Consider the following 57,671-nt stretch of genomic DNA (forward strand, 5'->3'; position numbering starts at 1 on the left):
AGAATGTTACTTCGAATACTTTTACTTTTGAAGCATTATTTTGATTTTAGATACTATTAATTATGAAGCAATATGCAACTTCCCATAATTAGTATTATGTCGCATTACGGATTGGACCTTTTGTATAGAAAGGCACATCGGTAACACTTTTGATCACTCACATGGGTTACAGGTTTTCTCCAACTTACCTTTGAAACATATTCTGACTTTTAAAAAATGACGGAAAATCCTCCAAAGAGACGATTTGTCTTAATCCTTCCTCAATTGCCGACTGGATGCTTGTCGCAATTTTGTCTTTTGATTCCTTGTCATCTGCGCTAAAAGGAATGGTTCTGGATATGATTTGTTCAGAGTGTCCTAAGATTCGCTGTTGTTCTCCTAAAGGACTTATCACCAAAAACTCGACAATCGAAGCAAAGGTGGCATGACGGAATTTAGTAGTTCCGTCTTCAAATTCCAGAGATCGGTCCACTTGGACTTTTCTTAACACAATCACTCCGGGTTCCAGTGGGTCATTGGATTTGAGAGGTGATAAAGAACTAACGGAAAAATAACGAGGACTCGTGTTTGACAGTGATTGGAGTGCAAATTGTCCGATCGAAATTTCTTGTGATGGGCCTACTTTTAAAACTTTGGTTTCTAGTTCCTGTGCATATTGGAGTCGTAGGGATTTTTCTGATCGATCTATTTGCGAAAAATCTGTACGGGAAGTTGCTACGCAATTAGCCAACAAACAGAACATAGCTGAAGCAAGTCGAAATTGGTATTTCATAAGTCTGGCCTTACAAATCAATGCCACCAAACAACGAGTTTATTGCAGATCGGACCTGAAAAAACCTGAAAAGTTTCCTCTCATTTCGGTTTTTGATATTTAGAATCTTTGAAAACATAGTGACTTTCTATTTGTTTTGTTCATAATTCGGAAAACGAGGATGATTTTTTGAAAAGTCCTGGTTAGGAAAAAAGAACATTCAAAGGAAAATGGTATGAAAATTGCTTATTTAATCGTTAGGGTTTTGCTTGGTGCATTATTCCTTTTTTCTTCCGTGGTAATTCTCTTTAACTTGGTCCAACAACCAGAAACAACGGGTGATTTAAAAGTATTTAATGATGGTATCAAAGCTTCTGGTTATTTAATGACCCTCATTAAAGTAACAGAGTTAGTTTGTGCGATTGCGTTTTTGTCAGGCAGATTTGTTCCATTGGCTTCGGTTGTCATCGCACCTATTGTTGTGAACATTTTCTTTGTTCACATCATGATTGCACCTGAAGGAATCCCTGTTGGGATTTTTGTTGTTGTTGCCAATGCTTTTATTGCTTACGTCAATCGTAATGCATACAAACCATTGTTTGTTCCTGTTTATAAATAGATATATACCACACCCAGGCAACGATATTGATTTGTTGTCTGGGTGGTGTTACATACTATTTAAATCAAATTTTTTCCCTTCCCCACTGGTTCTATCGATTCAAAAAACTGAACTTCACCAGATGAGGTATCATAAAAACCTGAGACAATTTTGATTTCTTTAGAATTCACTTTTCCTGATAAAAATGGGCTCTTAGTCAAAATCTCCTGGATGGAATTTTTCACATTTGCTTTCACAACATGATTGAAAATATGTTCGTTTTCTTTTTGGATGGGATGGATGATTTTTTCTGATTCATCAATTGCTTTTTGAATTTTGTTTGTGATGCTTGCGATGTTTCCTTCTCGAAGAGCATAAAGAGCACTCGAAACTGCCCCACAATTAGAATGTCCAAGAACAACAATTAACTTAGTCCCAATTTTGTCGCAGGATAACTCTAAACTTCCTAGTATTTCTTCGTTTACGATATTCCCTGCAATACGAATCGAAATGATATCCCCAAGACCTGCGTCAAAAATAATTTCGGGACTTGTCCTTGAATCAATACAAGATAAAACTACGGCAATGGGATTTTGTCCAAAAGCGGTGGCATTTACTTGGTGTTTGAAGTATTTTTCCGACCATTTTCCTTTGACAAACCGTTCGTTCCCTCGTTTCAAAAAATCCAAAATTTCATCAGGAGTTAATTTCTGTTGTGCTTCTTTGTCTAAAATATTGACAAACTGAACTTGATCACTCAGTTCATAAGAATCTTTTAATCCAATTAGATTCAGTTGGATTTTTTTCTCTACAGAAACCACAGTTTTAAACTCTTCTAATACTTCTAAAATATCATGGTCAATGAAATTGCAGTTTGATGCATCTACTATCAATTTGGAATTTTCGGGCAAAGCCCAAAGAGTGTCTTTAATGGAAGCTCTATTTAAAAAAGATACTTGGTTTGGAAGTTCAATCCTAATGGTTTCACCAATATTTAGAGTTTCTGTTTCCACTGAAAATGGATTTTTGTAATTGTTTTTGAGAATGAATATAAAACTGATAGAAAGTCCAATTAAAACACCTGTTAGAAGGTCTGTGAAGATGATCGCTATAATCGTTGCTATGAATGGAAGAAATTGGTATATTCCTTTGTTGTAAATGGATTTGTACAAACTTAAGTTAGTTAGTTTAAAACCCGTAACAATTAAAATTACAGCTAATGAAGAAAGTGGGATTAGGTTTAAAAAAGAACCAAAAAAAATAACACTGATAGACAAAAGAATTCCGTGGAATATTGTTGATAGTTTTGATTCTGCTCCCGCATAAATATTTACAGAACTTCTAACAATTACAGAAGTAATTGGTAGACCCCCAATCAATCCAGAGAGTGAGTTTCCTATACCTTGTGCCACAAGTTCTCTGTTTGGTGATGCCAACCTTTTGTGAGGGTCAATCCTTTCAACAGCATCTAAATTAAGTAAAGTTTCGAGAGTTGCAAAGGCAGCAATTGTAAAGGCAAAATACCAAACTTTGGTATCCGTAATGGCAGAAAAATTGGGAAAGAAAAAAACAGATTCCCAATTCTTGATATTGGGTATTGAGACTAAATGTTTTTCAGAAAGATAAAGCCCAGGAAAATAAATTTGGAAAATACCGTTTAGAAATACTCCCAAAAGAATGACAAGGACTGGCGAAGGCAAAAACTTTAAAAGTTTCCATTTTGCCCTATCATAAGTAAAGATAAGTGCCAGAGAAGAAACGGCAATGAGAACAGCTCCCCAGGAAAAAAAATTGATGATATTAAAAAGTTCAGAGAATGTGTTTTCTCCATCTTTTTGAAAAAAGATAAAGTCTTCTTCTGGGTCTACGTCGAATCCCACAGCATGCGGAATTTGTTTTAAGATGAGGATGATTCCAATGGATGCGAGTAAACCTTGGATCACATTCGAAGGAATGTAGTTTGCAATGAATCCACCTCTTAAAAAACCAATCGTGATTTGGATCAATCCAGCAAGAAAAACGGCGAGAAGAAAAGTATGATAATCACCAAGACCGGCAATTGCAGCCAACACCAAAGTCACAAGTCCTGCTGCAGGTCCACTGACACTTGTATTCGAATGACTGAGAATCCCAACGATCACTCCGCCGATGACCCCCGAAATCACTCCGGAAAGTAATGGGGCTCCACTTGCTAAGGCAACTCCCAAACAAAGTGGGAGTGCAACTAAGAATACAACTAAGCCTGAAGGGAGATCATTTTTGATTTTTGAAAACATAATGGTCTGGGAATATTAAAATTTTATGAATTGGGTGTCAACACCAATGGATTTGATTCTTTTCTATTTTTAAATTCAGACAAAATTTTTTTAAGAAATAAAATGACTAAATCTTATAACCAAACAGTCACGTCATCTAAGTCTTCTTCGCTGATGACATGGCGAATTTGATCCTCTGTCGTAAATGAGATCGATTGAATTTGGATCGAAGACCATAGGTTTGTATAAACATAGGGACCTACATGGCATTTGAGAATCACATTGGGTTGGATTTTTTTTTCGATCGAACAAATCAACTCCGGTGTTTTTTTGTCTTCTGGAATTAAAATTTGTTTTTGTAAATCGAGAGCAAAAAATAAAATCTGAAACTTTGTTATATTAATGTTTGTTAGGTTTTCTGTTTTGACAAACAACTGCAATTCTTTTGTACTAATTTTGTGGCGCGGACGAATGGTCACAAGTATGGGCAATCCTACTTCCCGTAAATAGGTCTTTCGATTTTCAGGAAAGTTCCCACTGGGTTTGGAACATTGAATGGAAAGGAAGAAAAAACAGAATAAAATGACTGTCTTGGACCAGGAATGAAGAATCTGATTGTTCCCTTTTTGTTCTCTTCGCAAGATTTTGCTACAATCACTGGCCTCTGGCCCCAACTCAACCCCTTTTCCAGTTTGGAATTTCCTTGCTCCTTATTGAGAAACAAACTCAAATTCTCAAGATTTCTTCACCGAAGATTTATGAATTTACGGGAAGTGGAATCAGTCTGAAACTGGACGTAATAGAAAAATTTACACCTACACTCTACAGGAGCTCTTCAATGACGTTGAGTCTAGACTTCTTTCGATCCTCAATTGGAAAGAAGATCATAATGGCCATTACCGGATTTATCTGGTTTGGGTTCGTGATCCTTCATATGGTCGGAAACCTTCAAGTTTTCCAAGGACCAGAAAAATTAAACACCTATGCAAAGTTTCTCAAAGATTTAGGACCGCTACTATGGGTAGCAAGGATTGGATTGATTGTTGCCTTTTTTGGCCACGTATGCACTGCCATCCTTCTTAAAATTGAAAACTCAAAAGCAAGGCCTGTGTCTTATGCAAAGGGTTCTACCATCCAAGCTTCTGTAGCTTCTCGCACAATGGCTTATAGTGGGCTCCTTTTACTCACGTTCCTTGTATACCACTTGGCACATTTTACTTTAGGAATTACTAACCCGGAACATTACAGTTTTGAATACATCCTTAAAAACGGTGATGTCGTACATGATGTTTATGCTATGGTGATTCTTGGGTTTCAAGATCCAATCATTTCAGGAACTTATATTGTATTTATGGTTTTCCTTGCTCTTCATTTTTCCCATGCATTGGGTTCTATGCTTCAGACTTTGGGAATCCTTGCACCAAAACACAACCCAGCCATTCAGAAAGCTTCTACAGGACTTGGTCTTATCATTTTCCTGGGAAACTGTTCCATGCCGATCTCGATTTTACTCGGGTATGTCCGTTAAGGGTTTTTAGGAGAAGTTATGAAATTAGATGCAAAAATTCCGTCGGGTCCATTAGAACAAAAATGGGACAAACACAAACAAGATATCAAACTTGTAAACCCGGCAAACAAACGTAAGTATAAAGTCATCATCGTGGGAACAGGACTTGCGGGAGCTTCTGCTGCTGCGACACTCTCTGAACTTGGATACCAAGTTTCTGTTTTCTGTTTCCAAGATAGCCCAAGACGAGCTCACTCCATTGCTGCCCAAGGTGGTATCAATGCTGCAAAGAATTACCAAAACGATGGTGACTCTGTTTATCGCTTGTTCTATGACACTGTAAAAGGTGGTGACTTCCGTGCAAGGGAAGCAAACGTTTATCGTTTGGCTCATGAATCCACAAACATCATTGACCAATGTGTGGCACAAGGAGTTCCTTTTGCTCGTGAGTATGGTGGAACCTTATCCAACCGGTCTTTTGGTGGAGCGCAAGTATCTCGTACTTTTTATGCCAAAGGACAAACTGGCCAACAGTTGTTACTTGGTGCCTACTCGGCGCTAGAAAAACAAATCTCTCGTGGTGCCGTCAAAATGTATCCAAGAACAGAGATGTTGGAACTAGTTCTTGTTGATGGTCATGCCAAAGGAATCGTAGTTCGTGATCTAGTCACTGGTGAGATTTCTTCCCACGCGGGAGACGCAGTCATCCTTGCATCCGGCGGGTACGGAAACGTATTTTACCTTTCTACCAACGCAAAAGGATCGAATGTGACTGCTACTTACCGTGCTTACAAAAAAGGGGCAGGATTTGCAAACCCTTGTTATACGCAAATCCACCCTACTTGTATCCCACAAGCAGGAGATTACCAATCCAAACTCACTCTTATGTCCGAATCACTTCGTAACGATGGACGGGTTTGGGTTCCTAAGAAAAAAGATGATCTCCGTGCTCCTCACGAAATTCCTGAAGACGAAAGAGATTATTACCTCGAAAGAAAATACCCTTCTTACGGAAACTTAGCACCGCGGGACATCTCTTCACGTTCTGCCAAAGAAGCCTGTGACAACGGTCTTGGTGTGGGTCCAAAGGTTGGTGATAAACGACTTGGTGTGTATTTGGATTTTTCTGATTCCATCAAACGATTGGGAGAACCAGTAGTAGCTGACCGCTATGACAACCTCTTCCAAATGTATGAACGTATTACGGGAGAAAACCCATACAAAGTGCCAATGCGTATTTACCCTGCGGTTCACTATACTATGGGTGGGCTTTGGGTGGATTACAACTTAATGTCTAATATTCCTGGTCTTCACGTACTAGGAGAAGCAAACTTCTCTGACCATGGTGCGAACCGACTCGGAGCCTCCGCTCTGATGCAAGGGCTTGCTGATGGATACTTTGTGATTCCTTATACCATTGGTGATTATTTCGCTAAAGAAGGTCATAAAAATATCTCCACTGACAGACCTGAGTTTAAAGAAGCAGAAGCACGTGTTCGCGAGATGACCAATAAATTATTAGCAATCAACGGTAAAAAAACTCCTGATGATTTCCATAGAGCCCTCGGTAAAATCATGTGGGATCAGTGTGGTATGGCACGTAACGAAAAAGGCCTCAAAGATGCCTTGAAAAAAATTCCTGAATTGAGAGAGGAATTTTGGAAAAACGTAAAAGTTGCCGGATCAGGATCTGAGCTCAACCAAGAGTTGGAAAAAGCCGGTCGTGTTGCCGACTACCTAGAGTTTGGTGAATTACTCTGTTTAGATGCACTTACAAGAGAAGAATCTTGTGGTGGTCACTTCCGTGAGGAACACCAAACCGAAGATGGTGAAGCAAAACGTAATGACGATAAATTCTGTCACGTAACTGCTTGGGAGTATAAAGGTGAAGGAAAGGCTCCTGTAGAACACCGCGAAAAACTCGAGTATGAAAACATCCACCTAGCCGTAAGGAGCTACAAATAATGGATACAATGAAGTTACACCTTAAAGTTTGGCGACAAAAAAATAAAAACGATAAAGGTCGTATGGTTAGTTACGAAGCTAACAATATCAGCGAACATATGTCTTTCCTTGAGATGTTGGATGTTGTGAACGATGACCTAATCAAAAAAGGTGATGAGCCGATTGCCTTTGACCATGACTGCCGCGAAGGGATTTGTGGGGCATGTTCTATGGTGATCAACGGGGTTCCGCATGGTCCAGAAAAAGGGACTACGACTTGCCAATTGCATATGCGTAAGTTCAAAGATGGAGATACCATTTTTATCGAACCGTGGAGAGCCAAAGCTTTCCCTGTGGTAAAAGACCTTTTGGTGGATCGTTCTGCTTTTGATCGTATCATCCAAGCTGGCGGTTATGTATCGATCAATACAGGTGGAGCTCCCGATGGAAATGCGTTGCCAATTCCAAAGGTAGATGCTGATCTTGCGATGGATGCGGCAACTTGTATTGGATGTGGGGCTTGTGTGGCGGCTTGTAAAAATGCATCTGCCATGCTCTTTGTTTCTGCAAAAGTATCACATTTGGCACTCCTCCCGCAAGGTGTGGTAGAAAAGAAAGAAAGAGTTCGTAAAATGGTAAATGCAATGGACAAAGAAGGATTTGGAAATTGTACAAACCAATACGAATGTGAAGCAGCTTGTCCGAAAGAAATTTCGGTAAACTTCATCACAAGACTCAACAGAGAATTTATCTCCAGCTAAGTGAATTCACTTTAGAGGTATTTTCGATAGGAATATTTTCGCAAAACTTGGGTTTTGTGAAAGATAAAGGGAACCCGGTTGGTGAACGACCGGGTTTTTATGTTTTTAGAGGACTCAATTTTTGATTTTCGTAAATCTTGATCCATTCCAATTCCTTGGAATACATTTTTAGAATGAATTCAGCCTTTTTTTTATCGTCTGGATTTACTTTCTGAATTCTTAATGCTGATTTAGATTTGATTTCTTCCGCTAAGTTTATCTTTTTTTGGATGATGGCAAGTTGCCCTTTGGTTAAAAAAGCATAAAATTTTTCTAGTTCATTCCTTTTTTCATCGGCAAGAATAGATTCCAAAATAGGATTCACCAAATCATCGTTGGTTGGATCTTCATCCATTAGATAGTGATCAGCAAGACTCAAAAAGTTTCCAGATTCTTTGTATTCAGTGATTTTTTTCTCAGAATTTAAATTTTCAAAATATACGAAACGATTGGATTTTACCTGACAAATGGTTGCTAGTTGTTTTTGGAGATCACTTGTATCAATACTTTCTGTTTCGACATTATAGTTAGTCACTACAAGAAATAAGATATCCCCTGCTTTTTCAATGTAACGAAACCCAATGACAAGTTCTAAGTTTTTTTCATAACCGGGAATGACAATTTGGTTTGGACTTTCTTTGGATGCATTGGTAAGAATAAAATCGACAATGGTTGCTATTTCTTCTGGGGAAAAATCCAATTTTAAAACTTGAAAGATTCTAAGTTCCAGAATATGACCAAGATAATAAGGATTAGTTTCTATTTTTAAAGGAACATTGTTTTTTGCGATCCGGAAGCGAATTTCATTGGTTGAGGTACCTTCTGCGTGGATGGTGGAAACAGTAAAAATGTTGAGTAGAAGGACAAAGAAAATTCGGAATCTTAACATAGATCCCAACTTTCTTTAAATCAAAAAAGAGAGTCAACTAACAAAGCTGATAAATCCTCTAGCGAAATTGATTTTTCCGATTGAAAATTCTCTAACAAACGTTTGATCCAATCGGTTTCTTTCCCTCGTTTACTCCTACCCTGGAGGATGGTTTCTCCCCGAGTCGTAATGGCTTTTTGAAATAGAGACTTAGTCTGTAATTCTAATAAATCCCATTTCCCAACTTCTCGGAATTCTTTATGAGTCAGCAATAGCGAATACAATCGAAATCTTTCGAGAGCTTGGTATTGATTTGAAAGTTGATCATCGCTACCTCCATAACGAACCATTAAGTTTTCTTCTAGTAAGCCAATCGGATGGCCAGATAACAAAATTCGGTTCCATAAATCATAATCTTCACATACGGGTAGTTCAATGCGAAATCCTCCAATGGTTTCCAAGGTTGGTTTATGGGCAAAAAAACTGGAAGAGGTCACCATACAAAGTTCCAAGGACTCTTTTAAAAACCATCCTGAGAGTTTCCTGTATTTCCCTTTGGGTCCCATTAGATTCCCTTTTTTATTCCAGACCTCTCTCGTTTGGGAAAAGAAAAATTCTGGATGGGATTTATGAAATTCGATTTGTTTGGAAAGTTTGTCGGGATACCATTCATCATCCGAATCTAAAAAGGCAACCCACTCGCCACTGGCACTTTCAATTCCAAAGTTTCTGGCTCTACTCACTCCCCTATGTTCTGTTTGGTGGATTTGGATGGATTTGTGATTTCTGCCAAAGGAAGATAACTTTCCTTTCCAACCAGGAAGTTTCGAAAGAAGGTCCATCCAGGTACCATCGGTAGAACCATCATCTACAATATGCAGTTCCCAGTGGGGATAGGTTTGGTTGACTACGGATTGTATGGCCCGATCCACAATTGTCTTTCGGTTATAGGTGGGTATTATGATGGAAACAAGCGGTCTATCAAAAGTATTCATTTGGGACTTTTCTCCAAAATCAAATCCAGATGTTGGATTTGGCCTCCTTGGTGGAGGTAAAAAATGGGAGCTATTTGCTTCTCGTTTATTTCCCGTAGTAAGGGTTTAACCGTCATTCCACTATAAATCGGTTCTAAGAGGATATTGGTATTTCTATAAAACTCTCGAATCCAATCTTTTGAGGACTTAGACTGTTTGCCAAAGGAAATCGATGTTTTGTTCAGATGGTTATCGAATTGTATATGGGTTTGGGACTTTTCATTATTTTTAGGAATTTCCAATATTTGTTCTCTTGGGATCGGGATGTTTCTTAGGCCCAACTGTTTTTGTAGTTCTTCTCTTTTTTGTAACCAGGTTTCTTTTGTTTCTCCCACCATCACTCCTTGGACAAGGATGGGAGATTCATAAAAATAATCAAAGGCAGAAAGGAAGGTAGCACCGGATCCAATTTCCATTCTGATGATGGCTTCGTGCGAATGAAATTCAGAACTCGTAGGAACAAAGGAAAAGGAATTTAAGGAGTCCTTTATTTTTTTTTCCAGTTCCATCCAAAAAGATATAAGCCCGTATTTTTGTCCTGGGTGGATTCCAAATTCAGGTAAGGCTAAACCTGAATATTTCTTTCCTTTCTGTAACCATACCTCGTAAGCTGTTTTACGATTCGCATAACAGACTAAAGTGTGTGAATGCCCTCGAACCAATCTTTCATTATAGGAATGAAGATTGGGATCTCGGGTGTAAGCCACTACATCCACAAAGAAACCACTGCGACGGAGAATGGTTGTAAAACTGGCTAGATAGTTTCCGTGAATCGCACCCCAAAGAAGGATCCTCTGGATTTCATTCTCTTTCAAAAACTGAATGATACCTAAAGCTTTTCTCCATTTAGTCCCGAATCCGAAAGGGAGTTTGTCTTCTCGGATAAACTGTAAGGTAGAGGTAGCAAATCCTGGAACTTCGGAGATCTGGATGGGGAGTTCAGGAAAAAAGGTGGAAGTGTCGGAAGGATGGAACGGGACAAGATTCATTCTAATCAACCTTGTTTGTTTGGATTCATAACAGTAACCCGTATCGTTTTATGCCAAGGGAATCTTGGCATAATTTCACACTCTAAATGATACTCTAGTCCCCGGTTTTCAAAATGGAAAGGAAGGCTTCCTGAGGAATTTCTACGTTTCCAATTTGTTTCATCCGTTTCTTTCCTTCTTTTTGTTTTTCGAGGAGTTTTTTCTTACGAGAAATATCCCCGCCGTAACACTTTGCTGTTACGTTTTTCCGAAGGGCAGAAATACTTTCCCGGGCTACCACTTTGGAGCCAATTGCTGCTTGGAGCGGGATCATAAATTGATGGCGAGGGATCAGGTCTTTTAGTTTTTCAATGATGACCCTTCCCCTTTCCTCTGCTTTGGATTTGTGAACAATGGAAGAGAGTGCATCCACCGGTTCCCCATTCACAAGGATGTCCATTCGCACGAGTTTAGAATCTCTGTAACCCACTTCTTCGTAATCCAAAGAGGCATACCCTTTGGTATAAGATTTGAGTTTGTCGTAGAATTCAAAGATAAGTTCTGCTAAAGGAAGTTCATAGGTGAGTTGGAGTTTGTCCTTGGATAAATAAACTGTATCCATATGGATCCCACGTTTTTCGATCACAAGGGACATGATATTTCCGACGTACGATTCAGGAGCAATGATGGTTGCTTTCACAAATGGTTCTTCTGACTTTCCAATTAAAATAGGGTCTGGCCATTTACTCGGGTTATCCACTTCGATCACATCGTCTTTGGTTGTTGTGATTCGAAATTTTACCGAAGGTGCTGTTGTGATAAGAGCTAAGTTAAATTCTCTTTCCAAACGCTCCTGAACAATTTCCATATGGAGGAGGCCCAAGTATCCTACACGAAATCCAAATCCTAGGGCTGCCGAATTTTCTCTTTCAAAGGTGAGGGCCGAATCGTTTAACTTTAGTTTTTCGATGGCATCCACTAGGGCATCAAAGTCTTCCCCGTTAATGGGGAATAAACCTGCAAATACCATTGGTTTTGCATCTTTAAATCCTTTGACATCTTCGGCGGTTTGGCGATTGGCATGGGTGATGGTGTCTCCCGTTTTGGCATCTCCCATCTTTTTCATACCTGCGACCACATAACCTACGTCACCCGCTTGTAATTCTTCGCAAGGCACCATAGAGAGGCGGTTTATCCCCACTTCCGTCACAGTAAACTGGCGCCCAATGTTCATCATATGGATCATTTCGCCTTTGCGCAGTTTTCCATCATACAATCGCACTTTGGCAACCACACCCATATAGGTATCAAAGAAGGAATCGTAAATCAGTGCTTTGAGAGGAGCATCCACATCCCCAACCGGTGGTGGAAGCAAATAAGAAATAGCCTCTAAAACATCTTGTACATTGAGACCAGTTTTTGCAGAAATCGGAATGGCTTCCTCTGGATTGAGTCCCAAAGACTCTTCAATCATCAATTTACATTTGTCAATATCAGCAGAAGGTAAATCTATTTTATTTATAACAGGAATTATGCGAAGATCTAAATCCATCGCTAAATATAAATTTGCCAAAGTTTGGGCTTCTACCCCTTGGCTTGCGTCCACAATGAGAAGAACCCCTTCGCAGGCTGCCAAGGAACGGGACACTTCGTACGTAAAGTCTACGTGGCCTGGGGTATCAATTAAATTTAAATGATAGATATTTCCATCTTTGGCATGGTAATCAAAGGACGCATTGTTCGCTTTGATGGTGATCCCACGTTCTCTTTCGATGTCCATGGAATCAAGGATTTGGTCTTTTTTTGTCCTTTGGTCGGTGACAAGACCGATTTCAAGCAAACGATCCGCCAGAGTGGACTTCCCGTGGTCGACATGGGCAATGATGGAAAAATTGCGGGTGAATTTTTGGCGTTCGTTCACGGTTCCCTCTTCTTTTTAAGTCATTTTCCTGGAACTAGGCTCTTTGTCTAAAAAGTTTATTGTCAGAGGCTTAAAATTCCTAAGACTGGGAGTAAATTATCCCTTAGGAGAAACAATTCCCGATGTCCCAAAAAGATAGCATTCGTTCCGTCAAAGCCCGTGAAATCATGGATTCCAGAGGAAATCCAACCGTTGAAGTGGATGTCACTCTAGAAGACGGTTCCTTTGGTCGTGCGGCGGTTCCCTCTGGTGCGTCAACTGGCGAACACGAAGCAGTCGAACTTCGTGACGGTGATAAAAAAAGATACTCCGGAAAAGGTGTACTCAAAGCCGTAGAAAATGTAAATTCTAAAATCTCTAAATCCATCTTAGGCCTTTCGGCAACAAACCAGCTCCTCGTTGATGGAACTATGATTTCTCTAGATGGAACTGCCAACAAGTCCAAGTTAGGTGCCAATGCCCTTCTAGGAGTTTCCATGGCAGTGGCAAAAGCCGCTGCGGTTCATACAGGCCTTCCGCTCTACCGTTATATTGGGGGAACTTTTGCTCGTGAACTTCCAGTTCCTATGATGAATATCATCAATGGTGGTGCCCACGCAGATAACAATATCGACTTTCAAGAATTTATGATCCTTCCTATATCGGCTCCCAATTTCCGCGAAGCCCTTCGTATGGGTGCAGAAGTTTTCCATAGTTTAAAGTCCGTTTTGAAAGGAAAAGGTCTGAATACTGCAGTGGGTGACGAAGGTGGGTTTGCGCCTAACCTAACTAGCAATAGCGAAGCCATTGAAGTCATTTTGACTGCCATTGAAAAGGCTGGCTACAAACCAGACTTAGACATCAAAATTGGTTTGGACTGTGCAGCTTCTGAGTTCTACGATGAGAAGAAAAAGAAGTATGTTCTCAAAGCTGAGAAAAAACCAGAGAAGACTGCCGAAGAACTGGTAGAATACTACTCAAATTTAGTGTCCAAGTATCCGATCATTACCATGGAAGACGGTCTGGATGAAAACGATTGGACAGGCTGGAAAAAACTTTCCGAAAAACTGGGGAAAAAGATCCAACTTGTGGGGGATGATTTGTTCGTAACCAATATCAAAAAACTCGCACAAGGGATCGAAAAAGGGATTGGTAACTCCATTCTCATCAAAGTGAACCAAATCGGAACTCTCACAGAAACCCTCAGTGCCATTGAGATGGCAAAAAAAGCGCAGTATACGGCAGTGGTTTCTCATAGATCTGGAGAAACGGAAGATGCAACTATTTCCCATATCGCTGTGGCAACCAATTCCGGTCAGATCAAAACAGGATCACTTAGCCGGACAGACCGAATTGCAAAATACAACGAACTCCTTCGTATCGAAGAAGAACTCGGTAAAAATGCAACTTATAGCGGAGTAAATACTTTTTACAACCTAAGGTAATATGACACCAACCAAAGCCTCTTTACTTGTAACGTATATTTGTGCTGGTCTCTACCTCGGACTTTTGTCCGAGTCAGGGATTGCTGAACGTATGCGCCTTGAGCGAGAATTACAAAATCTCAATGCAGAGGTAGAGAGGCTTGTGGTCGAAAACCAAGGATTGGAAGAAAAAGAACGTCGCCTAAAAAACGACGCTTATGCCTTGGAACAGGAAGCAAGAAAGTACTATTTACTTTCTGAAACTGCACATGTATTGAAATTTGAAGAATCAATCTCGCAAAGACCGGAAAAACCAAAGTTGATTCCGGCTACGACATTACGCACCGCTGGACTCAGTGGGGAATGGAAAGAACCACCCCTCTTTTTATTACGTTTCTTTTTTATTTCTTTCAGTGTTTTCCTGATTCTTGGCGTTTACTTCAAGCTGAAACGCTTGCAACCTATGTCTAATCACAAAAGACTGAATTAATATGGCAGAAGAAGAAACACCAGAAAAAGAAATCACCGAAACCATCCAAGATCTCATTAGCGATAAAAACATGGGAAAGAAGTTCCTGGAAAAAAGGAAAATCTTTCTCTGGGGTCCTGTCACTGACGAATCCTCCAAGGAACTCACCGCCAAACTCATGTATTTGGAAATGGTAGATCCTGGAAAACCAATTACGTTTTATATCAATAGCCCTGGTGGTGTGGTTACTTCAGGCCTTGTTGTCTATGACACAATGCAAATGATTTCCTCACCTGTGCATACGGTATGTATGGGAATGGCAGCTTCTATGGGTTCCATCCTTCTCATTGGCGGGAAAAAAGGGAATCGTTACATTTGGCCCAATGGTCGAGTGATGATCCACCAACCTTCCATTGGCGGACAAATCCAAGCTCCTGCTACGGATTTACTCATCCATGCTCAGGACATTGTCAAAACTAAGGAAAAACTCAATCAAATGTTAGCGGATGCTTGTGGCAAAACCTACGAACAATTGGTCGAAGACACCGATCGAGATTATTATATGGATGCCGACCAAGCATTAGCTTACGGGATTGTAGATAAGATCGTAAACACAATTGACGTCGTCTAACAGAGAATTCAAACCCAGAAGATTTTTAGAAGGTAGACATTTACAAACTGTCTACAACGTACTCTTTCCTCCAGACAACTCGCTCGAGGATGAGTATTATTCAGAGAGTATCCTCATTCCCACAAACGATGGGTCTGGGGATCATCTTTGGTTGGAACACAACCCTCCTCTTTCTTTAGTTCGAAAAAAAGCCTCCAAATGGAATGGATATTACTTACTTCTCATTCATGGAATGGAAGGAAGTTCTGAATCTCATTATATGGTCAGTGTCGGAAAAGAAGCACTAAACCGCGGTTATGGGGTCGTGCGAATGAATTTGCGAAACTGTGGTCGTGGACTTGGAATTGCCAAAAAACCATACAATGCCGGGCAATCGGAAGATTTGGAAGTAGTTTTAAAATATATATATAAACATTTTTCAAAATCTATATTTGTTTCTGGTTTTTCTTTATCGGCCAATCTGGTGATCAAATTTTTTGGAGAAAAAAGGGAACATTATGCGAAGGCCTTTTCGGCCACATCCCCTCCTTTGGATTTAAAACGTAGTTGTGACTTTATTGATTCAAGAGCTGGAAATTTTTACCGGGATCATTTTTTGGATACCATGAAAGAAAAAGTAACCTCAGGGGTTTATGAAATCTCGGATAAAATGAAAGAAAGAGTGTTACGTAGTAAGTCTTTTTTTGATTTTGATGATTTTTTCACAGCACCAATTTCTGGTTATGCGAATGTTTTGGAATATTACAATATTTGTTCCAGCGTCAAATACCTAGGTGGAATCAAAGTACCTGGCCTGATTGTCCATGCCGACGATGATCCGGTGGTTCCTTCCGAAGTATGGCATGAAATTCGTTGGAAATCCTACCCGCTCATACAAACGGTTCTTACGGAAAAAGGGGGACATGTTGGATTTATCAGTGACCCTTCTCCGGACAATCCAGAAGGAAGATGGCTTCCACGGATCCTACTCGATTTTTTTGATTCCCAAATCAAATCGTAATCATCATAGTAATTAAAATTTTAGGAAGGGATGTATGCGAAACCTATTAAGAGAATGTTTGGCGGAAGAATCCGGATTTGTGGAACTAAGATACCACCATAAGGAAAGTCGTTCCTTCTTTGCCGAAAGGGGACGTGTGGAATCCACTGCCCTACGCAAAAGAACAGGTGTCGGTGTTCGTGTTTTGGAAGCGGGAACTTGGGGATTTGCATCTACTAGTGATATTTCCAAATCCTCCATCCAAAATGCCATCCAAGTAGCAAAAAAAGCGGCGCGTTTATCATCTGCTCTTAGAAAGGAAAAAATTCCCAATTTACCAAAAGCAAATTTTGCTATTGGTGATTTTATCGGCAAAGGGATTGAAGACTTTCGTAACCGAACTGTAGAAGAAAAATTAAAACTCGTTCTCGACATCCAAAATGCTGCCGCCAAACAATCGGCAAAACTCCAATCCGTGGGCTGTGGGTATTCTGAAATTTATGAAGAGAAAGCGATCGTGACTACTGACGGCGCTGATAGTTTTTTTAGTATGGTAAGACCTGAATTTCGAGTGTCCGCTGTCGCAAAAGAAGACGGAAAGATGGAATCTGGTTCTCATTCCATAGGAGTGACAGGCGGTTGGGACTGCCTATTTCGTTCCCAATCTCCCACAGAAATTTCCGACGAAGCCTGTAAAACAGCTGTGGATTTACTTTCCAGTTCTTTACCTGACGGGGGACTTTCCACTGTCATTTTATCCCCATCGATTGTGGGATTACTGGTTCACGAAGCCATTGGCCATACGGTGGAGGCAGACTTTGTTCTCTCAGGTTCTGTGGCCCAAGGAAAAATTGGCCATAGAGTTGGTTCCGACTTGGTGACGTTATGCGACTCTGGGTATTCGGAATATTACGAAGGAGCTGGTGGTTCCATTCCTGTAGATGATGAAGGAGTCATTCCCACAAACACAGTCATCATTAAAAACGGAATCCTTTCTTCTTACCTCCACAACAGAGAAACAGCTGAACGATTTGGAGTGGCACCAACGGGATCGGCAAGGGCTTGGGAGTATGGTGATGTTCCTCTCATTCGCATGCGAAACACTTTCCTTATGCCAGGAAATTCCAGTTTGGAAGAAATGATCGCCAACACAAAAGATGGTTACTATCTGGATGGGGCAAAAAATGGCCAAGCGGATGCGACAGGTGAATTTATGTTTGCCGTGCAAAAAGCCTACCGCATCCAAAATGGAAAGATCACGGATCTTTTAAAAGGTGTGACTGTTTCAGGCCTTGCCTTTGATGTTTTACAAAATGTTGATATGGTCTCTAAAGAATTCAAATGGGATTTGGGTTCAGGGCATTGTGGGAAAGGACAACCTGCTAAAGTAGATGCGGGTGGACCTTATGTTCGCACAAAAGTATTATTAGGTGGTAAATAATGGATCGTAATTCGATTGAAAAACGTTTGAACGACCAAAAAGATTTACTTTCTAATTTAGTCAAAAAAGCAAAAACGAATGGGATCGATCAGGTAGAGATTTATTCCAGTTACGGATATTCGGAGGACGTTAGTTTAGAAAAAAATGACTTAAACAACTGTACTGCGAACGAAGAAAATATGTTCGGAATTCGGGTGATTCATGAGGGAAACCAAGGTTTTATTATCTCCAATCACATCCCTAGTCTTTATCAGTCCATTGAAGAAGCTTACAGTTTGGCTAAAAGCCAATCCACTCCTGATTTGGATTTAGTCCTACCGGAACCTGAATCCATCCAGAATCATTTTAACCAATATGATGATTCTTTAGATTCTATGGGAATTGAAGATTTGGTAGCATCCGCGAAAGAAGCTCTCGGATGGAGAAATGATTTGTATTCCAAAGTCAATATTGACTCAGGAGACTTTTCGCTTAGCAAAGGTTATAAACTGATTGTTTCTTCCAAAGGTGTGATGGCCCATGAACTAGGTGCTGAGCTTTCCGCATCGGTGATGGGAATGGGTGTGGATGGAGATTTAGTCGGTAGTTTTGACTATGATTCTGCCAGTGGGTTTGACAAAACCCAGTTCCAAACTTTATGGAAAAAAGCCTTTATGAATTTTGGAGACAAATGTATGGGAGCGTTATATGCCAAACCCATCTCTGGATTTCAAGGAAAGGTTTTACTACCCCCTGAGGCTGTGTATTCATTTTTTCTCGGACTTTTTATAGGTTCTTTAAACGGAACAAGCCTACGCAAAGGAAAATCCAAAATGGCAGGGAAGTTAGGTGAAAAAGTGGCATCTCCTCTGCTTTCGATTTGGGATGACCCAACAAACGATCGTTTTATGGGTTCCACTGGATTTGATCGTGAAGGCCTCCCCACTTCAAAAAAATCAGTGCTGACAGAGGGAGTTTTGGAAACTTACTTTTATAATACCTACGAAGCAAAAAAAGCAGGGCTTCCTAAATCCAATGGTTGTGCCACAGGTGGAGCCCAAAGCCTCCCTGGTTGTGGTCCCAAACAATTACAAATTGCCCCGGGAAAATCTTCAAAAGATGAGTTTTTGAAACTTCCCGGAAAGACACTATTTGTGAACCGGATCTCTGGAACCAAAGATGGGGCTTCGGGTGATTTTTCAGGAGTGATCAAAGGTGGATACCTATTAGAAAATGGAGAAAAGATCCCGGTCCGAGAGGTACAAATTGTGGGAAATGCTTTTGATGCATTAAACCAAATTGAAGCAATCTCCAAAGAAGGAGAACTTCTCGGTGAGTCTTCTTTTGTACCTTATATGCTTCTGGATGGATTTACTATTACGGGAGTGACGGAAGAGTAACCATGCCGCAAGAGATTTTAGAAAGACCGCCGGGAGCCTCCTTTTTTGTGATTCTTTCCTACCAAGAGGAAGGAATCCTTTTTGAGCTGAAGGCTTTAGCGGAAAAACGGTTTTCTAAAATTCTCTATGAATCAGTCTCCCTTCCCAAATGGACCCCTGATGAAACAGAAAGGGAATTTGCTTATCCTGGACGGTTTACAAAAGTCCTTTCCTTCAAACAAAGAATTCATAGAGAAGAACTGGTAGAAAAAAAGAAAGAGTGTTTGGAATTCCAATCTTTATTACAAAAAAAGGACCAGAGTGTGCTTCTGATTCCGGGATACGTCACTTCGCATAACATTGTGATTGCGAAATCAAAAGATGACTTCCACCGGACATACCTATTCCAGGGTGTTTATGGAGAGACTGTTTATCATTTTTCTAGAAGTCAGTTGGTGGTGGCTGAATCTGCACAAAACTACTTTCGAGAAAGAGAGGTGAGTTATTTTTTCAACACTCTCAGGGAATCTTATGAATTTAATAAATTCAAATCTTAATTCAATGCCACTGTCTCAAATTTTCACAAATATAAAAATGAGAAATTTGAATCTGATTTTCTGTTTGTTGATTTTAGGTTGTGGAAGGTTAGAAACTAATTCGTTTCAATTTTGTGATAACTTTAATGAACCCTTAGATTGTACAGAACCCAAAACAGAAAAAGATGTGATTTATCTAGATAAACAATTGTTTAAAAAAGAAAATCCTACCTACGAAGATTTTGGAAATTTTTTATATTTTACGGCAAGAGAAACTCCTGGGTTTCGCCTTGTATTGCCAAAACCATATAACGGAATTGGAAAAGAATCTTTTCGTTCCGGGTATGTTGCCTATTTGAAGTATGGAAATTCTTCCGAACGAATGGAAGGGAATTTATTCCAAAACAATGTAGTGGTTTCTTTTCATTATTTGGGTGCACTCTTAAAGGAAGAGTTTCGACATAAAGGAATCGATAAGTCCCCTTTTCAATTGGAGGACTTAGGAGTCATTTCTTTGGAATACAAAGTGATGGTTCCAGGTATGGAACCAATCACCAAACAGAGAACAGTGGAACTTCGTTGGAAGTAACCACCTTTACTTTTGAATGTAGAGAGCCTTTGGATCAAAGAAAAAATCCGTCGGTGTATAATCCAAACACAACAAGGACAATATAGAAAGTACAGTAGCTCCTACAATTGGGATAAGAAGGTTATCGTCAATGAGTCCTTTGGCAGTAGTATTTGCAAAAAACTCTGTTACGCAAGCGGATAGGACAGAAAGGAATACAATGTAAATCGGAGTCAAAAGAAGGTTTCCTTGGTCATCCAAAATAGCAAGGAAACTTCCTGGCTGGGATTTTGTGATGAGAAACAGTGCAAGGACGGAAAATAAAAAGGCAGGAATCAAAAAACCGATAATCCCTTCAACAGACTTTCCGTTGTAAAATCGATGTTTCCCATACTTACTGCCAACATAGGCGGCAAAAGGATCTCCAATGACCAAAAAGAGAATGGCAAGAATGGCAACTTCAGCGGGGAAAAACAAAACAACAAGGAAGTTGGCAAAAAAATACGGAACGGTTCCGTTGAATCTTTTTCTTTCTGATTCTTTCATTAAGAATCCAAAATATTTGTAAAAGAAGTTTTCAAAGCCGGAATGACTCAATCGAACAAATTCCAATACAAACAAAGCAATCAGTAGGACAGCAAGGGCTGTGACGAGAATGGCACGTGTTGCAAATACAAGGCCAAAGGCATCCTTAAAGGGATCAAAAAAAAGAGTCACGGGAATGATGAGCCCGAGCACATGCCAAATTTTACGAAAAAAATTAAATCCTGAATTCACGTTTTTACCTGCTGGGTCTTGAGGCCATTTTAAATGCGGCCTCTTCATTGTTTGCTATGGGAAATAAATTACGAACTCCTGCCATTAAAAAAGCTTGTCTAACGCTTAACGGCAGATTGACTAAGATGATTTTATGTTTGTGAAGGAAGGCTTCTTCGCTGAGAGTTTTGAAAGCGATGATTCCTTGGGTTGTGACCATATTCAATTCTTCCAAATCCAGAATGACAGACCCATGTTTTAAGGAATTGAGTACTGATTTGATACATTTCTCAGCAGTGAAGTTATTTAGGTTCCCCTGCAATTTGGTTACATACACAGTGTCTATTTTTTCAGTGGAAACTACTAAATCGTCTAAGCTCATAAAAAATTCTATTTTTCTTATTTCATTCTTGCACTCTATTGCAAGTAAATAAAACTTTTGGAAGGAGTGGAGTTTGAAGGTAACGGTTGCCCATTTATACAAAAAACTAGAAGAACTGGATCGTGATGTCGTCGAACTAAAAAAATTGACGGATCGCCTAGCTTCCGATAGGGAATATTCCCCCATTCTGAAAGAAACATTTTTATCGGAAATGAACAAATTAGAGGATCAAAAATCGGAGATTCTCAAATTAAACGTTTCTCGTTCCGAACCTTTGGTCAAAAAAACTGCTGTCATTGCAGAAAAACCGGTTATTCCTACTCCACCAGTTTCGGATTCCAAAAAGCCCGAAAAACCTGTTCGCAAATATTAAATAATACTGAAAATAGACAAGGATATCCAATGAATCTAAACAAACTTTTCACTCTGGGTCCCGTACTCGGTTTGATCTTCGTATCACTTCTCAATTGCTCCAAGGATTCAGAAATCCTTGCGACATTTGATGGTGGAACTGTAACACGCAAAGAAATGAACTTTGTGATTGAGGCTTCTAAAAGAGGAAACACAGAACCGCAACCAATCAGTGCTGACATCCAAGCCAAAATCTTAGAAAGTATCGCTTTAGAAAAAATCTTACTAAAAGATGCAATCTCTTCCAAAAAAGTTGCGGAAGCAGATGTTCAAAAAATTGAATCATTAGTGAACCAGTTTTTGAAATTAAACGTTTATATGCGAGAGTATGTTAAAAACGGTTTAAAAGAAAAACCTCTTGAATTTGTAAATCTTCAGCTAGCGCTTGTTCGTGGTGAAGATGAAGCAACGAATCTGAAAAACGCAGAAGCCTTAGCTACAAAACTGAATTCACTTTCGGATAAAGAAATTGCAGAAGAAATTTCCAAGGTAACGGAAGATATTACCAGAAGACCGATTGCGGGTAAGTTAGAACCTTTTTGCACAAATTGTGCGGAAACTCCTTTGGAAGACATTCTAACAGAAGTAAAAAAAGCTAAAAAAGGAACTTTTATTTCTTATGCAAAAGCCGGTGAAGGTAGGATTGCATACGTTGTTCGTGCAACCGGAACAGAAAAGGTTCATCCAGAAAGATTAAAAAAATATTTTACATCTATTTTTGATGATTTCAAAAAAGAAGCAACTGAATACGGAAAATCTCACGAAGATGCTGAAACAAAGGCTTCTGTTGCTTACTTTACCGAAGGTGAATCTGCTGACAAAGCAAACCAGTTTGCTTCTCATACGATGAAAGAATATGAGCAAGGATTGTATCAAAAAGAACTAAAACGAATCACAGAAGAAAGTGGCATTACTGTTGCAAACCTTCCTCGTTTTTCGGGCCCAAATGATATTGATCCAAAAATTTTTACTCCAAATTACTCTTTATATACTGCTCGTGATGGCAAAAACTACACTTGGAAAGATTTAACATCTGACTTTGAAGCCATTCCAGACGTTTTAAAACAAGAATACAAAGATGAAAAATCCAAAACTTGGGACATGTTGAATTTGTTTCAGTCTACCATCCTCCAAGGAAAAATTGCAGAGACCTCTGACCAAGTGCAAGATGTTGGTTCGGAGATTGGGTATATCATGCAGATGGATAAGATGAAAGTTTCTTTGGCGTTAAAATCGCTACAAGATGAAATCAAAGCCATTCCTGTGACTGTAACAGAAGCACAAATGAGAGATGCCTATGAAGCGGGAAAAATGTACGCTTATGCAGACCCAGATCCTAAAAACCCACAGAATCGCATTCCTAAGCCTTATCCTGCAGTTCGTGAGAGAATCAAATCGGAAATGGAAGGTGCACAAAGGAATTCCTTTATTGAACAAAAAGTCGCAGGTTTAAAGACCACTTACAACTTGGTCATTGCTTCTGATCGTTTAAAAGAAGTTACATTATAGCCCTTGTAAGATTTGGAGTATGGCAAAATTTTTTTATTGAATTTTGCCATATTTGACATATTCTGACTGTTAGGGGGGATAAATGAACAATCACATTTACATGCTTCGAAAGAAGAGAGGGATCAAACAGTACGATATGGCAAGGGCGCTGGGAGTTTCTCCAAGTTACCTATCCAAAATTGAGACTGGAGCCCAAGATCCGACTGAAAAATTCAAGTCGTCTTGTGCAAAATATCTCAAAACCTCTGTTGATAAGCTTTTCAACGAAAGCGCTGTGGAAGACATCTACCCTGAGTTTTCCAACGGATTGAAAAATAAACTTTGGGCAGTCCGACGTGAGTTAGGAATCAAACAATACGATTTCGCAAAGAAATTGAAGGTTTCCACTCCGTTTCTGTCAAAAGTAGAACTGGGACTTTTGGAACCACCTGAAGATTTTAAAAATCTGGTCTCCAAAGTTCTAAAAATGGAAAAAAACGAGCTATTTCTCGGCTAATTTGAAAATCACCAAAGCAAGGTGTCAAAGCCTTGCTTTTTCTCAATCTTCTACAAAAAGATTTTGTCACATAATTCCTAATACATTCAATAGTCCCTGATGGAAAAGAGACAAGTGGAACACCATGATGGCTGGGCCAGTCGTATCGGTTTGATTTTGGCTGTAGCAAGTGGTGCGATTGGACTTGGAAATTTTTTGAGATTTCCTGGGCAAGCCGTACAAAATGGTGGTGGTGCCTTTATGGTTCCTTATATCACAAGTTTCCTCATTTTGGGAATCCCTGTTTGTTTGGCAGAATGGACCATGGGCAGGATGGGTGGCAAACATGGACATAGCACTCCCTTTATCTTTCGTGAATACTTAAAAGGATTCCCTCTCAAACTTTCTGGGACCATTGGCGTGATGATTCCTGTGATGATTTACGTTTATTATGTTTTTATCGAATCTTGGTGTTTGGCTTATGCTTATTATTTTCTCACAGGGCAAATGTCCCTCACAGGTTCAACCCAAGATGCGATGACAAAACAAGCTTCTACTTTCTTTATGCATTTAACTGGTGCCGAAGCAAATGGATCCAGTTTTCAGTCTCCTATCATTGTATTTTTTTTACTCTGCGTTTTGTTTAACTTTTTACTTGTATATCGCGGTCTTTCCAAAGGACTCGAAGCTTTTGCAAAAATTGCGATGCCGCTAATGGGAATTTGTGCTACCATCATTCTCATCCGTGTTCTAACAATTCCTGGAATTGAATCAGGTCTTGCCGTTATGTGGAACCCAGATTGGTCAAAACTGACCCAACCTAAGGTATGGATCAGTGCTGCAGGACAAATTTTCTTTTCTTTATCAACTGGTTTTGGGATTGCTCTCGTGTTTTCTAGTTTTTTAAAGAAAAAAGACGATGTGGTTTTGTCGAGTCTCTCCTCTGCTTCTTTGAATGAGTTCGCAGAGGTTGTGTTTGGTGGGATGATCACCATTCCCGTAGCTTTTTTATTTTTAGGAATGCAAGTGACTTCCTTTGGGACTTTTGGAATGGGATTCATTGCCTTACCTTCCGTGTTTGGAATGATGCCTGGAGGAGCCTTCTTTGGAGGACTCTGGTTTCTTGTATTGTTTCTTGCTGCCATCACTTCCTCTGTGACAATGTTGCAGCCTGGAATTTTATTTTTAGAAGAAGGATTTCATATCGGTAGACGGAAATCTTCCCTACTTTTATTTCTTTTTACGTTTTGTCTTTGCCTTCCAATCATTTATTTTAACAAAGATTTTGCAGCACTTGATATTGCCGATTTTTATATTGGAACCATTATGATTTACATCTTGGCCTCCATTCAAATTTTTATCTTTGTTTTTAAGATTGGCGTGGAAAACGGAGTCAAAGATGCGAATGAAGGTAGTCTGATTCCCTTCCCTAAATCAATTCAGTTTGTTTTGAAATACATCACTCCCTGGTTTTTACTTTTTATCTTTGTTTCTTTTTGTTACATGAACTTACCTGAATATTTAGATAAAATGAATCCAGAAGTTATGGGTTCCCTCGCTGAAATCAAAGGGGAAAGTGTAGAAGATGCCAAAACCAAAGCAATTGTTGCTCGTTCTGTAGTGATAGGACTTGTTTTGATTTATGGATTTATTTATGTTTTAGTTTCCAAAGCCTTGGGTCACAAAAAAGGAAAGGTGGTCACATGATTCCATCTGGGGAACTAAATTGGCAAGGAATTCTGATCATGACAATCTCTCTTGTTTCTGTGATCAGTTTAACTGTTGTTTGTATCATTCTTCTTTTTCGCAATAGGCATTAACGATTGGACGTACAATCTGTTTTTACAAACAAACTTCCAAAACTTTGGAAGGATTATGAAGTCAGAAAAGAACAAATGGAAATGGCAACTTCCATTGAGTCTGCTTTTAACACTGGGTCAAATTGGGTAATTGAAGCAGGGACTGGTGTTGGAAAGTCCCTTGCGTATTTGATCCCCAGTGCCCTATTTTCATTGGAAAATGATTGTACCGTGGTTGTTTCCACCGAAACAAAATCCTTACAAGACCAATTATTATATAAAGATATCCCACTAGTAGCAGAAGCTCTTGGCGTTTCAGTCAATGCAATGGTGGCTCTTGGTGCCAACAACTACCTTTGCAAACGGAAATACAATCGAGTGATGGAACGGGGTGACTTTGGTCCAGAAATGGAATCTTCCATCCAATACTTTGTGAATTGGGAAAAACAAACTACGGCAGGAATCCGAGCAGAATATGATGGGTATTTATCGAATTCCTTTTGGAGTTCGGTTTCACGTGAGTCTGACAATTGTTTGGGGAGAAATTGTCCCAACTTTAGTTCTTCTTATTATTTTTTAGAAAAGGAAAAATGGAAAAAAGCCAATATCCTGATTGTAAACCATCACTTACTTGCAAGTCATTTGGCAGGGGATTTTAAACTCCTCCCACCGTTTTCGCAACTGGTCATTGATGAAGCACATGCTTTCCCTGAAATTGTAGGAAAGGCCTTTGGATCTGAAATTCGTTATGATCTCCTGATGAATCTCCTCCATTACCTTTATTTTCCCGAAAAACGTACAGGGCTTGTCTTAAAGCTAAAAAACGGTGAAAAAATCATGAAGTCGGTGGAGGCTTCCATTGGTTATGCGAATGATTTTTTTCGGATGTTACTTTCTGCCATCCCTCTACAATTCAATCAGTTTTCTACTCGTCATACAGAACGAATTAAATTGGATAATGGAGCCTTAGAAGATACCTTAGCTGATTTAGCCTCCCAATTAGAAGGTCTTCTTTCTAAATACAAAAAAGACAGTGAGGATATGGAAGAAAAGGAAATGGCTCTTGGGTTAGAGATGGTTTCCGGAAACCTAAAAAAAGCCTCCTCTTTCTTAAATGATTTCCGACTGAAATCCAATCCTAATTTGGTTTTTTGGATAGAACCGCCCCCACAATCAGCAAAAGATCCATTTTATTATTTATTCTCCCAACCGAAAAATACAGATGAAATTTTGGCAAATTCACTTTTTCCCAATATGGATTCAGTTGTTATGACCTCTGCCACACTTTCTCCTACTGCGGGAAACTTTCAGTATTTTTTAAAAGAAGTGGGAACAACAGAGGTTAAAACAAAAACACTGGCTTCGCCTTTTGCTTACAACACACACTCTCTATTGTTTGTACCAAAACAAGTCGCAGATCCTGTCCAAGACCCAAAACGAAATAAGTCAGATCTTTCTTATTGGATCGCACGCCTTCTTAAACTTTCCGAAGGAGATGCCTTTGTCCTTTTTACATCCAATAAACTATTATCAGAACTTTATGAAGAGTTACGGAATCAGGTTCCATATCCTATTTTTTCGCAGACAGAAATTGGACCGATTGCCGCCAAACGAGAGTTTCTTGCCAATGAAAAAAGTGTCCTTTTTGGAGTCTCTAGTTTTTGGCAAGGTGTGGACATAAAGGGTGATAAACTTCGCAATGTGATTGTGACAAAACTTCCTTTTCAAGTCCCAACAGAACCTGTGCTCCAGGCAAAGATGGAAGATATGGAACGGAAAGGGAAAAGTCCCTTTTGGGAAATGCAGGTCCCTAAAACTTGTTTGCTTTTGCGACAAGGATTTGGCCGACTCATCAGATCCCAGTCTGATACAGGAATGGTCAGTATCCTTGACCCTCGTGTACATACAAAGTCCTACGGAAAAAACGTCTTGCAAAGTCTTCCAAAGGGAGTTCCTCTCATTACAGAATTTAACGAATTGGAAAGAAAATTCCAACTTTTGCCGAAGTCTTAACTATGAAACGAATCTATCCATTATTGGCTTTACTCCTTTCTGTTTCTCTTGGTTCAAAACCCATTCAAGATAAGGATATTTATTCCTCAGTTGTCAATTGGACAGACCTTGTCGTGACTTCTTCCGTAAAAGAAACCATTCCCAAAATAGTATTTGATGAGGATGACCCTGAATTCTCTGGTAAAAACACAGCTACTAGCCAAGGGAAAGCCCATTCCATGGCGAGGAAAAAAGCCCGAGAAAAACTCCGCGTGCGACTCAGCCAAAGGTTAGAGTCAATTTTTTTCAATGCAGATTATACCGTGTACGAATACACACAAGTGAACCAACAAGCAAGGCTTCGACTCAATTCTTATATAGGTTCAGAAAAAGAAGAATACGATTTTCAATTTGTAAAAAATGTTTTGGAAGCAAAGGCTAGTTTGCCGCTGAAAGGAAAGGATGGAATCCTTGCCCATATTCCTTTTGAATACGGAACAGAACCTGTTCCTGAGTTTAGTGAAGAAGTTGTTCCGGTGGAATTTTCAGGCCTTGTAGTAGATGCACGTCATCTCAATCTAAAACATGCACTTTTCCCTAAGATCCAAACAGACAGAGGCCTAGACATATACTCCCCTCTTTATGTTAAAGAAGCCTATGCGATGGAAACAGGGTACATTGTGTACAGAGAAGAACAATTAGGAAAAGGAATTGAAGCGAAGGTTGGAAAAAATCCATATTTTGTTTTAGCACTTGCTACAGCAGGAAAAAATCAAACCGATCTTGTGATTCCCACTGACGAGGCGGCCAAGTTACTAAGCCACCCCGAAACTCGAAAAAATCTTACACGTTGCAGAGTTTTGATTTTAGTTTCTCAGTAAGAGATAAAAACATTTTTTCTGCTTTTACATAGTCTCCGTGAAAGAGATAAGCAAAACCCATGTCTTCTAAATCCTTATGAGCCAACGAACTAGTTTTTGTTTCTAATTCTGCTATTTTTTTGTAAACGGAATCATACATTTTTCGTTTTTCTTCAAAACTTGGTAGATTCAATTTACCAGGAATGTTTTCAAAAATTAGATTTGCTTCCTTGTGACGATCCAAAAAGAGAAGTGCCATACCCACAAGTTTATGGATATCAGAATCATTTAACAACTTCATGTTATCACGGAATACTTTGATCACTTCATCATATCGTTTTAAATAGTATGTTGAGATTAGTTCTTCTTTGACAAAGGAGTTATCATTCCATTGTTTTTTGTATCTTGTTATGATAGACTTCGCATCTTCATAAGCTTCTGCACGGAAGTAGATTTTAATCGCAGTTTGGATGATAGAAAAACAAAGAGGATTTGTTTGTGTGGCAAAATATAAGTTTAGATTTTTGCATGCATCTGTTGTTTTTCCAAGTTCATGATTTTGGATAGCATCGACAAGAGGAGCTAGGTTTGAGATTCCTTTTGGTGCAGCGACAGTCACTCTTCCTGTCAGTTCATACAAGGCCAAATAACCAAGATGTTGGATATAAAAGTTCTCAGGATGACGTTTTGCAAGAACAACGACATCTTCGTTTGATCCTACCTCATATAAATCCCAAGCTTCCTTCTCGATGGATGTATTTAAAACTTGGGTTGCTTGCTGTGCCATAAGGTTCCTCTCTTTCTATAAAAAGATCGGTTTGTGCACAAAATTTCCTTTAAGAAAAATTATGGACTTAGTCTGTAAATCATCCTCGGGAAAGGAATACATTCCCGAATATGGGACAAACCACAAATCCATGCGATCACACGTTCTAGACCCATCCCAAATCCGGAATGCGGAACGGAGCCATATTTGCGTAGGTCCAAATACCAAGAATAATCTTCCGGAGGGAGGCCTTCTTCTTGTAATCGTTCTACGATTTTATCAAAAGATTCTTCTCTTTCGGAACCACCAATGATCTCTCCAATTCCATCAGGTGCGATCAAATCGGCAGAGAGAACGGTTTTGGGGTCATTTGGATTTTGTTTCATATAGAAGGCTTTGATCGCCCTTGGGAAATTTTGGATGAAGATGGCGTTCCCATAATGGTTCGTCAGGATTTGTTCTCTTTCCGAATTGATGTCCTCACCCCAAACAATTTCTTCACCAGCTGTCTGCAAAACTTGGATTGCTTCGCCGTAGTCCACTCGGGGAAATGATTTTTTTAATTGTTCTAAAAGAGGAGCTGGGTCCCGGTCCAGAGTTTTTAAGTCTTCTAAAGTTCGTTCAATGGTCGTTTGGAGGACTGTTTTGACAAATCGTTCCTGTAAATCCAAGTTTCCATCTTGGCCAAGAAAAGCAGTTTCTGCCTCAAGCATCCAAAACTCAGTTAAGTGCCTTCTTGTTTTGCTTTTTTCAGCCCGAAACGTTGGACCAAAGCAATACACTTTGGAATGGGCAAAGGCAGCAGTTTCGAGATAAAGTTGACCTGTTTGGGCTAGGTAGGCTTGTCCTAGATCAAAGTATTCCGTTGAAAACAAAGTCCCGGCGGACTCACCGATGGATCCTGTCAGGATGGGTGTGTCTATGAGAGTGTAGCCATCGTTACGAAAGAACTCACGGATGGCAAAAGACAATTCGGAACGTACCCTCTGGATGGCTAGTTGTCTTTTCGATCGTAGCCAGAGATGTCTATGGTTGTGTAAAAAATCTGGCCCGTGTTCTTTGGGTGTGATGGGATATTGGTGTGATTCTCCGACAACCGTAAAGGAATGTAGGAAAAGTTCCCTACCACCGGGTGCTTTGGGATTCTCTTGTAACACTCCGATGACGACAAGCGAAGTTTCTTGCGGGAGAGCCTTTACATCTTTGAATGTTTCTTCACCCAAAAATTCTTTTTCTGCCACTATCTGAAAAATCTTACCGTCCATCCGGAGTTGGAGGAATTGGACATGGTTGTTTCCACGGAGTCCTTGGACCCAACCTTGGAAACGAACGGTAGCAGCGGAATGGGGAGAATTGGATTGTGATGGATCTAAACTTGGAGTCATGGATGGTTTTTTCTGTTTGCCAGTTCGATTTTCTCTGAAATTTTGAACTTACAGAATGAAATCTAGCATCCTATTAGACGGTAAAGCGATTTCCGAAAAAATTCGAAATCGAATCGCAGAAACACTAGCAAAAGCTAAATCCGAAGGCAAAGGCGTCCCGACTCTTGCGACCATCCTTGTTGGGGATAACCCCGCATCCGAAACCTATGTGAACATGAAGGTTAAGGCCTGCGAAAAAGTGGGAATGGGCTCTCGTTATGTTCGGATGAAAGAAGAAACAACCACAGAAGAGTTGTTAGCTGAAATTAAAAAACTGAATGCGGATGATTCAGTGAACGGAATCCTTTTACAACATCCAGTTCCGCATCAAATTGATGAACGTCTTTGTTTTGATGAAATTGCATTAGAAAAGGACGTTGATGGTGTCACCACCATTTCTTTTGGTAAACTATCAATGAACAGTGAAGCCTATTTTCCATGCACACCGTATGGGATGGTTCTTTTGCTTCAGGAATATGGAATCGATGTTTCTGGTAAACATGCTGTTGTTGTGGGAAGGTCCCCTATTCTTGGAAAACCAATGGCGATTATGCTTACAAACTTAAATGCCACTGTTACCTTATGTCATTCGAAAACAAAAAATTTACCAGATCTTGTGAAACAAGCGGACATCGTTGTTGGTGCTGTTGGGAAACCAGAATTTATTAAAGCAGATTGGATTAAGGAAGGTGCAGTCGTTTTGGATGCTGGTTATAATGTTGGCAACGTTGGCGATATTGAGATCTCCAAAGCAAAAGACAAAGCTTCTTATTATACTCCTGTACCTGGTGGTGTTGGTCCGATGACGATCTCAGTTTTATTGCTGCAAACCATGTATAGTTTTTTAAATCAATTTTCTCCTAAGTTGGATTCTCATGCCTCAAACCGTTAGTTTTGACGAATGTTTTCAAACGGTTCCAAAACTAGACCCACCATCGGACTTGGATAGTTTCTGGAAGGCAGGGATAGTCGAATTAAAAAAAGTTCCGATCAAAGCAACGTACAAAACTGTTTTGAAAGGATCGTTTATTTGGGAATCTCTTAATGATATTAGTTTTCAGAGTATCGACAATCACGTGTTACATGGAAAGCTGGCAATTCCTCGAAAAAGAGGAAACAGACCCGTTGTTGTTTACTTTCATGACTATTTAGCTGTTCCAGAAGAAATCCAAAAAGGTTATTCCGATTTGGGTGTGGCCCAACTCCATATCACCTTACGCGGACATGGTGAGGAAATGGTTCACGCTCCCCTCGACCCAACTACTGGAAAAGCACTTATTGGTTGGACACCTAATTATTTTGCTCATGGACTTGATCAAAAAGAAGATTTTTACATGCGCAAACTCTACTTGGACGTAATTCGTACAATTGAGTTTTTGCGTTTGACCGACGGGATTGACGGAGACCAAATCATTTTGCATGGAAAATCTTTAGGTTCCGCCTTATCAGTATTTGGTGCAGCCTATTCCGATCGAATCAAAGGATTGATTCTCGAAACACCTTCTTTTTGTTATATTGATAAGGACCAAATTTCTCTAAAGGGGAATCCTTGGATTCGTGAACTCACTCCCTTTTTAGAAAAAAGGGCCACTAAAAAAGTAGATTATAAAAAAGAACTGGCTTATTTCGATGCTTTGAACTTTGCCAAAAAAATCAAAATCCCTGCTCTCTTTTCTTGCGGAATGGAAGATGTGATCTCTCATCCAAAATCCACCTTTGCTTTGTTTAATCATATGAATTGTGATAAACGTATGCAGTTGTATCCAACGGAAGGAAATGAAGCTGGAAAAGACAAACAACCCCAAGCCAACTTGGAATTTGTTAAAGAAATTTTTGCTTTATGACAATACTTCCCTTTGTATTTCAGAATTCCAAATCAGGAAAAAAAGAACCTTTTTTACCGAAGGATCCTTTGAATGTAAGTATCTATTCTTGTGGGCCAACTGTTTATAATTTTGCTCATATTGGAAATATTCGTTCGTTTTTGTTTGTGGACGTTCTTCGCCGTTCTCTACTGCTCGGTGGATATAAACTCAACCAATCCATGAACATCACAGACATTGATGATAAAATCATCAATGAATCGATCAAAAGAAAAATTAGTGTCGAAGAGTTTACTAAACCATGGACAGAAGCCTTTTTTAAAGATTTAGAAACCCTTCATGTTCAAAAACTAGAACACTATCCAAAAGCCACTGAATCTATTGAAGACATGGTAGGACTTGTTGAAACACTTCAGAAGAACGGCCTTGTTTACGAAAAGGATGGGAGTTTATACTTTTCCATTCAAAAATTTAGTCGTTATGGGGAACTTTCGAAAATCGATGTTTCCGGGATGAAGTCTGGTGTTCGATACGATGCAGATGAATATGAAAAGGATGATGTTCGTGATTTTGTTCTTTGGAAAAACCAAAAGAACGAAGAAGAAAAATGTTGGCATACGAAAATCGGAACGGGTCGTCCTGGTTGGCATTTAGAATGTTCCGCAATGATTCGCAAAGTGTATGGTTCCGGCGTTGACATTCATACCGGCGGAATTGACCTTCTCTTTCCCCATCATGAAAATGAAGCAGCTCAAAGTTACGGGGCTTATCCGAACGAAGAGTTTGTTGGGGTATGGTTACATTGTGAACATCTCCTTGTGGATGGAGAAAAAATGTCAAAAAGTAAGGGAAATTTTTATACCTTACGAGACATTTTAGAGAAAGGATATGATCCAAATTCCATTCGTTACCATTTGATTTCAGCACATTACAGAAGTAAGTTGAACTTTTCTTTGAGTAAATTGGAAGAATCCAAAACGGCAATGGAAAGAATTCAAAATACTATTTATCGAATTTTAGATGAAGGGAAATTATGGGACAAGGTTCCGAAATCTTCCAAGGATTTTGTTTTTTCTGTTCCCGAATTACAGAAACTAAATTTGGAGTTTTTGAGTTCGTTGGCAGATGATTTAAATGTTCCCAAAGCACTTGCTTCTGTTTTTGAACTCGTAAGGATTGTGAACCAGTTTTTGGATTCGAATAAAGAACTTTCCGATTCTTTATTTTTAAAAGAAGCTCTATTATTGTTTTTTAAAACAAATGAACTTTTTGCTGTTTTTTCCTTTGAGAAAAAAATCCAGTCTTTGGATGGAATAACTGAAGATTGGATTTTGGAACAAATAGAAGCCAGAAAAACCGCAAAACAAAACAAAGATTTCTCTACTGCCGACAAAATTCGTAAAGAGTTGGAAGAAAAAGGAATCCTTCTCGCTGACACAAAAGAAGGAAAAACCACATGGAAAAAAGCCCAGTAGAAATACTTTTTGGTAAAAGAAATTTTTACGAATTTTTAGAATCTTTGGAACAGATGGCTCCGGAACGAGGTGTAAAAACCATTCGAGAAGTCATTGTCAAAGATTCGATGGGAAATGAAGAAAAACAAAGAATCCGAGGATATATTCCAAATTCCGTAAAGTTTACTACGGTTTCCACGAGAGAGCTGGATCGCATTGCGTCTGATAAAAACCACCAAGGTTATGTTATCATTCGTACAAAACAAAAATCGTTTTCATCACTTGGGTTTGAACAATTTAAACAGAATGTAGAGGCCGGCGAAGGCCCAATTCTCATATTGGATCGTATCCAGGACCCTGGGAATCTTGGGAATATTCTGAGAACCGCTGAATGTATGGGCGTGAAACATGTGTTAATGTCCGATCGGGATACTTCGCCAATTACTCCTGTTGTGGAAAAGGTTTCTGCGGGAGCGGTCCATCATTTACAAATCTACCGAGTTGCAAACTTGATGCACGGGATGGAATTTTTAAAAAAAAATGAATACTGGATTCTTGCCACCGACGAGGAAGGTGAAGAAGCTATTTGGGAAACTTTGCCTGATGCATCTCAGATGGCGGTCATTATGGGGAATGAAGGTGAAGGTGTTAAACGGTTGTTATTAGAAGAAGCAGATTATGTAGCAAGGATCCCACTATTTGGTTCTGTAACATCTTTAAATGTAGTGGTTGCTTGCGGAATCACTTTGGATCGGGTACAAAATGTTTCGCGTTAGGCGAAATATTATTATTTTTGTTTTAAATCTTTTGATTGGAACTTTCGTATTTCCATCTTGTATTTACGACTTCTATCGAAAGGAATTTGTCTCCGAAGAGAAAAAAAACGACGAAGTGCTTTTATTTGCTCTTCTTGGCCTCCTGCCCAATCCCAACCAAAAGTTATATGGTTTTTTCCCTGGTTTTTCAAGGAACTTATCAGATTCACAATTTATATCTTCTGAGTTTTTCCCCAAGTCTGGGAAAAAAAAGATCGTTTTGATTCATGGCTGGAATCCTGCTGAAAGAGATTCTGACCCCATCACAAACGATGAGAAAAAAATTCAAAATATAAAAAATACATTTTCCAATGGGCTGATTCACTTTCAAGAAGGCAGGGCCTCAGCGAACAGCGAATTTGATTTCTATGTATATACTTACCGAACTTCCAATAGTATTCTAATCAATGGAAAACAATTTTTTAACACGTTACGTGTCAATTTTACCGATTCCGATCAGGTTTACATTATTGCCCATTCGATGGGAGGGCTTGTGACTCGTGTGGCATTATCTCCTGACACTGGAAACCTTCCCTTCGTTCGATTGGTCGTCACTTTGGCTAGTCCTCAATTTGGATCTCCATTTGCAACACCCAGTTTTTTAGCAAGTAACCCTTTCTTAAATGACCTAGGAAATTACCTTGTGGGAACTCAAGGTGGATCCGAACTGGGATATACCAACCAAGGTTCTGGCCAATCCAATTTGAATGGGGCTGAGAATCTTGTCCTTGATGTGATCAACCAATCCTATTTGAACTACAACCTAAATGGAAAGTTTGTCAGTTTTGCAGGGGTAATGAGCGGTTGTAATGATGGAGAAACTTTTTATTATAATACTGGGTGTACGATTTTATCGAATGCAGGGTTTACTCAATCAGATGGAATTGTTCCTCGAAATAGTGCAAGGCTTGGAAATCTAACCTACAAACAAATTGATATAGCCGATTGTGATCATTCTATGATGGCTTTTCAAACTGTTGACCCAAACGATCCCAAAAGTTTAAATCTATTTACACAGGTGATCACAGAAATTCGAAATTCTCCTTATTAATGTGAATCAATCCGAATGTTTTATTTTGTTTCGTTTTGTTGTAAAGATTTGAGAGAAAGATATAATCCAATTAATCCCATAATAAAAACCAAAAGACCAATGATCAGTAAACCTTCGTTCCATAACAAACACTGGACTGTATAGAGTCCACCAAACACAAAAAAGAGACCAGAAATGGTTCCAACAAGAGAAACAAACAATTCATTTGGGTAAATGATTTGTTTGCGATTCTTTTCCGTAACAAATAGTCCCTTCCAAAAAAAATATGGGGGTTTGGTTCTGTCGTAGAACTGAAACAATACATTCCGATCTGTATTTGGCAAAAAGTAAGTTGATACAATGAGTACAATAGCGGATGAAACTGCTGTGCATAAAATGGAATATGGAAATCCTATTTTTAAGTACACAGAAAAGAGTAAGTATAAAATAGGAGAAAGAATGAATGCAAAAATTTCTGTCCAAGCAGAAATTCTCCAAAAAAACCACCTTGCAATTAAAATAAATCCAATACCAGAAGATGCTTCCAATAAAAAAACCCAGGCCCCTTTTATTGTATCCATTCCATAAACTGCTAAAAAATAGGAACAAACAGCTGTTATGATTTGAATTCCATACGAAACTTTTAAATAATAAGAATCCGACCTTCCCTTTTGTATCATTGGTTTCCAGAGGTCATTTACTAAATAAGATGCTCCCCAATTCAAATGAGTGGCGAGTGTGGAAAGATAAGCTGCAAGGAATGCGCTGAGCATTAGTCCCATCATTCCATTTGGCATTCCTTCTTGTAAGACCATCAGAAATCCTTTCCCACTTTCTACTTCCGTAAGATTGGGATATAAAACAATGGATACTAATGCGACTAGAATCCATGGCCATGGACGAACAAAATAATGCGCAACAACAAACCAAAGAGAACCTTTTAAAGCAGCATTTTCATCTTTGGTAGCCAAAATTCGCTGAGCAATATACCCTCCCCCTCCCGGCTCCGAACCTGGATACCAACTAGACCACCAAAGAACTGTTAATAGAATTAAGAAATGGTCCCATGGTAAACTTCCTTCTAAACCATTAGGAAAAAAAAGAATTTTGTTTTCATTTAGTTTCGATTTTAATCCTTCCACACCTCCAATAGTTGGTAGATTTATTGCGTAATAAGCAAAAAGGATACAACCGAACCAAGCTAAAAAAAACTGAAATACATCGATGTAGGATATTCCTCTGAGACCAGCTATCGAAGTGTAAAAAACACCAAATAACAATAAATAAACGAGAATATGAGAAGAAGTCATTGTTGGAAAAAAAACTGGAATAATTTTTAGCATCGCCAAATTGACCCAACCAAGTATGACTAAGTTGAGTAAAAAACCAATGACGAAGGCTTTAAACCCTCTTAAAAAATCTGCCTCTTTTCCGCTGTATCGCAGTCCAATGAGTTCTAAATCGGTCGATGCACCTGAACGTTTCCATAATCTAGAAAAAAAGAATACAGTAATAAATCCACCGACTGCCATATACCACCAAATCCAGTTTCCGGCAATCCCTTGTCCTCGTATAATTTCTGTTACAGCAAGGGGAGTGTCTGCTGCAAAAGTGGTGGCAACCATGGCGGTCCCAGCAACAAACCAAGATAAACTTCCTTCCGCTTGAAAGTATTCTTTTGTGGATTTTTGTTTGGATCTAAAACGAAAAAGAAGAAGGAGAATGACTACAAATGGGAAAAGAAAAAATACAAAGTCAAGTGTATGGAAGGAAATCATAATCTCACTTTGATTCCCATCTCTTTCATTGTTTGTTTTGTTTCTTGGATTGAAAATTCTCCAAAATGAAAAATAGAAGCAGCAAGTACCGCATCTGCTCCCCCTCGGAGAATGACCTCTGCCATATGTTCTGGATTTCCTGCCCCACCGGATGCAATGATCGGGATGGAAAGATTGGATGTAAAAGATTTCATGAGTGTGATATCAAATCCATCTTTGGTACCATCTTTGTCCATTGATGTCAGTAAAATTTCGCCAGCACCCATTTCAAAAGCTTCCCTACCCCAATCCAATGCCTCTCTACCTGTCTCTAACCGTCCACCATTGAGATACACTTCGTACCGTTTGCGTTCGGGATGAAATTTGACATCGATCGCACAGACAATACATTGGGATCCATAAATTTCACTAGAATCTTTTAGTAGTTTTGGATTTTGAAAAGCGCTAGTATTAATCGAAACTTTGTCAGCTCCTTTGTTTAAAACTGCTTTCACATCCTCTATTGTACGAATTCCTCCACCAACTGTGAAAGGAATAAAGAGTCGATTGGCCACCTGCTCCACCAAATGGAGAAGGATATCTCGTTTGTCGGAAGAGGCAGTAATGTCCAAAAAACAAAGTTCGTCTGCTTTGTTTTCTTCGTAAGCGACTGCGCAGGAGACCGGGTCACCTGCATCAATTAAGTTAACAAATTGAACACCTTTGACTACCCTTCCTCCTTTGATATCCAAACAAGGAATGACTCTTTTGGTAAGTTCGTCCATGTTAGCTGATCTCGATAGGAAGAGGTAGTTTGCAGATTTCTAATTCCGAAACAGATTTCGCATAACTCAGAAGTTTTGATTCATCAAAATGGGATGAAGTAATTTGTAAACCAATGGGAAGGTTTCCTGAATCCAATCCAGCAGGACAACTGATGGCAGGGACCCCAGCTAAGTTAACCGAAGTGGTAAGGATATCCGCTTGGTACATTTGGATTGGATCCTTTGTTTTTTCCCCAACTTTGAATGCTGTCGTAGGTGAAGTTGGTTGAAAAATAATATCGACTGACTTAAAGAATTCAGCATATTGTTTGCGAATGAGAACTCTTGCTTTTTGGGCTTTTCCGTAATACGCATCATAGTAACCAGAACTTAAAGAAAACGTTCCGAGTAGAATTCGGCGTTTGACTTCTGGGCCAAATCCTTGGGTTCTAGATTCAGAATATAAATCATCCAATTTACCAGCGCCTTCTTTTCTTAATCCATAACGAATTCCATCAAAACGGCTTAGGTTGGAAGAACATTCTGCAGTAGCGATTAAATAATAAACTGGAATTGCATACTTTAATAAAGAAAAATCAAGTGGAACAAGAATTGCCCCCTTCGATTCTATTTCTTTTAATATATCCGTATAACGTTTGTTTACGTCTGGTGAAAAGTTGAATTCTTCCGTTTTCATCACACCAATTCGTTTTCCTTTCCAATCAATGGCAGAAACTGAATTTGTTTCAAAGGAATCTACTTTTGCAGTCGTTTGGTCTTTGTGATCCAATCCAGAAATAATTTCTAATAGGTCAGAAATCCCTTGTAAATCATTAGAAAAAGGTCCAATTTGGTCGAGACTAGATGCATAAGCCACAAGTCCATATCTGGAAACACGACCATATGTAGGTTTTAAACCCCAGATTCCACAGAGTGCAGCAGGTTGTCGGATGGAACCTCCTGTGTCGGAGCCGAGAGAAACCGGTAACATAGAGGCAGCTACTGCAGCCGCCGAACCGCCGCTAGATCCTCCAGGAATTCTATTTGTATCAAAAGGATTTCTTGTTGTTTGGAACGCACTGTTTTCCGTAGAGGAACCCATAGCAAACTCATCCATATTGAGCCTAGGAAATAAAACAAAACCTTTTTCTTTTAGTTTTTGAATGACTGATGCATCGTATGGGGAACGAAAGTTTTCTAAAATATGAGAAGAACAAGAAGTGATTTCGCCAGAGATACAGATATTATCTTTGATTCCAATGGGAATTCCATCGAATTCGGAAAGTAACTTTCCTGCTTTTCTTCGATTGTCGCTTTCTTCTGCTTGGGCTAAAATTCGTTCCTTATTGAATTCTAAAAACGCTTTTACCTTTGCATCTGTTGCTTCGATTCGTTTGATATAAGCTAATACTAGTTCTTTGGAACTAAGACTTCCATCATTCAGTTTTGTTTTGATCTCAGAATAAGTGAGAAAAATTAAGTCTTTCATGTTTCAATCACCTTTGGAACCACAACATATCCATTTTCATAAGCCGGAGCAATTTTTGCTAAATCGTCCCTTTTTAAACCGTTTTCAGCTAAATCTTTTCTTAATTCATAGAAGATTTGTTCATAAATTTCATCATCACCTACACTGGAAGTGTCTAGGTTTTTGATTTCGTCCACATATTGTACAATCCGAGAAAAGTCACCTAACATGGAAGATACTTCGGCATCATCAATGTTAAGTTTTGCCAAATTGGCAATGTTTTTTAATTCTTTTTCATCCATAAGTTTTCCTCAGTATGCATTCCTATCAATAATTGCTTTTAAGGGTGTTAATAAAATGATTTTGATATCGAGTAATAATGACCAGTTCTCAATATAAAATATATCTGCCTCAATTCGTTTTTCAATGGAGGTGTCTCCGCGAAATCCTTGGACCTGTGCCCAACCAGTAATTCCAGCTTTAGCTGCATGCCGTCTCATATATTGCAAATGTTCGTTTCTGAATTTTTCAACATAAAATGGACGTTCAGGCCTTGGTCCGACAACGGACATGTCACCAAGTAATACATTAAAAAATTGTGGTGTTTCATCTAATGATAATTTCCTAAGAACTGCACCAACGGCAGTCACCCGAGGGTCATCCTTGATTGTCCATAAAGTATCAGATTTTTCTTTGGCCTGTACTACCATGGATCGAAACTTGATCATACCAAAAACTTTGTTATCAAGTCCAACTCGCTCTTGTTTGTAAAAGATTGGGCCTCTACTTGTTAGTTTTACAAGTAATGCGATAATTAAATAAAAAGGACTAAATAATAAGATAAAAAATAATGAAAACAGTATATCAAAGATTCGTTTTAAAACTAAATTATATCCCAACCGCAAAGGTATATTTCTGATAGAAATAATGGGAATTCCATCCAGAACTTCTACCCTTCCTTTTGCAGTTACAATTTCTTCATAACTGGGAATTACTTTTAAATCGATACCATGAAAATCAGCAGTATCGATGACTTCTTTTAAAGAATCCCCTTCTTCGTGAGACAAAGCATATACAATTAAGTCAATGTTGTTTTCTTCTACATAAGATTCTAATTTGTTTGTTGTTGTGACTGTATGTAGTTTTTTGGGAGCTAAGTTTTTTTTCCCTGCAACAAATCCTTTCACCATATACCCATAAATGGAATGTTTTTTGATGGTTTCAGAAAAGTTGATGGCAGATCTTCCTGTTCCGATGATAAGAACCGATTTTAAATTGAATCCTCTGCTTCGTAGGTATTGCATAAAAGTACGCAATATAAAATGAGAAAAGGAAGTGAGGATGGTTGTACAAATTGCAAAATAACCAATGACTAATCTGGAAAAACTTTCTCCTCGAAAGAAAAACAAAAGAGAAAGAACCACAAGTAAATTTAAAATGACACCAGTAATGATGGCAAAAAGTTCATCAGAAAAAGATAAACCTCTTCTTGGGTGGTATAAGTCGATAGATAGAAACGATAATACTTGGGAAAATCCGAGTACGATTCCTAAGATAAGATAATTTACAGGATCAATTGTTTGGATTTGAAAACTTGAATCAGGAGAAAGGTAATATCGAATCACATAAGCACAAACAAAACTTGTCAGTGCAATAAAGAAATCTGTTACAATGAACAGGAGTTTGAAGGATTGGCTTCTTTCTTTTAACATGATAAACTCGAAAATTATTCCGTTAAGTCTGTTGTAGTTCCGTCCAGAGGACGTTTGCGGAATCTATACAAACGAACCCGAGTGGCTTGTGCCGAAGACGATTCGCCAAAACTGAAATTGGTTAAGTTAACAGAAAAGTATACAGATTGGTCGTAAAAAGTCAATTGGTTGTTCATTGCAAGACCTCCTGGCAATGCTCTTAGGTTCATACTGTAACCTAAACGGTATTCCCAGTTATGTAAATCCAACTTCAAGGTCATCATGAAGCGGTTGATATTAAAAACAGTTTTTTGTCTTTGTGTTTGGCCTTGGGCACCAGTTCCTGCCGCCAAATCTTCCCAAATGGTTGTTTGGTCATAATTGGTCCCGGTTTGTGATGTGTATAGTTCAGGGCTGGTATTCATAGCATAGAATTGTCCCTGTGCAAGTGCTGTCAAACGCCATGGTTCAGTCACTCGAGAATCTAGTTCTAATTCAATACCGGAATATCTTGTTACTTTTACATCGGTTTTAAAGAAAAATCGGTAACTGTCTAAATAACTATCTTTATAAACATGATACCAAGTAGATCCAATTTCTAAACTTCGAAAAGCTCGAATGATAGGCCAAGAAAACCCACCCATTTTATAAGATACGGTTAAGTTATTTGATAGGGATCTGTTTTGTGGAGTATGGTGCACGTAATCATTATTAATGAATACACCAGAATAAAAATTACGTTTTCTTTCCAGAAGACTTGGTCTACGTGTTGTAAATCCATCCACAAAATCAAAGAATCCACCCACTCGAACAACAGTATAATACCAACGTTGCATATTCGTAAGACCTGGATTGTATGTAGAAGAAAACTGTCGTAAATCACGAATCGTTCTAACAGAAATATCCCAGTCATTAAGGGCATAACTTTCTAAAGAAAACTCAGCTTCGTGTTGTCTTAAATTTCCAAGAATAGGATCTTTTGCTTCTGCTTTGTCAGCATCCAAACGACGATAAGTGGTTGATAAAAAGATTTCTGGAATCCCCATACGAACTGTATGCGATTGGCGAACATACTGATAAGATTGTTGTTTTAAAAGTGTTGCATATGCTTTGTTCACATCACGATCAGGGCTGTTTAAATCATTACCCGAACCAGGAAATTCTACAGTTTGTTTTGTTGCTCCCATATAAACGGAAGGTGTGAAAGACATATATGCGCCCATTGCAATGGGAGAACGAAATCCAGTTTCTCCGATGACATTAGTTTGAGATCGCAAAACAAAGTCTTGGTATTGGCTTCTTGGATCAACCACACCAGTTGTTGGATTCGTTTTTTGTTGTGGAACACCGTAAATCCGATTGATGTTAGTTTGAAACAATAAATCCCAATAGATTGGACTTGTTGTTCCTGGCACCAAGCCAATGTTACTTGAGTTTCTGATCGTTACTGCTGGTAAAGTATCTTGTGCAGCAAAATATTGGTTTGCTTGGATTTGATACACGAGTGTTCGGCTCATGGAAATACCAACGCTTAAATCACCTCGGTTTTCCGTATAATTTAAGTTCCAATTGAGTAAGTTACGAATGAGTCCGAAACGAACATCTCTATATGTATATAAGGACTGTAAAGAGTTGGAAGGTTGGTATCTATTTCCAAATTCATAATCAAACTGACGATTACTGTAGTTTTCATATTGTAATTGAACGTTTCTTGTGTAGTCACGAGAAAAATCATTGAATTTAGCATTCAATCGAATATCTGTTTTCCACCAAGGGTCATAATTAACGCCCGTATTGCGGTATGGCAAACCAGTATTGGGAAACATTTCCCCGCGATCTACATTGTTTGTAACGGCAACGTTGCCGAATCCGCCATTTCTAAATCGATCTTCATACACGGGAGTAATGGCAGTGTTTTTATAATTTGCGTAACCTAGATTGATATTGTAATTTAAAAAGGGAGATAGTTTCCACATCTCTAACTGAGCTGCCTGGCCAGTTTTTTCATACATATCAAATCTAAATTTATAACCGTTGGCAAGGAAGATACTGTTTGGATAAGAATCAGACCATTGGTATGAGTTTTGCCAGAACCAACCTTGGGTATTGTTTTTACCAATTTGAGTTGTAACCCCATTTCCTGATTCTGAGTTATACAATACAGGTAGCCAAAATAAGGATGTTCCTCCTACTTTATAGGAAACACTATATGCTACTACGGATCTATCATCATGTATAAAGATTTTTTTTGCCTGGAATGATTCATGTGGAAGCTCTGCATTACAAGCAGTAAAGTATCCCATTTCCAATAGGTAACGTTTTTCATCTAAACGTTTTATTTTTTGACCAATGAAATGAGATGGAAACATACTCAACTTTGAATTGTAAACAACACCTTGGTTGATTTTTAAATCATAGATCATCCGGTCGCCGTTTACTTTGGCTGATCCGTCTTTGTATTCGACTCCACCTTCCGCATAAATTTCTTGGCGATTGGCATCAATCGAGACGGAATCAGCAACAAGTTCGCCGGATCTAATTTTTAGTCGAACCTTACCACGAAGGACAAGAACCCCACCTTTTGTTTTATCTATGTTTAAAAGTTGCCCTTCCGCTGCGTTTTGAATTTGAATTGGAGGACCTTTTTTGGTTTGAGAACTAAGAAGAGATTCGGGAGTTAAGTTTTGTTCTTCTTCTGGGACAAGTGCCTCACGGAGTCTTTCTCTTTTTGTGTAAATTGTACCGGATGGATTGAGTCCTAAGTTGCGGAGGTTGTCTTCCACTTCGCGATCTGACATGGAATCAACAGATTTTCTAACAAGACCTCTTTGGACTTGTGCCGCTGTTTGTTTTCTTTCTTCTTCCTGCGCATTTTTTGTCTGTCCCGCTTGTTCTGGAAACAGAAGTTTTAGCCCGTTGATATCCTGCGCCAGAATTTCCATTCCGAAGAGAAAACCATAAAATAATATGAGGAAACGAATGGATTTTTGCACAGCGGGCTTTGAAAGTATAGAACGAGAGTTTTACACCGGGCGAAAAAATCAATGGAAAACCAGGCAGAATTTCGGACTCAGGTCCCGTATTTTATCGGAAAAAGAAGTTGCAGAACGATTCATGTAATGGACATAATCAAAAGGCTCAATCATTGGGCATCCGGGAGTTTTGAATGGCAAAAACCTACTCTGGAGAGCGTATTCCTGGTACTTTGCGGTACAATCTCAAAGTCAGAGAAGGAAGTACGGAACATTGTTTTATGGTCCCCGAACCCACCATCCAAATCCCCATGGAGGGTTTTGGTCCAGATGAGAGTGCCAATCGGCTGGCTCTTGCCATCCTCCTTGATTTCACCAAAAATCCACAGACATCATTTTTGTATTATAAAGACTTTAATTTTTTTCTAGCCGGTTTGTTTTTAGAGGACAACTGGATGTTACATTCCAGTCGAATTCAGTTATTTTTTAAATTATTAGAAGAAACTCCGCAGTTACCCAAACCTCTAGTTTTAGGTAACCGCTAAACAAACGTTAAAGTGGTTTGATGATTGGAAGGGTGAAATACCAGGAAGATTCCTCTTCATCTCTGTACATTTTACCTTTATGTTCGATTACAATACTTTTGGTTACTTCTAAGGAATTGATTTGTGCAATTCCCTTCATCAAATCTTCTGCGCCATTGTCTTTAATTTGAATGAGGATATGGCTTGATCCATCCTCTTCCACTTGTTTGAGTATGACTAAGATCTTTCGACCAATCGAATCTTCTCTTGTATTGACACGAACACGTGCATCTTGCATCAAATTGAGGAGGACTTGTTTGATCTTTTGCGGTTGGCAATAAGCAAGCGGAACATCTCCAAACTCAATTTCACATTGAATCCCTTCTTTTAAGAAATACTGGTGGAGGAAAGACCGAGTGTCATTGAGGATACTTCCTAAATTAGAATAAGTCCATTGAGAAGAAGTTGATTGTGAATAAGAGACTAAGTTTTTGATGATTTTTGCAATTCGATCAGATTCTTCTGCGATTTTGGATGCCTTTTCTTCTAAGGAAAGATTCCCTATTTTTTTGGCTTCTAAAGAAATCAAATCTGCCAAATTCAAAATTGAAGTGAGTGGATTATTGACTTCATGCGAGATTCCAGAAGCAACGAGAGCTATGGTTTCCCATTTTTGATTTTCTGCAAGCCTACTTTCAACGTTGCGGATATGTTTTTGGACTTGAGATTTGTATATTGCCATCTCCACAGAAATATATAAATCACGACTGTTAAATGGTTTAATTAAATACCCAAATGGTTCAGTTGCCTTAGCTCGGTTGATGGTAGCTTCGTCAGAATACGCAGTCAAATAAATGACAGGGATTTCCTTTGTTTTTTTTATGATTGTTGCGATTTCAATCCCATCCATGGGACCGTTTAACATAATATCCATTAACACTAGATCAAAATGTTCATTTTCGATATGTTCGATTGCATCATTGGCATCAGAAACGTATTTAGCGTTGTATCCGTATTGTTTCAATGTTGAACAAATATTGATGGCAATGATTCTTTCGTCCTCTACGACAAGGATTCTTTTAACGTCTGTTTCTTTCTCTGTTCCCACAACTGCTGTCATATCATTAAAACCGGATTCATCAATCAAATACAATAATAAGAGTTTGTCAACAGAATCCATACAACAAATCTCTGTATTGTGAATGAGGATTTAAACGAGGCTCAAAATTCTGTCATTTTATCCCCCCCAGGTCCCATCCTTGTTGTGGCGGGTGCTGGTACTGGAAAAACTAACACTCTTGTCAATAAATTGGCATCCCTTGTTCAGAATGGATTTGACCCAAGTTCCCTTTTACTTTTAACTTTTACAAGGCGAGCAGCCAAAGAGATGTTACATCGTGCTGCAACGAAACTCGATTCACGTATGTTGTCTGTACAAGGTGGGACTTTTCATTCCTTTTGCCACCACTTCCTTCGGAAGTATTCCTTAGTTGTTTCCCTCAATTCAAATTTTACGATTTTAGATGAAGATGATGCCACAAGTCTTGTGGGAATGGCCCGTGACCAGGTTGTCACCAAACAAGTTCGATTTCCCAAAAAAGAAACTTTAGTTGAGATCTTTTCTAGTTGTTTCAATTTACAAATTTCTTTGGAAAAACTTCTACAAAAAGAATATCCTATGTTTCTTGGCCTAACAAAAGAAATCCAAGAAGTAAAATCAAAGTATATAGATCTCAAACTTAAACACAATTCATTGGATTTTGACGACTTACTTGATTTCACAAGAAAAATTTTAATGGAAGAAGAATCCATCCGGGAACGAGTTGGATTGCAATATCAATACATTTTGGTTGATGAATACCAAGATACCAATCGAATCCAAGCACACATTGCTTGTTTGCTTGCAAGTAAACACCAGAACATCTTAGTTGTGGGTGATGATGCTCAATGTATTTATGGATTTCGCGGTGCCAATGTAAACAATATGTTGGATTTTCCAAAAATTTTCCCCAACACAAAAACTATTCACCTAACAGAAAACTATCGAAGTACGCAGCCAATTTTGGATTTAGCAAATTCAGTTTTAGACCAAAGTAAAGAAAACTATAAAAAACATTTAGTTTCAAACAAACATTCTAGTTCCCAAAAACCAAAACATATAAAATTTGAATCTTCGGAAGAAGAAGCAAATTGGATCGTAGACCAAATTTTGGATTTATATGAAGATAAAACTCCTCTATCTGAGATTGTTGTTCTTTTTCGTGCTGGTTATATTTCCAACCTTTTAGAAGTGAAACTCACAACAAAACAAATCCCCTTTCGAAAGTATGGGGGAAAAAGGTTTTTGGATTTAGCTCACGTAAAGGATTTACTCGCTTACCTCCGAATCATCGATAATCCAAAAGACATACTTTCCTGGAATCGGGTTTTACTTTTAGAAAAACATATTGGTAAAAAATATGCGCAGGTCCTTTATAAAAACATAGAAACAAATGAGTTTAGCTGGGAGTCCGTGTTTGATTCGCCAACATTTTTTTTAGGGATCCCAGACCAGGCAAAAATATCATTTCAAAAACTAATCAAAGTGTTTCAGTCTCAGAGTTTCAATTTAGGAAATAGTATGGCGATCGTTGAGGCGATACTAACACATTATTTTCCGATTCTGGAAGAAGAATATGATGATTTTGATAAACGGAAATTGGATTTAGAGTCCTTTAAAATTTTGAGTAAATCCTCCCCGAATCTTTCTGACTATTTGGCAAATTTGACTTTGGATCCAACAGAACGAATGGATACCAGCCCCCTTGATTCCAAGGAAGATGATTTTTTAACCTTATCCACAATTCATTCTGCAAAGGGACTAGAGTGGAAACATGTTTTCACTATGCAAGTTGTGGAAGGAAGTTTGCCTAGTTCTCGAATCAAAACAACACAAGAATTGGAAGAAGAGAGGCGATTGTTTTATGTGGCAATCACTAGAGCCAAACAAGGATTGTATTTAACATCACCAGTTTTTACTGATAAAAATCGATTAACAACGATCAGTCGGTTTTTGGTAGACTTGCCAAATTTATCGGAACTTATCGAAGAAGAACATCCGATCCCTGCAGAAAGTCCAAAAGAAGTTCCAGAGTCTAAGTTGGAAAACGATCGCTTCCAGGACATCCAACGATACTTTTTGAATTGATTTCTATAAAATCTTCCTCTACTATGGGTCTCATATTTGGGGGACGTATGAATTTATCCTTTCGCCGCTTTGTTTGTGGAGTGTTTCTTTTGCCAATGTATTTGACCTGTGTTTCTCCTGATACAAAGGATGAACAAACGAACCAAGATCCTAAATCCACTACAAGGAATGCCAACCTGGAAGATCCAGAAAAGGGTGGGAAAAAATTTGGTTGTATCGAAGGGAATTGTGTCAACGGAACCGGTAAATATGTATACGATAACGGTGATGTTTATACTGGATCATTTAAAAATGACCTAAGAGAAGGTTCAGGAAGTTTTCTTTATACAGATGGAGAAAAATTTAGCGGAACCTATTTAGAAGATAAAAAACAAGGTTCCGGTGAATATCATTTTAAAAATGGGGATAAATACGTCGGAGAATTCCAAAACGGACAAATCAACGGCAAAGGTACTTATAGTTTTAAAGATGGAAAATCCGTTTCGGGTGACTTTACCTCCGATGGTCAGGAAGGAATTGGAGTTCTGACTGACGAAGGTAAGGCAAGGAATTGTAAAATCGCAGGAAGAAAACTTCTCTGCGAATGATGCTCAGTTTATAATTGGCAGTTGGGACGTTTCCCTTCTGCCTTTGCTTTTTCCCATAGTGCCAAAGCATTCGGCATTGCTGCATTCAATTGTTTCATCCTAGTGGCATCCGATGGATGAGTTGACAATAATTCATTTGGTTTGTTTCCACCGAGAGCGCTCATATTTTTCCAAAGTTCAACACTTTGTCTTGGATCGAATCCCGATTTCGCCATCAGTTCCAAACCAATTAAATCAGCCTCGGAATCATGTTCTCTCGAAAATGGTAATAGGATTCCAAATTTAGCTCCCATCCCGAGAGCTCCTGCAACCGTTGGTTTTCCTAAACTTTCTAAAATTTTAACAGATCCACCAGCAAGTTGGTTTTGGGAAACTCTTTCATTTCCGTGACGAGCAATCACATGGCCTATTTCATGTCCAATTACAGCTGCTAGCTGGTCTTTGTTTTTAGATACAGAGAACATACCGGTGTGAACGCCAATTTTTCCACCAGGTAAGGCAAATGCATTTGGTGTATTGTCTTTGAATACAACAACTTCCCATGTATCTACTCCCGTTGTATCTGTGGTCACTGCTAACTCTGCTGAAACAATACAATTAACATAGGCGTTTGCGATGGTAGAGGAATCGATTGGTGTTTTTGTTTTCATTTCTGAAAAGGCAGTTCCACCCATCTCATTCATTTCAGCATCTTTGACCAACAAAATCTGTCTTCTTCCCGTGGGAGACGTGCTACAATGAATAAGGATAGGGATCACAAAAACTAAATTTAAAATTCGAATCATTTCTTTTCCTGTTTTGAATAAAATTGATGAATAAAAGGGACAACTTCGTCGTTTCCAATGGGTTTTGATAACCAATAACCTTGGATTTTATCACACTCATAAGACTTAAGAAGTTCTAGCTGCTCAATCTCCTCAACTCCTTCCGCCACCACCGAATAACCGAGATCATGTGCCATGTTGATAATTGAAATTAATAAAAAACTTTCTTTTGATCCTTCTTCCACATTATTCAAAAAGGATTTATCAATTTTGACGATAGAAAGCGGAAGTTTTTCTAAGTAAGAAAGAGATGAAAAACCGGTTCCAAAATCATCCAGAGCAACCTTTACTCCTATATCAATAAGATTGGAAAGGATAGGAACAGTCTCTGTGAGATTTTTCATCGCCAAACTCTCTGTGATTTCAACTTGTAAGGAAGTATAAGGAATCCCTCGACGATTATGTAAATCAACAATCCAATGAAAAATATTTTGATCAAAAAATACTTGTGGGCTTAGATTTACAGCAATGGAAATAGGAAGTCCTTGTTTGAGTTGTACTTCCTCGATGACATTGGCTGCTTGTTCTAATACAAATTTTGTAATGGGAACTATCAAACCTGAATCTTCAGCCAAGGGAATAAACTCACCAGGCGAAACCATTCCTCTTTGTGGGTGGCGCCAACGAACAAGAGCTTCCCAATGTCCGATTCTGTTTTCTTTGATATCTAAGATCGGTTGGTAAAAAACAAATATTTCGTTATGTGTAAGAGCCTTTTTCAAATCATTTTGAATTTCCAATTGGAAATGGATTTTTTCCTGCATGGCTTGGTTGAATACGGATACAGTTCCTACCTTTTGCGATTTTGCATGAAACATTGCAATTTCAGCATTTCGCAAAAGTACGTCTGCATCTTTACCGCCAAGTCCAAAGGCAGAAATTCCACAAGACGCTGTTAGATAAATTTCATATCCACCAAGGGGAATGGGATCACCCAGTCGTTCGAGTAGCCTCATCGCATAATTAATACCTTCATCAATGGAGAGAAGATGTGTGATTAAAATCGAAAAGTTATCGGCACCAAGTCTTGTGATGATAGCATCCGAATCAGAGAATTGTTTTAATCGTTCGGAAAATATAACAAGAATTTGGTCCCCGGCTTCATTTCCAAGAGAATGATTGATTCGTTTGAAATTATCAATATTGATGCAAAATAAAATAGGATATCCGGTGCTTTTTGTATTATATGCAAAGATCTTTTGTTCTATTCTTGCAAGAAATAGTGCTCTATTGGGAAGTCCAGTAAGGCTATCGTAAAATGCATCATGGGTTAATTGTTGTTCGGCTAGTTTTCGATCTGTAATATCATGGTGGATGGCTATGTATTGAAATACAGATCCATCTTGCCTTGTGAAGGGAACAATTGTTGTATCTGCCCAATAATCGCTTCCATCTTTTCTAATATTTCGAATTTCCCCTCGCCAAACATTCCCCTTTTGAATGTTTTCCCAAATTTTGGCCCAATCTTCTTTTGTTTTGTCACTGGATTTCATAATCCTATGGTTTTGGCCAATGAGTTCTGATTTACCATAACCTGTGACTTTGGAAAAAGCATCGTTTACATAAGTGATAATACCGTTGGCATCGGTAATGGAAACGATATTGGCTTGGTCAAGGGCGAATTTTTGAAGTTGGATTTCTTGTAATGATTGGTACAAAAAAGTTTCGGTAGTATTTTTTTCTTTTCTATATACCAGTTCCCTTCGTTCCCTTTCTAAAACCTCTGTTAGTCGCACCAAATTCTTCCGATCAATGAGATCGTTGACTCCAGATTTCATATAACTTAAGTTTTTCGAGAATTCTTCGCTATCACTCAGTAGGATCACCGGGATATCGATTTTTTTGTCGTTTAAGTATTGTAAATAAACTGGGATTTCGGAATGGAAGGGTTCTCTCGTACTGCAGATGATTGCATCCCAGTCTTCTTCATGAACTGTAGTTTCCCAAGCCTGGAATGTTTCGACCACTCGGTAAAGAGGGCTGAGGCCATTGGATTTCATCTCTCGCACAAGATCAAATACACTATTAGAATCGTTTTCGAGTATTAGAACGCTAATTGGACTGCCCATTGTAGTTGCCGGTAAGGCTTTCTCTCCCACTAAGAATTCGTATTTTTCCTAAAATCTCAACCTAAAAAAGATTCGAAAAAACAAGGATTTTTCGTCTGATACCGTAAGTGCATCCGAAAACTTTTGAAACTAATTATATCAAAAAAGAATCTTTAGAGCATGAACTAAGGAAATTACTCTTGGACATGAGTGATTTGGATTATAAGGGACTCAATGATTATGACAAGGGTGGTTACGATGGTTTCAACCAAGCAATTACCTTGGTCTTAAAAAAGTTACAAACCTAGGGTTTTTTCTAATCAAAATGGCAAATGCAACAAGTGAAACAAGTTTCCACAAAAATTCTTTACAAAATTGGCAAGTAAACAGATAGTATACGTGCCAGTAGGAAGTTCAATGAATTTCACAACAAAACAAGTTAAAAATCATACAGTTGTTACTCTAGAGGGTTCCCTCGATATTTATTCTGCACCCGCATTAAAAAAAGAACTCCATAAAATCATCGATGACGGGGCCGAGTCTGTAGCAATTGACATGGTCAACATCAAACTTTTGGATTCCTCTGGAATTGCCTTACTTGCCAACCTGCAAAAAAAGCTAAAGTCGGAAGAAGGACAGTTTTTTTTACTCAATGTCAGCCAAGACGTAATGGTGATTTTGAAACTTTCGAGTTTGGATAAGTTTTTTACTATTTTAGGTGGAGAGGCGGAACTTCCTTAAACCCCCCCGGCTTCCTCTCTTTTTCATACTTTTTCAGAGCCGGAAAGATTTTACCTCTCCTCTAACCACCGGCTCTTCACTTGATTTTGGTTTTGTCCAATCCCCAGACCCATTTTGAATCCATCGGTTGGATTCTCCTTGAATTCCAGACCCAGTTACCAATTTGACAGGAATCCCCCGGTCAGCTGAAACCTGGACAGAAACCACAAGATCATAAGGGAGGTTCAGCCCAAAGGAACCAAGTTGGAGGGTGGCAAGATTCCCTTCGATTTTCACTTCCTCACAAATCACTTCCCTTCCATCTCTTAACTTAACTTTGAGTTTTAAGGGAGATTTCGGAATGTTTTTTTTCGCATCTGTTAGGTTTGGCGTTTGTTCAGTCAGTTTTGGTTTCGATTCATCGATTTCCGGAACAAGAGGAATTTTTTCCTCGGAGACAACCGCTGCTAGTTTGGTGGTTTCTCCTTTGGAATCTTCTAAAGATTCACGAATATTCTCTTTGATTTGATTCAGTTCTTTTGATTCTTCTTCTGAGAGATTGGATGCTGTTTCTGCTTTGAGAACCTTTTCAATGATAACAGGTTTTAAAACTAAACTCTTTCCTTCTTCAATATTTTCTGCAGCTTTTGCGTCACCTAGCTTTGTTGCCTCTTCTTTGGAAAAAGCTACAAGAGATTTGTTTTCTTGGTAAAAATTACCGATTAGCAACAAACGTCTGTTTGCTCGGATTGCTACTTCCTTATTTTCTTTTTGTTTTACAAGTTGTATGTATTCTTTTACTGCATTTGAAGTTTTTCCAAGTTCTTCCATTGCCCGAGCTTTGACATAAGATTGGTCTTTGGTTAAAACCGGCAGAGTTTCTAAAGTTTTTAATGTTTCTTCGTAATCTCCACTTTGGAAAAGTGAGTAAGCCAACTCTTCAGGCGATTTTTTTTTGCTTTTGAGTTCTTCTTTTTTCTTTTCGCCCTCTTCTAAAAAACTAATCAGTAAACTCGCATTTTCTGCATAGTGGGTTCCGGGAAATAAATCAATGGCTTTGGTGAGTTTGACAAATGCTTTTTCTCTTTCGCCCATCATCACCAAACAGTATCCATGATGAAGAAGTGTGAATGCCATTTCATCAGATAAAGAAGAAGTAACGGAATCTTCTAGTTCTTGGTATTTTTTAGAAGCAATTGGATACTTTCTTGTCCTTTCCATATAAAAAGCAAACTGCAACCGAATGATGGTTTTTTGTTGTTCCTCTAATTCCAAGGATGGCTTAAAATTCAAAAAACGTACTGAATTAATGACATAAAGACCGAATTGATCTTGCCAACTCATCTTTAGGTCAAGACCTTCTGTTTCCGAATTCATAATCCCTGATTCCAAGATATTGACTTTTACTTCCGTCATATAATCATCTTTGGAAAGAAACATTTGTTTTAGTCTTTCTCTTAAGGTTTGGGAAGAGAGTTCGTAGTTCATCAGTTGGTCCCGAAGAATTCCGAATCTTAACTCTTGTAGTTTGACACTGACTATGGACTGTGAAGCCAATGCAAAAAAGAAAAACAGAATAAAGAAAAGAGAGAAAAAGAAAAACTTTTTCATTCTGGTACATCAAGGACAATCATTGTGACATCATCCTTATATTCCTCATGTTTTTCTTCAAGAAGTGCCATTGCCTTTTCAACAATTTCTGAGTTTGGTAAATGGATATTTTCTAAAACAACTTCCGTAAATCTTTCCAATCCAAAAAGTCCACCTTCTTTGATCGGAGTTTCTACTACACCATCTGTATAAAGAATGATTTTATCTCCCGGTAGAACAGGGAAAGATTCTAAAGAATACTGGATATCATCACCCATACCGAGAGGGGGACCGGAACTATCAACATAAGTAATTTCTTTTGTGGATGGTCGAATGATAAACGGAGCATTATGACCTGCATTCACAAATTTTACAACTCCAGGTTCTTCAAAAACAACAAAGACCCCTGTTGCAAAAAAGGAAGCTTGGAGTCGATTGGCAATCACTTCCCCAAGTTGGTTGATTGCTTGAATTGCTGAATGATTTTCTTTCATTATGGCTTGTAAAGACATCGCCATGACAACAGTTACAAGAGCAGCCGAAACACCATGCCCTGATGCATCAGCTAAAAAGAATCCATAATAATTGTTTTCAGGAAATTGAAAGTATTGGTACAAATCTCCAGATACTTCTCTCATTGGTCTGTATAATTTACCAATATTGAATTTTTTGAATTTTTTTACAGATGGTAAAAATAACTCTTGTACTTCTTTTCCAATTTGTAGTTCTTGATTGATTTCTTCATTTAGCCGTGTAATGGTCGTTACTTTGTTTTGGATTTCTTCCGCCATTAAGTTAAATGACTTTCCTAAACTATCTAATTCGTCATTACTTCTAAAATCCCAAGTGACTCGAGATTCTAAATTTCCCGTTGCCATCTCTTTTGAGGCAAGTTCTAAAGATCCAACTCGTTTGAAAATGGCTCGGTAGACAAGAATGGCAAAAATAATATGAAATACAATTCCCCAAAGAACGGCATAAGCCACTTGGATGTAGAGTTGTTTCAATCGATCTTGAATGGTGGATATATTGAAATGAGTGAAAAGAAAAACTTCTTTCGAATCAGAAAGACGAATTGGCAAAAGAAAGTTCACAGTAAAATCAGATTCATTTAGATCTAAACTGTATCTAGCTTTGAATAGATTACCTTCCTTATCGGAGGAAACTTCTTTGGTTTTTTTTAAAACATCTTCCGCAATCTCTTTGGTACCGGTTTCAGATTCCGGTTCGGAAAGGATGATTTTTCCCTCTGGATCAAAGATAGAAAATTTTGTAATTTCATACAATTTTAAGGTTTTGCGAAAAACTTCAAAACTTTCGTCTTTGGCACCTGAAAGACCAATGGATTGGATGTCGGCAAGAATGGTATTGGCAAGGTTTTCCGACTGGAATTGAAAGTTCTTGAGGAGTAAATCCGATTGATTTTCGAAAATCATCACCGTAAAAAAGATGATATTGAGTAAGGCAAGAAGGGAATAAAAGAGTCCAATCTTAAAGCGTAAGGAATTCGTCGTTTTGATTTTGCTTTTGTTCACGGCAATTACTTGTATTGTCGATAATTAAGTGATAGAAATCTATCACAAAATTGAGATTTTCCCATTGGTTTTAGGCACCCACATATCCTCCTTACGATGTTTACGGACAGTATTTCTAACCTTTCTGCTGTTTTTGAGTGTCTCCTCCCTCTTGGCGGATAAGATTCGTTTGAAATCAGGGGAAGTACTGAATGGAAAGGTTGTCAACGTTACCGCAACACACGTGGAATGGCAGGACCAAGGCAAACGTTATAAATTCCTGAATACAGAGGTTCAAGGAATTGATGTGGGCTATGACGGACTTCCGGCTTGCGCTGATTACAAAACCTTCGGTGTGGAAGACTGCGATTTGATCCTCACCAAATTGACAAAAACCAATGCTAGTTTTTCCAAAAAAAGTAGCCCTTTGGAATTAGAGATCATTCCCATAAAAAAAATCTCTTCCTTAAAAGTTCAGGCTGAATCGGATCTTCCGATGGAACGATACATCGAACCTGGGGCCAAGGGGAAATGGGTATTTGCTGGCAAAGAAATTACAGGAAATTTCAAAACCTTGGAACGAGGTCGAATCATCATTGAGACCGATATAAAAACTCTGGAGTCGGTTGATATCTTGGATTTCCAATCTTTTGAAATTCAAAACAAATCGGTGATTGTAAAAGTTATTAAAGAAGAAACACCCAAAGTCATTCCAGGTTATTCCCCTATCACCGAAAAAAGATATGGAAAAGCGGCATTTATTTTTGGTGGTGCTTTCCTTTCCGGCTTAGGAATGTTATATGAGTACAATGCATCTGTCAATGCAATCAACAAAGATATCGAATACATCCCAACAAGTGATGGAAGAGTTTTTGTATTTGCGAATACATTAAGCACAGAAAATTATGAATTTCATAGACAACGATTTTTGATTTATTCTGTTGTCTTTACTTCAATCATCTCTTATAGTTTGATTGATAGTTTTTATTTAGGTCGAATGGAATCAAAAAAAGAAAATACCACAGGTGTCTATCTAAAACCTTTACTGGACATGAAACCCAATGCCAATACAACTTATTTAGGAATAGGAAATCAGTTTAGACCAAATGATAGTTTGTTTTATGGATTAAGTTTTGAATCCAAGTTTTAAGTGCCTTTAAACCAAAGCCTTTCTTAAAAATAAATTTTTAAAATTCTGCTTCAAACGAAGGAAATGCCATTTAAAAAGAAAAGGATATGGAATTTTATCTAGTTGGCACATGGCCCCACAATTTCCTTCTTCATTCTCCCTACACCAAAGAATGGTTCCAGAAAGACCAACAAAACAATCTAAACCAATCCAAAGGTCAAATTTGACTTTCGTATTTTCAGGAAACATCTGTGATGTGGGAAGGTAAAACATATTTGCTTGGATGTGAAACATTGCAGAGTTTTCTTCAATGTTTCCTAAATGTAAATCAACGGAACTAAATAATGGAACCGCCAACATTCGATCTCTAAAGAAATATGGATTCAAAATACCTGCAAAGAAAAACATAAGCGCTAATACAATCGGATACATCACAAAGAGAGCAAAATAATCCTGTAGCCCAAGGTCTGGAAACTTATAAGAAATCCATTCTGGTGATTCAAATAACAAATAAATGGAAAAAATTCCCGGTACTAAAAAAAACGCAGTGATAATGGAATGGCGTAAGTTTGGGTATTGTAAAAGTTTAATCCCCGAGGTGGAAATATGTTTTTGTATATTTTGAATCCAACCTTCATGTCGATTGTGACGGCTAAGAATTTCATACTCTTCCATACTCATATTCATTAGTTTCAGAATATGACCTGGCACAAGGATTCTTGATTTAGCAATTGTTAGTTCTAGAATAAAAAACAAGGAAAGAATACAAAATGGGAGAACAAAGAGTAAATCAATTTCTTGGAAAATAGAAAGATTATACAATCCATGAATTCCCACACAAAGAAAAAAACCGAATCCTAATTTCCCCCATTTAAAAAATGGATTTTTATGAAATAAAAACATCATTAAGTAAGCACCAACGAGTCCCCCATTCATCATATGGATAGGAAGAGCTGTAATTGAACGAAGCACTTGTGACCAAAGCCCGGTATTAATAAAATACAAAATATTTTCAACGAGACCGAATCCGCCACCTAACACCAATCCGTAAAAAATTCCATCGGTAACCGTGAATTCATCCTGATTTTTACTAAAAAACAAATAGATTCCCAGTAATTTAGCAAGTTCTTCTACAAAAGAAGATAGAATAAAGGAATTCCAATATGGTCCACCATCGGGTAGCCAATTTAATAAGATTGCTTGTAAGGCCAGGGCAATCCCTGCACTAAAAATAGAAAAGGCAAAAGCAGTGTATTGTAAAAAGGACTCGGTAAACCTGTAAAAATGAAATCGATAGAATGAGTAATAAAAACCCAGAGTTACTAAATTGATAAGGCAAATGACCAAACTTGGTATTGAAAATTGGTTG

At 38.5% G+C, this 57,671-nt stretch carries 52 protein-coding genes (1 of these 52 running past the window's edge); 29 read left to right on the forward strand and 23 right to left on the reverse strand.

Annotated elements, in window-relative coordinates:
* Positions 1-184 precede the first annotated feature (184 nt).
* The gene (locus EHQ47_RS14320; protein ID WP_135749117.1) at positions 185-772 is read right to left on the reverse strand and encodes a hypothetical protein; all 588 of its coding nucleotides are present in this window, start codon (positions 770-772) and stop codon (positions 185-187) included.
* Between the two features lie 214 nt (positions 773-986).
* Between EHQ47_RS14320 and EHQ47_RS14325 the strand changes: the two genes are divergently transcribed.
* Complete coding sequence (locus EHQ47_RS14325; protein WP_135749116.1) at positions 987-1,370, forward strand: DoxX family protein; 384 nt, start codon at positions 987-989, stop codon at positions 1,368-1,370.
* 59 nt (positions 1,371-1,429) lie between these two features.
* Here the strand turns inward: EHQ47_RS14325 and EHQ47_RS14330 are convergent, their stop codons facing one another.
* Together EHQ47_RS14330 and EHQ47_RS14335 are read right to left on the reverse strand one after the other, a co-directional pair.
* Positions 1,430-3,625, reverse strand: a complete 2,196-nt coding sequence (locus tag EHQ47_RS14330; RefSeq protein WP_135777434.1) for a SulP family inorganic anion transporter — start codon at positions 3,623-3,625, stop codon at positions 1,430-1,432.
* A 113-nt stretch (positions 3,626-3,738) separates the two neighbouring features.
* Entirely contained in the window at positions 3,739-4,083 is a 345-nt protein-coding gene (locus EHQ47_RS14335) for a hypothetical protein (protein WP_244290370.1), read from the reverse strand.
* A gap of 359 nt (positions 4,084-4,442) precedes the next feature.
* Between EHQ47_RS14335 and EHQ47_RS14340 the strand changes: the two genes are divergently transcribed.
* From EHQ47_RS14340 to EHQ47_RS14350, 3 genes are read left to right on the forward strand one after another with little or no spacing between them, the layout of a single operon-like run.
* Positions 4,443-5,132, forward strand: coding sequence for a succinate dehydrogenase cytochrome b subunit (locus tag EHQ47_RS14340; RefSeq protein ID WP_135749114.1), 690 nt, complete (start codon positions 4,443-4,445; stop codon positions 5,130-5,132).
* A gap of 18 nt (positions 5,133-5,150) precedes the next feature.
* Positions 5,151-7,076 carry a fumarate reductase/succinate dehydrogenase flavoprotein subunit gene (locus EHQ47_RS14345; RefSeq protein WP_135583488.1) on the forward strand — a complete coding sequence of 642 codons (1,926 nt, stop codon included), beginning with the start codon at positions 5,151-5,153 and terminating at the stop codon, positions 7,074-7,076.
* A gap of 8 nt (positions 7,077-7,084) precedes the next feature.
* Positions 7,085-7,816 (forward strand): succinate dehydrogenase/fumarate reductase iron-sulfur subunit, encoded by a 732-nt coding sequence (locus EHQ47_RS14350; protein WP_135749113.1) that lies wholly within the window; start codon positions 7,085-7,087, stop codon positions 7,814-7,816.
* Between the two features lie 97 nt (positions 7,817-7,913).
* Here the strand turns inward: EHQ47_RS14350 and EHQ47_RS14355 are convergent, their stop codons facing one another.
* The 4 genes from EHQ47_RS14355 to lepA all read right to left on the reverse strand — a co-directional run bounded on the left by EHQ47_RS14355 (position 7,914) and on the right by lepA (position 12,646).
* A complete protein-coding gene (locus tag EHQ47_RS14355) occupies positions 7,914-8,744 on the reverse strand; it encodes a hypothetical protein (RefSeq protein ID WP_135749112.1) in 831 nt (276 codons plus the stop codon).
* Positions 8,745-8,764: 20 nt separating this feature from the next.
* Entirely contained in the window at positions 8,765-9,718 is a 954-nt protein-coding gene (locus EHQ47_RS14360) for a glycosyltransferase family 2 protein (protein ID WP_135749111.1), read from the reverse strand.
* The gene (locus EHQ47_RS14365) at positions 9,715-10,746 is read right to left on the reverse strand and encodes a hypothetical protein (protein ID WP_135777435.1); all 1,032 of its coding nucleotides are present in this window, start codon (positions 10,744-10,746) and stop codon (positions 9,715-9,717) included. The genes EHQ47_RS14360 and EHQ47_RS14365 overlap by 4 nt, the downstream gene beginning before the upstream one ends.
* Positions 10,747-10,840: 94 nt before the next feature.
* Positions 10,841-12,646 (reverse strand): translation elongation factor 4, encoded by a 1,806-nt coding sequence (gene lepA, locus EHQ47_RS14370; RefSeq protein ID WP_135777436.1) that lies wholly within the window; start codon positions 12,644-12,646, stop codon positions 10,841-10,843.
* A gap of 122 nt (positions 12,647-12,768) precedes the next feature.
* On the opposite strand from lepA, the gene eno reads away from it, so the two are divergent.
* The 8 genes from eno to EHQ47_RS14410 are packed head-to-tail and all read left to right on the forward strand — an operon-like array spanning position 12,769 to position 20,052.
* Positions 12,769-14,070, forward strand: coding sequence for a phosphopyruvate hydratase (gene eno, locus EHQ47_RS14375; protein WP_135749108.1), 1,302 nt, complete (start codon positions 12,769-12,771; stop codon positions 14,068-14,070).
* A gap of 1 nt (position 14,071) precedes the next feature.
* A complete protein-coding gene (locus EHQ47_RS14380) occupies positions 14,072-14,539 on the forward strand; it encodes an FtsB family cell division protein (protein WP_135777437.1) in 468 nt (155 codons plus the stop codon).
* Between the two features lies 1 nt (position 14,540).
* Positions 14,541-15,149, forward strand: a complete 609-nt coding sequence (locus tag EHQ47_RS14385; protein WP_135632313.1) for a ClpP family protease — start codon at positions 14,541-14,543, stop codon at positions 15,147-15,149.
* The gene (locus EHQ47_RS14390) at positions 15,136-16,149 is read left to right on the forward strand and encodes a YheT family hydrolase (RefSeq protein WP_135777438.1); all 1,014 of its coding nucleotides are present in this window, start codon (positions 15,136-15,138) and stop codon (positions 16,147-16,149) included. The genes EHQ47_RS14385 and EHQ47_RS14390 overlap by 14 nt, the downstream gene beginning before the upstream one ends.
* A gap of 34 nt (positions 16,150-16,183) precedes the next feature.
* The gene (locus EHQ47_RS14395) at positions 16,184-17,569 is read left to right on the forward strand and encodes a TldD/PmbA family protein (RefSeq protein WP_135777439.1); all 1,386 of its coding nucleotides are present in this window, start codon (positions 16,184-16,186) and stop codon (positions 17,567-17,569) included.
* The gene (locus EHQ47_RS14400) at positions 17,569-18,948 is read left to right on the forward strand and encodes a TldD/PmbA family protein (RefSeq protein ID WP_135777440.1); all 1,380 of its coding nucleotides are present in this window, start codon (positions 17,569-17,571) and stop codon (positions 18,946-18,948) included. The genes EHQ47_RS14395 and EHQ47_RS14400 overlap by 1 nt, the downstream gene beginning before the upstream one ends.
* Before the next feature lie 2 nt (positions 18,949-18,950).
* On the forward strand, positions 18,951-19,484 hold the full coding sequence (locus tag EHQ47_RS14405; protein ID WP_135777441.1) for a DUF4416 family protein: 534 nt from the start codon (positions 18,951-18,953) through the stop codon (positions 19,482-19,484).
* Positions 19,459-20,052, forward strand: coding sequence for a hypothetical protein (locus EHQ47_RS14410; protein ID WP_135777442.1), 594 nt, complete (start codon positions 19,459-19,461; stop codon positions 20,050-20,052). Before EHQ47_RS14405 ends, EHQ47_RS14410 begins: the two co-directional genes overlap by 26 nt.
* A 6-nt stretch (positions 20,053-20,058) precedes the next feature.
* On the opposite strand, the gene EHQ47_RS14415 is transcribed toward EHQ47_RS14410, so the two are convergent.
* Both EHQ47_RS14415 and EHQ47_RS14420 read right to left on the reverse strand, forming a co-directional pair.
* Positions 20,059-20,808, reverse strand: a complete 750-nt coding sequence (locus tag EHQ47_RS14415) for a diacylglycerol/polyprenol kinase family protein (protein WP_135777443.1) — start codon at positions 20,806-20,808, stop codon at positions 20,059-20,061.
* Positions 20,809-20,812: 4 nt separating this feature from the next.
* Positions 20,813-21,169, reverse strand: a complete 357-nt coding sequence (locus EHQ47_RS14420) for an STAS domain-containing protein (protein ID WP_015680691.1) — start codon at positions 21,167-21,169, stop codon at positions 20,813-20,815.
* 73 nt (positions 21,170-21,242) lie between these two features.
* Here EHQ47_RS14420 and EHQ47_RS14425 point away from each other — a divergent pair, with 73 nt between their 5' ends.
* The 6 genes from EHQ47_RS14425 (at position 21,243) to EHQ47_RS14450 (ending at position 28,236) form a co-directional block, all read left to right on the forward strand.
* Positions 21,243-21,542 (forward strand): hypothetical protein, encoded by a 300-nt coding sequence (locus EHQ47_RS14425; RefSeq protein ID WP_135749099.1) that lies wholly within the window; start codon positions 21,243-21,245, stop codon positions 21,540-21,542.
* A gap of 29 nt (positions 21,543-21,571) precedes the next feature.
* A complete protein-coding gene (locus EHQ47_RS14430) occupies positions 21,572-23,089 on the forward strand; it encodes an LIC12015 family putative lipoprotein (protein WP_135749098.1) in 1,518 nt (505 codons plus the stop codon).
* A 100-nt stretch (positions 23,090-23,189) separates the two neighbouring features.
* Complete coding sequence (locus EHQ47_RS14435) at positions 23,190-23,585, forward strand: helix-turn-helix domain-containing protein (protein WP_015678327.1); 396 nt, start codon at positions 23,190-23,192, stop codon at positions 23,583-23,585.
* Positions 23,586-23,684: 99 nt separating this feature from the next.
* Complete coding sequence (locus EHQ47_RS14440; protein WP_135749097.1) at positions 23,685-25,271, forward strand: sodium:neurotransmitter symporter family protein; 1,587 nt, start codon at positions 23,685-23,687, stop codon at positions 25,269-25,271.
* A gap of 116 nt (positions 25,272-25,387) precedes the next feature.
* Positions 25,388-27,376: an ATP-dependent DNA helicase gene (locus EHQ47_RS14445; protein ID WP_135749096.1), complete on the forward strand. Its 1,989-nt coding sequence runs from the start codon at positions 25,388-25,390 to the stop codon at positions 27,374-27,376.
* 2 nt (positions 27,377-27,378) lie between these two features.
* Positions 27,379-28,236, forward strand: coding sequence for a hypothetical protein (locus tag EHQ47_RS14450; RefSeq protein WP_135749095.1), 858 nt, complete (start codon positions 27,379-27,381; stop codon positions 28,234-28,236).
* Here the strand turns inward: EHQ47_RS14450 and EHQ47_RS14455 are convergent.
* Both EHQ47_RS14455 and asnS read right to left on the reverse strand, forming a co-directional pair.
* Positions 28,199-29,002: a hypothetical protein gene (locus EHQ47_RS14455; RefSeq protein ID WP_135749094.1), complete on the reverse strand. Its 804-nt coding sequence runs from the start codon at positions 29,000-29,002 to the stop codon at positions 28,199-28,201. The two genes, EHQ47_RS14450 and EHQ47_RS14455, sit on opposite strands and share 38 nt — an antisense overlap.
* A 59-nt stretch (positions 29,003-29,061) precedes the next feature.
* Entirely contained in the window at positions 29,062-30,366 is a 1,305-nt protein-coding gene (gene asnS / locus EHQ47_RS14460) for an asparagine--tRNA ligase (protein ID WP_135777444.1), read from the reverse strand.
* A gap of 55 nt (positions 30,367-30,421) precedes the next feature.
* On the opposite strand from asnS, the gene folD reads away from it, so the two are divergent.
* From folD to EHQ47_RS14485, 5 genes are read left to right on the forward strand one after another with little or no spacing between them, the layout of a single operon-like run.
* Positions 30,422-31,297, forward strand: a complete 876-nt coding sequence (gene folD, locus EHQ47_RS14465; protein ID WP_135777445.1) for a bifunctional methylenetetrahydrofolate dehydrogenase/methenyltetrahydrofolate cyclohydrolase FolD — start codon at positions 30,422-30,424, stop codon at positions 31,295-31,297.
* Complete coding sequence (locus EHQ47_RS14470) at positions 31,281-32,249, forward strand: acetylxylan esterase (RefSeq protein WP_135777446.1); 969 nt, start codon at positions 31,281-31,283, stop codon at positions 32,247-32,249. Before folD ends, EHQ47_RS14470 begins: the two co-directional genes overlap by 17 nt.
* A gap of 2 nt (positions 32,250-32,251) precedes the next feature.
* On the forward strand, positions 32,252-33,703 hold the full coding sequence (cysS, locus tag EHQ47_RS14475; protein WP_208727452.1) for a cysteine--tRNA ligase: 1,452 nt from the start codon (positions 32,252-32,254) through the stop codon (positions 33,701-33,703).
* Positions 33,685-34,458 carry a 23S rRNA (guanosine(2251)-2'-O)-methyltransferase RlmB gene (rlmB, locus tag EHQ47_RS14480; RefSeq protein ID WP_135693359.1) on the forward strand — a complete coding sequence of 258 codons (774 nt, stop codon included), beginning with the start codon at positions 33,685-33,687 and terminating at the stop codon, positions 34,456-34,458. The genes cysS and rlmB overlap by 19 nt, the downstream gene beginning before the upstream one ends.
* Positions 34,445-35,548: an esterase/lipase family protein gene (locus EHQ47_RS14485; RefSeq protein ID WP_135777448.1), complete on the forward strand. Its 1,104-nt coding sequence runs from the start codon at positions 34,445-34,447 to the stop codon at positions 35,546-35,548. Before rlmB ends, EHQ47_RS14485 begins: the two co-directional genes overlap by 14 nt.
* Positions 35,549-35,568: 20 nt before the next feature.
* Here the strand turns inward: EHQ47_RS14485 and EHQ47_RS14490 are convergent, their stop codons facing one another.
* Genes EHQ47_RS14490 through EHQ47_RS14515 form a run of 6 tightly spaced genes read right to left on the reverse strand, consistent with a single transcriptional unit; the run spans position 35,569 to position 44,149 of the window.
* Complete coding sequence (locus EHQ47_RS14490; RefSeq protein ID WP_135777449.1) at positions 35,569-37,305, reverse strand: sodium:solute symporter family protein; 1,737 nt, start codon at positions 37,303-37,305, stop codon at positions 35,569-35,571.
* Positions 37,302-38,069: an imidazole glycerol phosphate synthase subunit HisF gene (gene hisF, locus EHQ47_RS14495; RefSeq protein WP_002974178.1), complete on the reverse strand. Its 768-nt coding sequence runs from the start codon at positions 38,067-38,069 to the stop codon at positions 37,302-37,304. Before hisF ends, EHQ47_RS14490 begins: the two co-directional genes overlap by 4 nt.
* A 1-nt stretch (position 38,070) precedes the next feature.
* A complete protein-coding gene (gene gatA / locus EHQ47_RS14500) occupies positions 38,071-39,537 on the reverse strand; it encodes an Asp-tRNA(Asn)/Glu-tRNA(Gln) amidotransferase subunit GatA (protein ID WP_135749086.1) in 1,467 nt (488 codons plus the stop codon).
* On the reverse strand, positions 39,534-39,818 hold the full coding sequence (gene gatC / locus EHQ47_RS14505; protein WP_004788751.1) for an Asp-tRNA(Asn)/Glu-tRNA(Gln) amidotransferase subunit GatC: 285 nt from the start codon (positions 39,816-39,818) through the stop codon (positions 39,534-39,536). The genes gatA and gatC overlap by 4 nt, the downstream gene beginning before the upstream one ends.
* 9 nt (positions 39,819-39,827) lie before the next feature.
* Complete coding sequence (locus tag EHQ47_RS14510) at positions 39,828-41,228, reverse strand: undecaprenyl-phosphate glucose phosphotransferase (RefSeq protein WP_135749085.1); 1,401 nt, start codon at positions 41,226-41,228, stop codon at positions 39,828-39,830.
* Between the two features lie 14 nt (positions 41,229-41,242).
* Positions 41,243-44,149 carry an LPS-assembly protein LptD gene (locus EHQ47_RS14515; protein ID WP_135777450.1) on the reverse strand — a complete coding sequence of 969 codons (2,907 nt, stop codon included), beginning with the start codon at positions 44,147-44,149 and terminating at the stop codon, positions 41,243-41,245.
* 224 nt (positions 44,150-44,373) lie between these two features.
* On the opposite strand from EHQ47_RS14515, the gene EHQ47_RS14520 reads away from it, so the two are divergent.
* On the forward strand, positions 44,374-44,724 hold the full coding sequence (locus EHQ47_RS14520) for a hypothetical protein (protein ID WP_135693372.1): 351 nt from the start codon (positions 44,374-44,376) through the stop codon (positions 44,722-44,724).
* A 7-nt stretch (positions 44,725-44,731) separates the two neighbouring features.
* Here EHQ47_RS14520 and EHQ47_RS14525 read toward each other — a convergent pair whose 3' ends face one another.
* On the reverse strand, positions 44,732-45,823 hold the full coding sequence (locus EHQ47_RS14525; RefSeq protein ID WP_135749120.1) for a response regulator: 1,092 nt from the start codon (positions 45,821-45,823) through the stop codon (positions 44,732-44,734).
* Between the two features lie 78 nt (positions 45,824-45,901).
* Between EHQ47_RS14525 and EHQ47_RS14530 the strand changes: the two genes are divergently transcribed.
* Positions 45,902-47,890 (forward strand): ATP-dependent helicase, encoded by a 1,989-nt coding sequence (locus EHQ47_RS14530; RefSeq protein WP_135749084.1) that lies wholly within the window; start codon positions 45,902-45,904, stop codon positions 47,888-47,890.
* Between the two features lie 47 nt (positions 47,891-47,937).
* Complete coding sequence (locus EHQ47_RS14535; RefSeq protein ID WP_135749083.1) at positions 47,938-48,477, forward strand: MORN repeat-containing protein; 540 nt, start codon at positions 47,938-47,940, stop codon at positions 48,475-48,477.
* Between the two features lie 8 nt (positions 48,478-48,485).
* Here the strand turns inward: EHQ47_RS14535 and EHQ47_RS14540 are convergent, their stop codons facing one another.
* Positions 48,486-49,262 carry a M48 family metallopeptidase gene (locus EHQ47_RS14540; RefSeq protein WP_135777451.1) on the reverse strand — a complete coding sequence of 259 codons (777 nt, stop codon included), beginning with the start codon at positions 49,260-49,262 and terminating at the stop codon, positions 48,486-48,488.
* Complete coding sequence (locus tag EHQ47_RS14545) at positions 49,259-51,370, reverse strand: EAL domain-containing protein (protein ID WP_135777676.1); 2,112 nt, start codon at positions 51,368-51,370, stop codon at positions 49,259-49,261. The genes EHQ47_RS14540 and EHQ47_RS14545 overlap by 4 nt, the downstream gene beginning before the upstream one ends.
* Positions 51,371-51,477: 107 nt before the next feature.
* On the opposite strand from EHQ47_RS14545, the gene EHQ47_RS14550 reads away from it, so the two are divergent.
* Complete coding sequence (locus tag EHQ47_RS14550) at positions 51,478-51,657, forward strand: hypothetical protein (RefSeq protein WP_004788378.1); 180 nt, start codon at positions 51,478-51,480, stop codon at positions 51,655-51,657.
* Between the two features lie 109 nt (positions 51,658-51,766).
* Positions 51,767-52,090 (forward strand): STAS domain-containing protein, encoded by a 324-nt coding sequence (locus EHQ47_RS14555; RefSeq protein WP_020777405.1) that lies wholly within the window; start codon positions 51,767-51,769, stop codon positions 52,088-52,090.
* A 33-nt stretch (positions 52,091-52,123) separates the two neighbouring features.
* On the opposite strand, the gene EHQ47_RS14560 is transcribed toward EHQ47_RS14555, so the two are convergent.
* Positions 52,124-53,680, reverse strand: coding sequence for a tetratricopeptide repeat protein (locus EHQ47_RS14560; RefSeq protein WP_135749081.1), 1,557 nt, complete (start codon positions 53,678-53,680; stop codon positions 52,124-52,126).
* Positions 53,677-55,194: a SpoIIE family protein phosphatase gene (locus EHQ47_RS14565; protein ID WP_135777452.1), complete on the reverse strand. Its 1,518-nt coding sequence runs from the start codon at positions 55,192-55,194 to the stop codon at positions 53,677-53,679. The genes EHQ47_RS14560 and EHQ47_RS14565 overlap by 4 nt, the downstream gene beginning before the upstream one ends.
* A 28-nt stretch (positions 55,195-55,222) precedes the next feature.
* Here EHQ47_RS14565 and EHQ47_RS14570 point away from each other — a divergent pair, with 28 nt between their 5' ends.
* Entirely contained in the window at positions 55,223-56,323 is a 1,101-nt protein-coding gene (locus tag EHQ47_RS14570) for an LB_137 family protein (protein WP_425269580.1), read from the forward strand.
* 6 nt (positions 56,324-56,329) lie between these two features.
* On the opposite strand, the gene EHQ47_RS14575 is transcribed toward EHQ47_RS14570, so the two are convergent.
* Positions 56,330-57,671, reverse strand: the 3' portion of a protein-coding gene (locus EHQ47_RS14575; protein ID WP_135777454.1) for a PrsW family glutamic-type intramembrane protease. The gene runs 5 nt beyond the window's last position; the window shows 1,342 of its 1,347 coding nt (coding positions 6-1,347); the start codon falls outside the window, past its right edge; the stop codon is at positions 56,330-56,332.

It is taken from the genome of Leptospira bourretii (assembly GCF_004770145.1).
In the GTDB taxonomy this organism is placed as follows: Bacteria; Spirochaetota; Leptospiria; order Leptospirales; family Leptospiraceae; genus Leptospira_A; species Leptospira_A bourretii.

Excerpts from the sequence above, each read along its gene's own strand:
- EHQ47_RS14320 (WP_135749117.1), bottom strand. The coding sequence starts at position 772 with ATGAAATACCAATTTCGACTTGCTTCAGCTATGTTCTGTTTGTTGGCT.
- EHQ47_RS14325 (WP_135749116.1), top strand. The coding sequence starts at position 987 with ATGAAAATTGCTTATTTAATCGTTAGGGTTTTGCTTGGTGCATTATTC.
- EHQ47_RS14330 (WP_135777434.1), bottom strand. The coding sequence starts at position 3,625 with ATGTTTTCAAAAATCAAAAATGATCTCCCTTCAGGCTTAGTTGTATTC.
- EHQ47_RS14340 (WP_135749114.1), top strand. The coding sequence starts at position 4,443 with ATGACGTTGAGTCTAGACTTCTTTCGATCCTCAATTGGAAAGAAGATC.
- EHQ47_RS14345 (WP_135583488.1), top strand. The coding sequence starts at position 5,151 with ATGAAATTAGATGCAAAAATTCCGTCGGGTCCATTAGAACAAAAATGG.
- EHQ47_RS14350 (WP_135749113.1), top strand. The coding sequence starts at position 7,085 with ATGAAGTTACACCTTAAAGTTTGGCGACAAAAAAATAAAAACGATAAA.
- EHQ47_RS14355 (WP_135749112.1), bottom strand. The coding sequence starts at position 8,744 with ATGTTAAGATTCCGAATTTTCTTTGTCCTTCTACTCAACATTTTTACT.
- EHQ47_RS14360 (WP_135749111.1), bottom strand. The coding sequence starts at position 9,718 with ATGAATACTTTTGATAGACCGCTTGTTTCCATCATAATACCCACCTAT.
- EHQ47_RS14365 (WP_135777435.1), bottom strand. The coding sequence starts at position 10,746 with ATGAATCTTGTCCCGTTCCATCCTTCCGACACTTCCACCTTTTTTCCT.
- eno (WP_135749108.1), top strand. The coding sequence starts at position 12,769 with ATGTCCCAAAAAGATAGCATTCGTTCCGTCAAAGCCCGTGAAATCATG.
- EHQ47_RS14380 (WP_135777437.1), top strand. The coding sequence starts at position 14,072 with ATGACACCAACCAAAGCCTCTTTACTTGTAACGTATATTTGTGCTGGT.
- EHQ47_RS14385 (WP_135632313.1), top strand. The coding sequence starts at position 14,541 with ATGGCAGAAGAAGAAACACCAGAAAAAGAAATCACCGAAACCATCCAA.
- EHQ47_RS14395 (WP_135777439.1), top strand. The coding sequence starts at position 16,184 with ATGCGAAACCTATTAAGAGAATGTTTGGCGGAAGAATCCGGATTTGTG.
- EHQ47_RS14400 (WP_135777440.1), top strand. The coding sequence starts at position 17,569 with ATGGATCGTAATTCGATTGAAAAACGTTTGAACGACCAAAAAGATTTA.
- EHQ47_RS14405 (WP_135777441.1), top strand. The coding sequence starts at position 18,951 with ATGCCGCAAGAGATTTTAGAAAGACCGCCGGGAGCCTCCTTTTTTGTG.
- EHQ47_RS14410 (WP_135777442.1), top strand. The coding sequence starts at position 19,459 with ATGAATTTAATAAATTCAAATCTTAATTCAATGCCACTGTCTCAAATT.
- EHQ47_RS14420 (WP_015680691.1), bottom strand. The coding sequence starts at position 21,169 with ATGAGCTTAGACGATTTAGTAGTTTCCACTGAAAAAATAGACACTGTG.
- EHQ47_RS14430 (WP_135749098.1), top strand. The coding sequence starts at position 21,572 with ATGAATCTAAACAAACTTTTCACTCTGGGTCCCGTACTCGGTTTGATC.
- EHQ47_RS14435 (WP_015678327.1), top strand. The coding sequence starts at position 23,190 with ATGCTTCGAAAGAAGAGAGGGATCAAACAGTACGATATGGCAAGGGCG.
- EHQ47_RS14440 (WP_135749097.1), top strand. The coding sequence starts at position 23,685 with ATGGAAAAGAGACAAGTGGAACACCATGATGGCTGGGCCAGTCGTATC.
- EHQ47_RS14450 (WP_135749095.1), top strand. The coding sequence starts at position 27,379 with ATGAAACGAATCTATCCATTATTGGCTTTACTCCTTTCTGTTTCTCTT.
- EHQ47_RS14455 (WP_135749094.1), bottom strand. The coding sequence starts at position 29,002 with ATGGCACAGCAAGCAACCCAAGTTTTAAATACATCCATCGAGAAGGAA.
- asnS (WP_135777444.1), bottom strand. The coding sequence starts at position 30,366 with ATGACTCCAAGTTTAGATCCATCACAATCCAATTCTCCCCATTCCGCT.
- folD (WP_135777445.1), top strand. The coding sequence starts at position 30,422 with ATGAAATCTAGCATCCTATTAGACGGTAAAGCGATTTCCGAAAAAATT.
- EHQ47_RS14470 (WP_135777446.1), top strand. The coding sequence starts at position 31,281 with ATGCCTCAAACCGTTAGTTTTGACGAATGTTTTCAAACGGTTCCAAAA.
- rlmB (WP_135693359.1), top strand. The coding sequence starts at position 33,685 with ATGGAAAAAAGCCCAGTAGAAATACTTTTTGGTAAAAGAAATTTTTAC.
- EHQ47_RS14485 (WP_135777448.1), top strand. The coding sequence starts at position 34,445 with ATGTTTCGCGTTAGGCGAAATATTATTATTTTTGTTTTAAATCTTTTG.
- EHQ47_RS14490 (WP_135777449.1), bottom strand. The coding sequence starts at position 37,305 with ATGATTTCCTTCCATACACTTGACTTTGTATTTTTTCTTTTCCCATTT.
- hisF (WP_002974178.1), bottom strand. The coding sequence starts at position 38,069 with ATGGACGAACTTACCAAAAGAGTCATTCCTTGTTTGGATATCAAAGGA.
- gatA (WP_135749086.1), bottom strand. The coding sequence starts at position 39,537 with ATGAAAGACTTAATTTTTCTCACTTATTCTGAGATCAAAACAAAACTG.
- gatC (WP_004788751.1), bottom strand. The coding sequence starts at position 39,818 with ATGGATGAAAAAGAATTAAAAAACATTGCCAATTTGGCAAAACTTAAC.
- EHQ47_RS14510 (WP_135749085.1), bottom strand. The coding sequence starts at position 41,228 with ATGTTAAAAGAAAGAAGCCAATCCTTCAAACTCCTGTTCATTGTAACA.
- EHQ47_RS14515 (WP_135777450.1), bottom strand. The coding sequence starts at position 44,149 with ATGGAAATTCTGGCGCAGGATATCAACGGGCTAAAACTTCTGTTTCCA.
- EHQ47_RS14520 (WP_135693372.1), top strand. The coding sequence starts at position 44,374 with ATGGCAAAAACCTACTCTGGAGAGCGTATTCCTGGTACTTTGCGGTAC.
- EHQ47_RS14525 (WP_135749120.1), bottom strand. The coding sequence starts at position 45,823 with ATGACAGCAGTTGTGGGAACAGAGAAAGAAACAGACGTTAAAAGAATC.
- EHQ47_RS14535 (WP_135749083.1), top strand. The coding sequence starts at position 47,938 with ATGAATTTATCCTTTCGCCGCTTTGTTTGTGGAGTGTTTCTTTTGCCA.
- EHQ47_RS14540 (WP_135777451.1), bottom strand. The coding sequence starts at position 49,262 with ATGATTCGAATTTTAAATTTAGTTTTTGTGATCCCTATCCTTATTCAT.
- EHQ47_RS14545 (WP_135777676.1), bottom strand. The coding sequence starts at position 51,370 with ATGGGCAGTCCAATTAGCGTTCTAATACTCGAAAACGATTCTAATAGT.
- EHQ47_RS14555 (WP_020777405.1), top strand. The coding sequence starts at position 51,767 with ATGAATTTCACAACAAAACAAGTTAAAAATCATACAGTTGTTACTCTA.
- EHQ47_RS14560 (WP_135749081.1), bottom strand. The coding sequence starts at position 53,680 with ATGAAAAAGTTTTTCTTTTTCTCTCTTTTCTTTATTCTGTTTTTCTTT.